Consider the following 56884-nt stretch of genomic DNA (forward strand, 5'->3'; position numbering starts at 1 on the left):
TTCAGATCGAACATGAGGGCCCCTGGCGAATTAGACGGTGCAGGTGTGTTTGAAGGCGTTGATCAAGGGGCAAGCTTTGCTCGAGCGACTCCTTGACGGCGGTCTGCCAGATGGGCTCGAGTGTCAATCTGTCGCCAAGCAGGGCGAAATGGGTGACGTAGGTGATCAGGTCTTGCTGCTCGATGAACCCCGCTTCTCGCGCAGCCTTGAGGTATTTACGCACTCTCCCCAGGCGGACGCTGTGGCACTGTTTGGCTTGCCCACTGACGGTCAGCGAGGTTTTCAATTGATCGGCAAGGCGATGTTCGAGGGGGTCTACTGCCAGCGCTTCCCAGCACGCAGCGTCCAACGTGAGGTCTTTGAGCGCTCGGGCGGCCGGCCTGTCGCCGCCCATCAGGCAGCCCCAAATTTCTTCATTGGCGTCCGGATAAGGCACCCACCAACTGTGGATCGGAGCGAACCATTCGACGAGTTCAGGCAGATCCTTACGGCCATGCAGCACGCGTAGGCAGTGTTCGGTGTGATAACGCAGTAAATAACGTTGCCCGTCAGGTCCCAGCACGGTATTGGCTTGCGCCAGGTGCGAGGCCAAGGCAGCAGTGGGCAATGCGCTGACGATCCAGCCGCATATGGCATCGGCTGCTAACTCGTTCAATTGCCAGAAAAGGTTGGATTGGCTTTGTACTGTAGCCTTGCCTTTGACGGCATACAAACCGATGCCGCACTGACGCACGTTGCTAAATTCGGCTTGTTGCATCAGGGGGTGCAGTATTCTGTGCTCACGTGGGACAAGGCGTTTTAACTGTTCAGGGCCTAATGTGGAAAGTTCGAGAACGGCGCTAAGTTGGTAGCGTTCTGCTTGTCGCAGAGGAAGAAAAAGTTTTTTGGACAAGGTGTTTGTCATGACGGGTTCCCCTCCAGGCGAACGACATTCCGACCTTCTGTGATTGCTTTCAATAAACAGCTGATGCAGATGGCTTCACCAGGTGTTGGCGTGGCGCGGATGGCCAGGTCATGTGAACGCCCTGTTGGGGTTTGTGCGACCGGGCCTTTGATGTTGATTGCAATGGCGTCAATGGTAAGGCCGCTGCCGTCGAGCCTTAATGTTGCGCCGGGTGCCCTGATGGTCAGGCTTCCTGATGCCTGGAGCTCCAAGACTTGCGTCCCTTGGCGAATCGCTTGCCCTGCCCGTAGCTCGACATGACCGGCGACGTGTTGCTCCAGGTGGCCGCCAATTTCTATCGAATGATTGGCTGTGGTCTTGTCATAGCGATTGTTACCGACTTGCTCCGTACGATCTTGTGCCACGTTGAGCACGCGATGACGTCCGATCTCAAGTACATCATCCTGGCCGATCTGGCAGTGATGATCTTTCCCAACGTTCAAACGTTGATCGTTGCCCACGTCCTCGTGTCGGTCATGACCGATATCGATGTGCTCATCCCGCGCTACACGTTCACACCTGTCGTTCCCAATCTGCGTCGTCTCATCGTGCTTGACCACATTGTTCTGATCCCTTTCGGCATGGATGAACACCTCCTGGCGTCCCAATTCATCCTCGAAGCGCAGCTCATTGAAGCCGTCACCCTTGTGGGTCTGGCTCTTGATGGTCATGCGGGTCTTGTGTTCAGGCAGGTCGTAGGGCGGCAGCTGATTGCCACAGTACGTGCGCCCGGTGATCATCGGCTGGTCAGGATCACCGTTGACGTACTGGATGATCACGTCCTGGCCGATTCGCGGAATGGCCATCGAGCCCCAGCTGCCACCGGCCCAGCCTTGTGACACCCGCACCCAGCAGGAGCTGAATTCGTTGTTCTCGCTCTCGCGATCCCAGGGAAAGCTGACCTTGACCCGCCCCCACTCATCGCAATAGATCTCTTCGCCCTTCGGCCCGACCACGGTAGCCATGTGCGGGCCGTCAATGCGCGGTTTTGCCAGAGGCGAGGGTCGCCATTCGATCCTGCCGGGGACCAGGACGGCGCTCAGCGCGTACTGCGTGCTCTGCTCGGCATTGGTCGCCTCTTCCTGCAGGCTGGTGAGCTGGCTGCCTTGGTGAGTGACCGTGTTCACCCGCCAGTGCGCATTGAGGTCGCGTCTGGGGTGACCGGTCAGCGTGAAGCTCAGGCCCGGTTGCAGGCGCACATCATCACCTTGCACGTGCGCCAGCCGCACATCGTGACGCAACGCCATGACCCGGTTTTCCGTGAACGGTTTACCTACGGCATCGCGCTTGTAGCGCCCTGGATAGTCGAAATACTCGTAGTCCCTGGATTGGTGCTCCAGGAACGGGCCCGTGGCCCTGTGTTCCTGGCGGTAGGCCGGGTTGGTGAAGGTGTAGTCACGCTGAACCTGGCTTGCCGTGCGAACCTGTTCGCTGTAGTTCAAGCGGCGCAAGCAAAAAACCGGTTGGTCCCCACCGCTGTTGGCGTGGTACAGGACGGTATGGGCGCCCAAGGGCTGATCGTCCCCGTGAAAGCCATCGTCTTCATCGTCGGCAGTGACGGCGCCATGGCTGATCAACCCCAGTGACAGCAGCCGATCGGTGATGATCAGCGTGTGCTGTTTTTCACTGTGGGCGAAGCGATAGACGAAGCCTTCTTCGGCTAAAAGGCGTGCGATGAACGCCAGGTCCGTCTCGCCGGCCTGAACGCAGAACTCGCGGACCTGATGGTCCAGGCTGGCGTGGATTTCGTACGGGTCGATGCCTTGGCGCTTAAGCATCAGCGCCAGTATTTGCGGCACGTTCTTGTGTTGGAAGATACGCCAGTTCGAGCGCAGGCCGGCGCGGGCCAGGCGTGGCTCGACCAGCGCATGATAGTAGGTGCGGTGGAAGCCGCTTTCAGCCTGGGTGAAACGGCTGACCAAACCGTGCACGTAGCGCACGGGACGCGCGCCGTTCCAGAGGGTGAACAGCACCGGCTTGTCGAGCAAATGGCCGAAGTCGATGTCCTGTTCGTGGCTGATCAGCTGCAGTTCGAGGGTGAATGGCTGACTGATGCCTTCATTGAGTGTGAACGACACCACTTCGAATTCCGCATCGCCAACCAGGGGTTGGAAGCTGTAACGCAGGTCAGATTGGCGAGGCATAAGCGATCCTTGTCTGCCGGTCGAGATTCAAACTATCCAGGTAACCCTGGCTGCCAGGGGCACGCCAGTGGGGTCAGGCGATCCGGTTGCGCCAGTTGTTGGCGTCTTTCTGCAACTCACTGCTGCAAGATGCCGTTCAGCGAACCCAGCACCTCAGTGGTAATCAGGTGCAGCCGGTAGCTGTAGATGCTGTAGGCCACGGCCATGGCCCCGGCAGATACCAGCAATGGGCTCCACGACGGCCATTGCCGGCGCATGCGTAAGTTACGGGGAGTCACATGGGGGTAGGGATCGCACACGTGTTCTGGCGTGGGTCCGCGCAGTTCACGGATGGTCCCGTGGAGTTGGTGGATAAGGGCGTTCAACGACGCCTCACCGTTCGGCGCAATGGCGTACCTGCCCTTGAGGCCCAGGCACAACGCGAAGTACATGAACTCCAATGCATCCAGATAACGCTTGGGTTCTTGCATCAGGCGCGAGAGCACGGTGAAGCACTTTTCCCCACCCCAGGTTTCGTCGTGGAAGATGCTGAGCAGGGGTTCCTGGCTCCAGCAACTGGCTTTGCCCCAAGGCCGTTCAATGACTGCACCATCGATGTACAGACACAGGCCGTAGGAGTACGCGAGCAACTGAGCGTGCTCGTAGCCGTGCTGGCGCATTTCTTCCCTGATGGTGTGGATCTGGTTGCGTACCTGTTGATGCACGGCCTTGATGTTCGGCAGTGAGTTCAGTGTGCGCAGGCGAATCACCAGGCCGAACAGGGGAGCGGCGGCATCCAGCATGGGGTTGGCATAGCCGCCGCGTAGTTTGAAGTCGGGGTCGGCGCGGTAACCCTGCGAAGGCATTTGTGCCTGTGCGCGCGTGTTGGGGGCAGTAACGGATCTTCCTTCCGCCGTTCCTGGCTTAGCCATCGCATCGAAAAGGCCCGTGTTGTCATCCTGACGATCGTTACTCGCATTCCTCATCTCACCAACTCCTCTTTGCCTGGAACGATCGTTGCTGCCGACCGTTGCCACGGAGCTGATGGAAAGTTGCCGGCCTCTGGCAGTCGAAGCAGCGTTGGGCATCGTGCGACCCCCCGTTGCTGAAGTCGTGACGCTGCGTACGGGTTTGTTCCATGGCAATGGCTCTGTGTGGACGGTCATGCACACCGCGGCGATTGGGTGATCAGGACAGTGTTCCAGTTGCCATCTTTTATATTATTAATTGCTGTTTTCGTCGCGCAGGGATGTTCTTAACTTATCGTAGGAAGTTTCGTTGTGAGACGCACTTCCTATAAGCGTTCTTGGACTTCAATTTAGGTGTTGCCGACAACGCACGCTTATCCTGCGTAAGGTTCAGTCGATCACTTCAAGCACTAATGCCCAACTGAAAATTCGCCTGCTCATTCCCATCACCGCCCGCTTAACTGGCAACCTACTTAAATGTCCTCTATCGTCAAACCACAGCCTCAATCTATTCGACACCTTATGAACCCTGTCATCCTGATTACCGGCGCCAGCCGCGGTATAGGTGCTGCCACTGCACTGTTAGCTGCCCGGCATGGCTACCACTTGTGCATCAACTACCTCAGCAACGATGAAGCTGCCCAAGCCATCCTCAGCCAAGTCCGTACCCTGGGTGCCAAGGCTATTGCCGTGCGCGCCGATGTCAGCAGCGAAGCCGAGATTATCGCGATGTTTCAGCGTATAGATAAAGATCTGGGGCCTATCGCGGCCCTGGTAAACAATGCCGCCACCATCGCTCCCCAAACCCGTCTCGAGCACATGACCGAGTCGCGATTGCTCAGCATGATGAAGACCAACATCGTCGGCCCCATGCTCTGCACCAAGCACGCCGTACTGCGTATGGCCGCACGACACGGCGGAAATGGCGGGGCCATCGTCAACGTCTCATCCCTGGCCGCCCGACTCGGGTCGCCGAACGAGTACATCGACTACGCCGCCTCGAAAGGAGGGCTCGACACGTTCACACTGGGCCTTGCCAAAGAGCTAGCTGCGGAAGGTGTAAGGGTCAACGGGGTCAGGCCCGGTTACATTCATACAGGCTTTCATGCGCTTTCGGGTGACCCAGATCGGGTCTGCAAACTCGAATCCGGGTTGCCCATGGGCCGAGGCGGGCGGCCCGAGGAGGTGGCCGAGGCGATCATCTGGCTGCTGTCTGACAAAGCTTCCTATTCGACAGGTACATTCATCGACCTAAGTGGCGGAAGATAACCGGCCGCCCGCATCATCAAACGCGCCTGTTCGAGCCAGCGTCATGGCCGGCCAGCAGCAGGGCCACCTGTTCGACCAGCGCGGTCAGTGCAAAGGGCTTGCACATCACTGCACCCTTACGCGACATGGCGACGCCCTGTTCATCGGCATAGCCAGTGATGTAGAGCAGGGCTGCCGAGTCGGGCAGGGCGGTTTCCAGCTGCTTGCCACTGACTCTGCCTGGCAAGCCGATGTCGGTGATCAACAGCGACGGCTGCAGGCCGGCCCTCAAAGCTTCCAAGGCCTGCGAGCCTTCTGCAAAGGCGCGCACCTCCATCCCTTGATCAATCAGCAGTTCCTCTATCACCAGACGCAACGTGTCTTCGTCCTCCACCAGCATGACCAGATGTTTATCCTGCCGGGATGGCCAGGATGGCGTTGGTACGTTGGCAATGCTCAGCGCGATCTGGCCTGTGTCCTTGGGTAGATAAAGGTCCACACACGTGCCTTGCCCCGGCGTGCTGGTGATCTTCACCTGACCGCCGGATTGACGAATGAAGCCATAGACCATGGGTAGCCCCAGTCCCGATCCCTGGCCAAGTGGCTTGGTGGTGAAAAACGGCTCCATGGCACGTTCTGCCACATCGCTGCTCATTCCCACGCCGGTGTCACTGATAGAAATCCTGACGTACTCGCCTACAGGCAAGTGAAGACGGTCGGCCAGCGAAGGCTGCACCCGCACGTCATTGTTGCGAATGGCCAGCATCCCGCCTAAAGGCATGGCGTCGCGTGCATTGATGCACAGGTTGAGCAACGCGTTTTCCAGCTGGGAAGGGTCGACCTGGATAAGCCAGTGTCCAGGCGTGGTGTGGTCCTGGAACTCGATGCTGGCGTGCAACGAGCTCTTGATGAGATCGTGCATGCTGGTCACCAACGCATGGACGTCGACCGTCTGTGGGGTCAGTTTTTGTTGCCGGGCGAAGGTCAGCAGGCGTTGCACCAGGGTAGCCGCCCGCTTCGTATCCTGCCTGGCCAACCCGATGAGCCTGGCAACATCCGGATAGCGACCTTCGGTCTGCCGCTGAGCGGCAACCTCCAGCGCACCCATTATGCTGCCGAGCAAGTTGTTGAAGTCATGGGAGATCCCGCCAGTCAGCTGGCCGATGGCCTCCATTTTCTGGGACTGGCGCAGGGTTTCTTCCACTTGCTCAAGGCGCTGCTGCTCAGCGACGCGCTCGGTGATGTCATAGGCGAACATGAAACCACCCTGCACGACCTGGTCGGCATCGAGCAGCGGGTTGTAGCGCACCTCGTAGTGACGGACATCCGATTGCAGGCCAATGGCAACGGTGTCCACGAAAGACTTACCCGCCATGATCCTTGGCCACAGCCCGCTCAATTGTTTGACGATATCCGGCTGGTCGGCGATGAAGTCGGGGATGTACTCACCAACCCTGGGCACCAGGCCGCGCCACCGCTTGAAGGTTTCCTGCGCGGTACGGTTGATCGCCAGCAGCCTGAAGCTGCAATCGGCCGCGAATACGTTGGCAACGCTGTGATCGACCAAGTTGCCCAGCAGCTTGCGACTGGCAAGCTCTCTGTCTACTTGCTGTGCCAGTTCCTGGTTGAGCGCCTGCAACTGATTGACGTCAGCGTTTTCGTCGGGCCTGCCGGTGAACAGAACCAGCAATGTTCGCTCGCAGGCGGGCTCGAGGCGGCTGACTTTCAAGGTCAGCCAGCGATTCGAGACCGCCAGCCGCTGTTCGAAGTGCATGGGCACACCCGTGCGAGCCACCTCGGCGAAATGTGGGAGCCATTGGTCCACTTCGTCAGGAATGGTTTGCCTTGCGGTCAAACCCACCTCTTTGACATGAAGAGTGTGGCGGGCGCAGGCCTCGTTGTACATCAGGTAGCGATAGTCATTGAGTTGGCCGTGCTCATCCTCAAGCACTTGCAAGATGCACAGGCCTTCATCGATTTGCTCGACGACGGCGTCATACGCAGCAGCCTTCAGGCGCAGCTGCTCGTGCTCGGCCTCGAGCTCAAGCAGCCTGGCCTGTAAGGCTGCGCGGTCGTCCAACGTCGTTTGTGATGTCATGCGGGCAATTGGGCTTGGAAATTTCGACAACTATAGCCGTGTGTGCATGAGAGGTTAAAGGCACAACTCAGAAAGAACGAATGATCCGCCCCAGGGTGGCCATTGCCTGTTCGGCACCTTCGTTCCAGGGACTGCCATAGTTGAGCCGGATGCAGTTGCCGAAGCGCCGGGTGGGCGAGAAGATCGGCCCCGGGGCAATGCTGATGCCTTGCGCCAGCGCCATGTGGAACAGCTTGAGCGCGTCCATCTGTTGCGGTAACTCCAGCCAGAGGAAATACCCCCCTGACGGTTGACTGACACGTGTCTGTGCCGGAAAGTGACGCCCGATCGCTGCCAGCATATTGGCTTGCTGGCCTTCGAGGGCATAACGCAACTTGCGCAGGTGCCGATCGTAGCCACCGTGCTGCAGGTAGTCGGCGATGGCAGCCTGGGCCGGCATCGAGGCGCAGAGCGAGGTCATGAGCTTCAACCGCTCGACCTTCTGTGCGAACCGCCCAGCGGCGACCCAGCCGATGCGATAGCCCGGGGCGAGGCTCTTTGCGAAGGAGCCGCAATGCATGACCAGGCCCTGGGTATCGAATGCTTTCGCAGGCTTGGGGGCCTGCTGGGCATAATAGAGCTCGGCGTAGACATCGTCTTCGATCAGGGGCACTTGATGGCGAGTCACCAGCTCGACCAACGCCTGCTTCTTGGCCTCCGGCATGCTCGCGCCGACCGGGTTCTGGAACGTGGTCATGCACCACACCGCCTTGACCGGGTGTTTTTGCAGCGTTTGGGCGAGCACCTCCAGGTCCATGCCCTCGCGGGGATGTACGGGGATTTCGACGGCTTTGAGTTTGAGCCGTTCCAATACCTGCAGGCAGGCATAAAATGCGGGCGCTTCGATTGCAACCAGGTCACCTGGCTGGGTGACAGCTTGAAGACAGAGGTTCAAGGCCTCCAGTGCCCCGTTGGTGATCAGCAGTTCTTCCATCGGCAGCATCAGTCCGCCGACCATGTAGCGCAGGGCAATCTGCCGTCGCAGTTGCGGGTTGCCGGGCGACAGATCCGTGACCGCCACCCGAGGGTCCATGGCACGGCTGGCGCTGGCCAGTGACCGGGACAGGCGCTGGAGAGGGAATAGCGATGGGCTCGGGAAGGCTGAGCCAAAGGGTACCGTGTTGGGGTCTTTGATCGAGTCGAGGATGGAAAAGACCAGGGCACTTACGTCCACATCGGTGGACTCGCTGATCGGGTGCAGCGCTTGAGGCTCGCTGAATTGGCGAGTCGCATGGGCATTGACGAAGTAGCCCGAGCGCGGCCTGGCGCGGATCAGCCCACGCCGCTCCAGCAGGTAATACGCCTGGAATACCGTGGAGGGGCTGACCCCGTGCGTTTGGCTAGCGTACCGCACGGAGGGCACGCGCTCACCAGGGCCCAGTACGCCGGAGCGAATGAGTTCGGCGATGTCGTCGGCGAAGCGTTCGTAACGTTTCATTGTGGCCTTCTGTCGAAGCCTGGCAGGCAAGAAAAGTGGAGTGTAGGCGTCATCGGTTCATGGGCGCCACGAAGCGGCTGTGCGCAACGCTGCGCACCGAATCGTCGTCGCGTTCGCTGATTTCGAATGTAAGCGGCACCGCACTGCTTTCGGGTCGGTCGGCCAGCATCGCCACGGACACCGGCATTTCGCTCATGTCGCCGGCGGGTACAGTAAGCGCTGTCTGCCCCTGCAGGGTAAAGCCCTCGGCATCGAGCAACCGAAGCGCGTAGTGTTGAGTGTGCTCGGTCTTGTTGATCACCTTGAGCAGGTAGATGTTCTCGATCTGACCCATCGCATTTTCGCGGAACAGACCGCGGTCTTTGATCACATCCAGCGATACCATCGGCCGCAGGTACAATGCCACGCACAAGGCACCGATCATCACCAGCAGTGCTGCGGCGTAACCGAGCAGGCGTGGCCGTAGCCAGTGCGTAGTACCCCCTTGCAGGCTGTGCTCGGACTTGTACCCGATCAGCCCGCGTCGGTAGCCCATCTTGTCCATCACGCCGTCGCAGGCATCGATACAGGCCGCGCAGCCGATGCAGGCCATTTGCAAACCGTCGCGAATGTCGATGCCAGTAGGGCAAACCTGCACGCACAAGGTGCAGTCGATACAGTCACCCAGGCCCTGGGCGCGGGGGTCGCTGCCTTTCTTGCGCGCGCCACGTGCTTCGCCACGGCGCGGATCGTAAGCGACGGCCAGGGTATCCTTATCGAACATCACGCTCTGGAAACGGGCGTAGGGGCACATGTGCAGGCAGACCGCTTCGCGCAGCAAGCCGGCATTGAAGTACGTGGCCGTTGTGAAGAACAACACCCAGAACAGCGCTACGCCGCCCAGTTGGAGTGTCAACAATTCGGCCGCCAGCGGACGAATTGGTGTGAAGTAGCCCACGAAGGTCATGCCGGTGACCAGCCCTATGGCCAGCCAGAGCGAGTGCTTGGCGATGCGCCGGGCGGCTTTGTCCACGCTCCAGGGGGCTGCGGCCAGCTTGATGCGTTGGTTGCGGTCGCCTTCAGTGACTTTTTCGCACCACATGAACAACCAGGTCCAAGTACTTTGCGGGCAGCTGTAACCGCACCAGACGCGCCCGGCGTAGACGGTGATGGCGAACAGGCCGAACGCACAAATGATCAGCAGCGCCGAGAGCAGGATGAAGTCCTGCGGCCAGAAGGTAGCGCCAAAGATGTGGAATTTGCTGTTCTCCAGGTCCCACAGCACGGCCTGGCGGCCGTTCCAGTTCAGCCAGGCAGTGCCGAAGAACAGGGCGAACAGGGCGCCGGCGAAACCAATGCGCAGGGTGCGAAACAGCCCGTTGAAACTGCGCGTGTGGATGGCGGCTTCGCGAGTGCGCCGGGAAGGATTGGCAGGAACAGCGGCGATCACTGAGTAAGGCGTTCTATCGGTCATGGCTCCGTGCTCTTCTAGCCTGAATCAGGCCTGTGCACTATGGCCTTCACTCTGCTAGCAGCACAGGCTCAGCCTTGGCGATAAAAACCATATCAGTTGCGCCGCATGCCGTGCATCCCCCTATATGATCGAGCCTGGCGCGGTGCTCTTCAGATGCCTGCGGCTATCGACCGCACCGGCCACCGTCAGGGCATCTGCCTCTAATTCGGTGATAGGCGTGCGCATCTCGGCCAGTACCGCCACTGACATGCGCATTTGCTCGTCAGTCAAGATCTCGACGTCGCAGGCGGCGCCTTCAAGACGTTGCTGATCATTGATGAGCGTGCAGCGTTGGGTTTGGGCATCGATTTCCACTGGCATGACAAGTCTCCTGATGTGATTCGAACGGTTGACCGCAGGGTATTGGACATCGTTGCACCCTTTGGCTCAACGGCACTTTGCAGAGGCACTCAGGGTCCATGAATGTGAAGAGGGGATGCTGGGCCCGGTGTTGGGTGCAGCTGTGCAGCCCATTGCCGGCAAGCACGATCGTATGGGGGCCGTGGTTGGTGTATTAGCACTTGGGGCAAGCATGGCCCTGCCACCTAGGCACCTGACGTTCGCCAAGCAGCCAGCCTTAGAAGAGAACGTACAGGATGGAAACTATCTGGCACGCGATCCAGATCGAATTTGCAGACGTGACCGATGCGCACGAGGTGACACGCATTCTTGTACGTTTGTTGATGGCAGCGTTGCTCGGCGCGGTATTGGGGTTCGAGCGGGAACATCGGGGCAAGTCTGCCGGGGTGCGCACGCACATGCTGGTGTCGCTCGGTGCTGCGCTGTTCGTGCTGGCGCCCAGCATGGCAGGCGCCGACGAACAGGCCCTCAGCCGCGTGATCCAGGGCATCGTCGCCGGCATCGGTTTTCTCGGGGCGGGCACCATCCTGAAAGGCAACGGACGGGACACCAGCCACGTGAAAGGGTTGACGACCGCCGCTGGCCTCTGGATGACCGCCGCCATAGGCACTGCCGCTGGGATGGGCCGGGAGGCCACCGCATTGATAAGCACGGTGCTCGCGTTGTTGGTGTTGGGCACGATGCCAATGCTGGTCGAGAAGGCCGAGGGCAAGCACGAAGAGAAGCAGAAGGAGGAGGGATAAGCACTAAGGGGAGCCGAAGCTCCCCCCAAAGCGTTGCTGCTTGCTCTTTTTATTATTAGGGCTGGCCTGTTGTTGTTTTTGTCAGCCTGCCCGGGTGGTGCAAGGCCCCCATTCGGGGCCAAGAGCAAACGTATTTTTTTGAGCGCTGACCGACCTTCATCACGTACGATCCGAGTTGGCTGCTGCTACCTGGAGGTAGTTTTGTTGTTCTGTGCCAATTCGCGGGGCTTGCCCCAGGAACGCGGGTCGACTCCAAAAAAATCTGCTTGCTACGCCTCTGCCGTGTTGTTCTTGTTCTGTCAGAGCCGTTCTCTATTATTTTTATTGAGTGATGCTTTGTTGTTCTTGTTATACAAGAGATATAGCAGTTCGCGTGCCAGGTTTTAAAAATCCTTTTGAATCAATGGGATGAAGAAATTCGCAAAAGCGCGACGTCGGTAAAACCACACCAGATGTTTCCGTGATACCCGTATCTGGCCTCGTCTTCGCTAAGCGGTAACACTTCACCCACACGGACGTGACACCTTGATGACCTAGCGCGTCTGCCACGCACGTGCAACGCGCGATCCGTTGGCCCTTCCCAACACCGTGCTGATGCGCTGCCCGGCCTCGATCAGGCGTTGCAGGTCGATACCGGTCTCGATGCCCAACCCATCAAGCAGGTAAACGACATCTTCGGTTGCGACGTTACCCGTCGCGCCCTTGGCATAGGGGCAGCCACCCAAACCCGCCACTGAGCTGTCGAATATGCTGATGCCTTCAAGGAGGCTCGCATACACGTTGGCCAGGGCTTGGCCGTAAGTGTCGTGGAAGTGCCCCGCCAATTGCGCGCGGGGTATATGGCCCGCCACCACCTCGAACAAGCGTCGGACGTCACCAGCAGTACCGGTGCCGATGGTATCGCCCAGCGACACCTCGTAGCAGCCCATCTGGTGCAGGGCGCGCGCCACCGGCAGCACCTGCTCCGCACGGACCGAGCCTTCGTATGGGCAGCCGAGTACGCAAGATACATACCCACGCACCCGCACACCCTGGGCTCGCGCGGCCTCGATGATGGGTTCGAAACGTTCCAGGCTCTGCGAGATGGAACAGTTGATATTGCGCTGCGAGAACGCTTCTGACGCGGCGGCGAATACCGCCACCTCCTTGACGCCCGCCGCCACGGCATCTTCGAAGCCTCGCAGGTTGGGCGCCAGGGCTGCGTAGGTGACGCCCGCACGCTGCTCGATACTCGCGAACACCTCGGCCGAACCGGCCATTTGCGGCACCCACTTGGGTGAAACGAAACTGCCCACTTCGATGTAGGCGACGCCAGACGTTGTCAGGTCGTCCACCAGCCGTACTTTGTCGGCAACAGGGATGGGCTGGGCTTCGTTCTGTAGCCCATCGCGAGGGCCAACTTCTACCAGACGAACTTTTTCAGGCAAGGACATGATGAGGTTCCTGTAACGGTCAACCGTGGTCTTTATTGGCAAGCGTGCAAGCCAGCGCCTGTTCACAGCGCTCCTGGGCAGTGTCCAGTTCGAGTTGCATCTGGTGGATGTCGAGCATTTGCTGTTCCAGTTGGGCGCGCCGCTCGGCGATCTTGGCGAGCATGCTGTTGAGTTGCTTGAGGTTGCCGCCCGATGGGTCGTACAGCTCGATCAACTCACGGCATTCTGCCAGCGAAAAGCCGATACGCTTGCCCCGCAAGATAAGTTTGAGGCTGACCTTGTCCCGCGCCGAATAGATGCGTTCAAGGCCGCGTCGCTCGGGACGAAGCAGCCCTTGCTCTTCATAGAAACGAATGGCACGCGTGGTGATGTCCAGCTCGCGGGACAGGTCGGAAATGCTGTAGGTCTGGGTACTCATACCAGGGCTCTGGACAGGATATGCCGCCATCCTGAAGCGTGCTTTACGTATACGTCAAGGTGAGCGACAGGAATCGAACCGCGCAACAACCGCGTGAGCGTCGATGGTCCCGGGCGTTGCAGTCGCGTTATCCTCGCCCAGCCAGAATGCTTACCTAAAAGCGTCAGCGCCCCTTTTCGATTCGACAGCCTGGCATCGATGCCAGGCCCAACGCAGGAAGCGGCTGTATGAACCCTCTCTTTGTATCCGTCAGCGCGCTGTGCCTGAGCCTGTCCTGTAACCTAGCCCAGGCCAGGCAAGTGCTGCCCGTAGCACCCGAACTTGGCTCCGGTTATCGCGCCGGCTTGCAGCCGGTGGCAGCCAAGCGTCATATGGTAGCAGCCGCCAACCCGCTGGCTAGCCAGGCTGGACAACGCATCCTTCGCGCCGGGGGCAGCGCGGTGGATGCGGCGATTGCGATGCAAATGGTACTGACACTTGTCGAACCCCAATCGAGTGGGATCGGCGGCGGTGCATTTATCCTCCACTGGGACGGGAAAAAGACGCAGGCATTCGATGGCCGGGAAACGGCGCCGTCACAGGTGACCGAACGGCTGTTTCTCGACGACAAAGGGGCACCCATACCCTTCAGGTCAGCCCAGATAGGCGGGCGAGCGGTGGGGGTGCCAGGCGTACTGCGGGCCTTGGAGCTGGCCCACAAGCAGCACGGCGTCCTGCCCTGGCAAGCGTTATTCCAACCCGCCATCGAATTGGCCCGTACCGGCTTCCCAGTCTCGGCACGGCTACACGCGCTGCTGGAGGCTGACCCCTTCGTGGCTAGGTCGCCCAGCATGGCTGGCTATTTTCTGGACGCGACGGGGCGCCCGCTTGCGGTAGGCACACGACTGCGTAACCCCGCACTTGCCGACACATTCGAGCAGATCGCGCAGCACGGCGCGCAGGCGTTTTACAACGGCGAGGTCGCGCAGGCCATGGTGGCCGCTGTTCATAACCACGCTAACCCAGGGTATCTGTCCATCGATGACCTGAAGCACTACCGCGCCAGCGAGCGTGAACCTGTCTGCGGGCCCTACAAAGCTTGGCAGGTATGCGGCATGCCACCCCCATCCTCCGGGGGCGTGGCGGTATTGCAGACCTTGGGCATACTGGAGGCATTGCAACGCAGATCGGCCAGGGACGATCTAGCCCACCTCACACCCGTCCCCTCGACCACTGCTGCCACCTTGGAGGCGCCAGCACGCGCCGTGCACTTGGTTGCCGAAGCCGAACGACTGGTGTATGCCGATCGCGCCCAGTATCTGGCCGACAGTGACTATGTACCCGTTCCGCTCAAGGGCCTGCTCGACCCGGGCTACCTGGCACAGCGTGCCAGTCAGGTGGGTGAGCGCAGCATGAACAAGGCCAGCCCCGGCTATCCGAAGGGTGCGCTGTTGACGCTCGCGCCTGACCGATCGCCACCGCGCATAGCCACCTCCCACGTAAGCGCCATTGATGACCAAGGCAATGCCGTGGCCATGACCACCTCGGTAGAAGGCGCATTCGGCTCGCACCTGATGGTCAAAGGGTTCTTGCTCAACAACCAACTGACCGATTTTTCGTTCGTGCCCCGGGAACAGGGCAGGCCAGTGGCCAATCGCGTTCAGCCGGGTAAGCGACCCCTGTCAGCCATGGCGCCAACGTTGGTGTTCTCCCGAGGCAATGGGGCGTTGGTGGCCAGCCTTGGCTCGCCCGGCGGCTCGCAGATCATCGGTTACGTCAACAAGGCACTCATCGGGTTGCTGGACTGGCGGCTGAACCCCCAGCAAGCCGCCGGTTTGCCCAATTTCGGCAGCCGCAACGGCGCAACCGAGGTGGAATCAGGGTTGACCAGCGCTGCGTTGATCCGCCAGCTCGAGGCGTGGGGCCACACGGTAACGCCAATGGACATGACCAGCGGCCTGCAAGTCATTTGGCGAGCTGGGTCAGACTGGTCGGGGGGTGCCGACCCGCGCCGGGAGGGCGTGGCACTGGGGGACTAAGGCCAGCGTTGCGAGCTGTACAGGCGCGTGCTAGAAAACGCTCCTCCCATTCATTTGTCGAATACTCGCATGTCTCATAACGTTAAACCGAATAGGGCCTTATTCGACCTGGACCTCTTACGGGCGATCGTCGTGGTGGCCGACTGCGGCAGTTTCACCACGGCTGCCGCTCGCTTGCATTCGACCCAGTCCACCATCAGCCAGAAAGTCCGGCGCCTGGAAGACATGGTGGGGCATCGTTTACTGGTCCGTGGCAACCGCGACGTGCTCCCGACCGACGCCGGGCAGACGTTGCTCGGGTACGCCCGGCACATGCTGGCCCTGAATGACCAGATGCTCGAAGCCTTGGCCGGTGCCATGGTCGGCTTCACGGTGCGCCTGGGTGTGCCCGAAGACTTCGTGGGCGGATCGACCACCCACGCCCTATCGGCCTTCAGTCGGCTCAATCCGCAGGTGAAGCTGGAGGTCACCAGTGGGCTGTGCCGGGATCTGAGCCAGGCCTACGACAATGGCGAGCTGGACCTGGTACTGCTCAAACAACGACGCAACAGTCGCGAAGGCGTCGCTTGTTGGCCAGAGCGCCTGCAATGGATCGACAGCGCGCGCCTGCCTGCCTTTGAACTGGACCCGGTGCCGTTGGTGACATTCCCGCCGCGGGGCTTGTACCGCGAGGACATGATTACCGCCATCGAGCGCAGTGGCAGGCGCTGGCGTATCAGCTTCACCAGTTCGAGCCTGAGTGGCATCCAGGCCGCGGTCGCCGATGGCATGGGCATCAGCCTGCTACCGCCGCGCGCCGCCACCACGGAGCATCGCGTGCTGGGCGTCGAGCAGGGGCTGGACGAAGTCGACAGCTATGAGATCGTCATCGTGCACCGCCCGACCGCCGATCCAACGGTCAAGGACTTGGCGCAGGTGCTCAAGCAGCTGTTGGCCGGTGGTAGCCTTTAAGTGTTTCAGGCTGTGGCACAAGGGAATGACTGCGCGATGATGCAGTCCCATGCACAACGCGGGTATGACGTCCGCCTTCACCACGCCATGGAGAACCCTATGAAAGCAGTTGTAATCGCTGCCCTGCTGGCCACTACCGGCCTGGCCCAAGCCGCCCAGACCGTCGAGCTCAAGCTGGCAGGCGCCGATGGCCCAGGCAAGTCGATCGGCACCATCAGTATCGAACAGAACAAGTACGGAACGCTGCTGACTCCGGACCTCAAAGACCTGCCACCGGGTGTGCACGGTTTCCACCTGCACCAGAATCCGTCCTGCGCACCTGCGCAGGACGCAGGCAAAACCGTGCCAGCAGGGGGAGCAGGGGGCCACTGGGACCCTCAATCGACCAACGCGCACAAAGGCCCTTATGATGACAGCGGTCACCGCGGTGACCTGCCGGCGTTGTATGTAGGTGCCGATGGCAAGGCAACCTATCCAGTACTGGCACCGCGCTTGAAGGCTGAGGACTTCAAAGGCCATGCTTTGATGGTGCACGCAGGTGGCGATAACCACAGCGACCACCCCGAGAAGTTGGGTGGCGGTGGTGCGCGCGTGGCGTGTGGGGTGGTTGAGTAACGGCGGGTTGGCGCACCCTGGTGGGTGCGCCTCGTCGACCGGCAGGCGGTCTTTTGACTTCAGCGCTTGGGGTTGAGCGTCAAGTGCACGTGACGGTTCACGTCCTTGTACAGCAGGTAGCTGAAGTTGCCAGGGCCGCCGGCATAGCAGGCCTGCGGGCAGAAGGCGCGCAGCCACATGAAGTCGCCGGCTTCTACCTCGACCCAGTCCTGATTCAGGCGGTAGACCGCCTTGCCTTCGAGAACGTAAAGCCCGTGCTCCATGACGTGGGTTTCAGCGAACGGAATGACGCCACCTGGTTGGAACGTGACGATATTGACGTGCATATCATGGCGCATGTCGGCCATGTCGACGAAGCGGGTGGTTTTCCAGCGGCCTTCGGTACCTGGCATCTCGATCACGGTAGCGTTGTCGCGATGGGTCACGAATGAGGACGGCACGTCCAGCCCCTCGACCTTCTGGTAGTGCTTGCGCAGCCAGTGGAAGGTGACATTGGCCTTGCTGTTGTTGCGCAAGCTCCATTCGGCGCCAGGCGCCAGAAACGCATAGCCCCCTGGCACCAGTGTGTGGTGCTGGCCCTCGACGGTGATGTCCAGCTCGCCCTCGACGATGAACAACACCGCTTCGGCGTTGGGGTCCAATTCAGGCCGTTCGCTCCCGCCTTCAGGCGCCACCTCGACGATGTACTGGGAGAACGTCTCGGCGAACCCTGTCAGCGGCCGGGCGATGACCCACATGCGCATCTTGTCCCAGAAGGGCAAGTGACTGGTGACGATGTCACGCATCACGCCCTTGGGAATGACCGCGTAGGCTTCGGTGAACATGGCACGGTCGGTCAGCAGCTCGGTTTGAGCCGGGTGGCCGCCGTGGGGCGCGAAATAGGCGTGGTTCGACATGAATGCTCTCGACTTGTTGTTCTATCCCCATGCCGTGGACCGCACCGGCCGGTGCGGTGCAGGGGACGTGGACACAGGATAGGGTGGCGCGCCGAGCATCTACAAATTAAATGTTGGAATACCCGGTATTTGTTAGCTGAATGCTCACCTGGCTACCCACATGGTGTGCCGCCAGGCGGTCTCCCTCGCCGAACAACTTGTGGCGCAATGTGCCATCGACGTAGCCCTTGGGATAACGGCCACGGCGCTGCAGCTCAGGAATGAGCAACTCCACGACGTGGGTCAGGTCATCAGGTTGGACAGCATAGGTGAGGTTGAAACCGTCGATACCGGTTTGATCGACCCATGTCTCCAACTGATCGGCAACATCACTTGGCGTACCGATCAGGACGGGCCCGCGTCCTCCTAGCCCGATGAATTGCGCCGCTTCGCGCACTGTCCATTGGCGGCTAGGGTCAGCCGCCGTGAAGGCTGCCAGGGCCGCACGGCCTGCATCGTTTTCCACGTACTGGATCGGCGCATCAGGGTCCAGGCCATCCAGGTCGATACCGGTCCACCCTGACAGCAGTGTCAGGGCTGCTTCGATGTCGACGAAACTGCGGTATTGGGCAAAGCGTGCCTGCGCCTGCTCGTGGGTGGGCGCGACGATCAGTAACGCCTGGGCATAGATCAGCACATCGTCACGCGTGCGTCCTGCCGCTTCGCTGGCCTGACGAACACCATCGGCGTAGCGCCGCAGCACCGTGGGTGTAGGCCCGCTGATGAACACGCACTCGGCATGCCTTGCAGCGAACTGCTGACCACGCGCAGATGCGCCTGCTTGAAACAAGACGGGGGTCCGTTGCGGGGAGGGCTGGCACAGGTGAATACCAGGTACCTGGAAATGCTCGCCGAGGTGACCGATGGCGTGTACACGGGTTGGCTCGACGTAACGGCCAGTCTGACGGTCCAGCACCAGGGCATCCTCGTCCCAGCTTTTTTCCCAGAGCTTGTAGAGCACCTGCAGATACTCTTCGGCCAGGTCATAGCGCTGGTCATGCCCCAGTTGTCGATCCAGCCCAAGATTACGCGCGGCACTGTTCAGGTAGCCGGTGACGATATTCCAGCCCACGCGCCCGTCGCTGAGGTGATCGAGTGTGGACATGCGCCGGGCAAAGGGGTAGGGATGCTCGTAGGTCAGCGAGAAGGTGACCCCAAAACCCAGGTGCTTGGTCACAGCGGCCATGGCCGGGACCAGCAGCATCGGGTCGTTCACCGGCACCTGAACGCCGCCGCGCAAGGCCGGGCCTGGGCTGCCTTGATAGACGTCATAGATGCCCATTACATCGGCAATGAACAATGCGTCGAACACACCGCGTTCGAGCAGCCTCGCCAGGTCGGTCCAGTAGGCCAGGCGGTTGAAATCGGTGCTGGTGTTGCGTGGGTGGCGCCACAATCCAGGCGATTGGTGGCTGGCAGCATTCATGCTGAAGGCGTTGAAGCGTATAGGGCGGGGCATAGGCTGACCTCGCCTCAGGGCAGCACGGAAGCGGGATAAACCGCTTCGGCTACGTTCAGTTTGCGGGGGATCAGGCCAAGCCCTTGGAAGGTGTCTGCCAACTTCTGTTGTTCGGCAACGATCTCTGGCGTCACCGGCACGGCGTTGTAGTTGCGTCGCTGACTCGCCACCTCCAGTACATCGGCGTTGATGCCAAGCTGCGGTGCCAGCAATGCGGCGACGTCGGCAGGTTTGTCATTGGCCCACTGGCTGGCTTTGGCCAGTTCGCTGAAGAATGTTCTGAGCAACGCCTTGTTGCTGTCCGCGAAGTGGGCGGTGGACAAATAGAAAGTGCGATTATTGGTCAAGCCGGTCCCGTCACGCAGGTTTTTCAGCCCTGGCTGACGCTCTGCTGCAGCCAGGAACGGGTCCCATAGCGTAGCGGCCTGAACGCTGCCTGACTGCAGCGCGGCTATCGCGTCGGCTGCGTTGTTGACGTACGCCGGGGTGATGTCCTGGTAACTCAGCCCTGCCTGTTGCAAAGCCACGGCCAGCAAATACTGGGCATTCCACCCCCGGCCAGTGGCCACGCGCTTGCCCTTCAGATCGTGCACTTGCGTGAGAGTGTCCTGCTGGCGCACCACCAGCCCGATCCCACGTGGATAGGGCTGTTCAGCAGCCAGGTAGACCACGGATTTGCCGGCCGCCTGGGCAAACACCGAAGGCGCATCGGCAGCGTGCCCCACGTCGATGGCACCCGTACTCAACGCCTCGAGCAACTGAGGGCCCGCAGCAAATTCATGCCAGCTGACGCTCACCCCTTGAGGGGCAAGGGCCTTTTCCAGCGCACCGCTGCCTTTGAGGATGTTGAGGCTGTTGAATTTTTGGTATCCGATGCGCAGGGTGCTGTTTTCCCCCGCCTGGGCCGGTCCGGCTAACAGCAGGGCGCCGGTAAGCGAGGCCATTAGCCCTCCCAGTACTCGCCGACGTAGTGATGAAAAGAGGGGGTGGGGCATGGCGCGATCCTTGATGTTCAGTTCAACAGGAGCACCAGAAAATAAGCACATGAGCGCGCTTCTTCAATTTTTTTATTACCAATTATTAGACTTTTTAGTTATTTTTATATCCTTTTGTTTTAATCAGTTGTGCGCTGTCGACGTTTTTTTCACATCCCGTTGGTAGCATTCCTAGCAGAATCAAGGAGTTCTCCATGTCTACCTTCCTGCGCACACGCAGCACCCGCATCGTGCTAACCGCTACCACTGGCCTTGTAGTCGCAACTCTCGGGTTTTTCGCCTGGCAAAGCTTCTACCCCGTGCAAGCCGCCTCGGGCTGGCAGGTCGAGGTCGTGCACCGCAATGTGGACAAGGCTGCGTCACTGCTTCCCCAGGCCGACGGCAGCCTGTTGGTCAGCCAAGAGCTGGACGATGGTCGCGGCAGCATTCTCAAGATTGCTGCGGACGGTGAGCGCGAAGTGCTCGTGGACAAGCTGTCTAAGCCGGACGGCATGGTGGCGGCAAGAGGGGGCTGGGTCTTCAGCCAGGAAGGTGGCCTGGCGCCGGTGAGTCTGGCGGTCGATGGCCACGTCACACCACTTTTCGAGGGTATTGCGGTACAGGGCCTTTGGAACGAGGGCAACCACCTTTTCGCCATCGAAGACCGCAAGGGTGATGGCCGCTTGCTGCGCTATGACTGGCGCAGCGGCCAGGTGGAGGTGTTGCGTGCGGGCCTGACCGAAGCCGAAGGTTTGACCCGATGCGGGGGTGGTCGGCTACTGTATACCGAGAAAGCCGAAGGGCAGGTCCGGGCACTGTCCAAGGATGGCAAGGACCCTGTGGTGATCGATGGCCTCAACAACCCTACATTCCTGTTTTGCGACCAGCGTGGTCTCTGGATCAGTGAAGACAACACTCACCGGGCGCGGCTGCTGCGCATAAAGCCCGATGGGACTCGCCAGACCGTGCTCTCGTTTCTCAAGGCGCCGCAGTCGATCGTGGCCGATGGCAGCGGTGGTTACTGGCTTGCAGAAGGCGGACGTGATCGCGTGCTGCACCTGACCCCTCCAGCGCAGCCGGCCGCTGCGTCAAACTGAAGTCTGAAAAAAGAGTCGATGACAGCAGCCATCAATCCCCCAGTCGCTGCTCACGCGACGGGGGATAGCCGAAGTAGGCGGCGTAGCATTTGCTGAAGTGCGACACCGAGACGAAGCCGCACGCTACCGCCACCTCCATCACCGAGAGATCGGAGTACTGCAACAGGCGGCGACTCTTGGTAATGCGAAGTTCCATGTAGTAACGCCGGGGGGAGGTGCCCAACTGCGCCTGGAACAGCCGGTCTATCTGGCGTCGGGACCGGCCGCTGTAAGCCGCCAACTGGTCCAGGCTGAGGGTTTCTTCGAGGTTGTTTTCCATCAGCTCGACGATGGTGCGCAGGTGCAGACTCATCGACTTCTTGGCCCCGGGACCCACTTGGCGATAGCGCGCACCCGAGAAGGACAGAATCTCCTCGACGCCCTCTGCCAGGCCATCACCGTACAGCCGTCGTACCAGTCCCAGCATCAATTCCATCGCCCCGTTTGGGCTGGCGGCGCTCAGTCGGTCCCGGTCGAGGGTAAAGCTTGCAGGCGTGATACGCGTCTGCGGGCTACGTTCGGCAAGGCTGGCACGTTGTTCGGGGTGAACGCTGCAGCCGTAGTCATCCAGCGCTCCGGCGCGCCCGAGAAACCATGCGCCATTCCACAAGCCGCCCAGGGCCATCCCGTGGGAAGCGCAGTCCTGGAGCAAGCGGTCGAGTTCAGGGTATTTGAGCGGCGTGCGTAAGCCGCCGCAGACCACCAGCAAGTCCAAGTGCTTGAGGGCGGTCGCCGAAAGCTCGGTGGTGATCAACTCGAGCCCCAGGTCACTCAGTACGCGGTCACCGGCAAGCGACAAGGGCGTGAATTGGAAGCTGTCGCCGCGCAAAAGGTTAGCCGTGACCAGTACGTCCATGGCCACGGTGAAGCTGGCCATGGAAAAGTGTTCGAGCAAAACGAAGTCGACCCGATAGGGCGCTTCAACGCTGGCGCTGCTGGTCTTTAACCGCAGCATGTTGCTGGTGCTGCTCTTTTTGCTGAACTGACGGGGTGTGGACACGCTGGACTCCGCTTCCTGGCTTCGCACCAAAGTGTGGCCGGTGCCCCTTGGAAAGACAATCGGCAAGGTGGCTGGCGCCAATGTGCAGGTCGTGTTCAGGCATGCGCTGGGCGTCGGCCTGGGGCAGGGAGGTTGCATGCGTGCTGGCGCCGTTCAAATCCAACGGAACCCTAGGCGTTATCGGGGAATCAATAGGGTAAGTGCCAATGGGAGGAAGCTCATGGAAATCGGAACGATTTGGTTCGTGGTGGCAATCATCTTGATTTTGCTGGAGATCTGGGCGATCTGGCACATCATGGGCAGCGATCGGCGCGCCGAGCGCAAGATGCTGTGGATTGTGTTCGTGGTGTGGGCACCGTTCCCTGGCCTGCCGATCTGGGCCTGGCGCGGGCCTCGCGCAGTCAAGGGCAAGGCTGTATTGGAAGAGAAGTGAATCGCGGGCCAGGCGCGGGGGCGTCTGGCGGCATCGCTGCTGTAATTCTACTGTCACGCTCAGGGCCGCTTTCGGCCCTTGACCTCAGGTTTGCTTGAGGTTGGATACTCGGCGTTCATTCCACAGACCGAGAGCCAATGCCATGCAGACCTCCGCCTTTGACCTGAGTAACCCTCAATCGCTGTATGACCCCAGTGGCAACGGTTACTCCCATGTGGCTGACGTGATTTCCGGGAGCAGGCTGCTGTTCATCGCGGGTCAAGGTGGGGAGCAGGCCAGTGGAACGCTGTCCCCTGATTTCGCCGTCCAGGCTCGACAGGCCATTGCCAATCTGGCGCTGGCCTTGTCCAGCAAAGGCGCGGGTCTTGAGCACGTGTGCAAGCTCACACTGCTTATCGTCGATCATAGCCAGGCACGCCTTAAGCAATGGGTGGACGCCGTAGACCGCGCCTGGGGCCAGGCTACCAAACCTACCTGCACGCTCATACCGGTTGCGCGACTGGCCCTGGACGGGATGCTAATCGAGGTGGATGCCGTAGCGGCGCTGCCCGCCTCCTCCCAAGGTAGGTAGCGCCGACGACTCGCTGTGTAGTAAATCTCTAATCAGGTTTGCGCCTTCCTGCGCGATGAGCACAGCAGTTCTCAGAGGTGACCACACCATGAGCACGACCTCTTCCCCGATCGACCGGCCGTTACTGAGCGTCTGGTTCTGGCCGGCCATGTTCAGCTTGATGGCCTTCGCCGCCAATTCGGTACTTTGCCGGCTGGCGCTCAAGGATGGCGCCGTCGACGCCATCACCTTCACCGCACTGCGCCTGGGCAGCGGCGCCTTGTGCCTGTGGTGGCTGGTGCGGCTGCGCAACCCCTGTTCAGGGGCTGCCGGCAGTTGGAGAGGCGGTCTGGCGTTGTTTTGCTACGCCTTTCTGTTCTCCATTGCCTACCTTGATTTGAGCGCGGGCGTAGGGGCATTGCTCTTGTTCGGTGCCGTTCAGCTGACCATGTTCGGCGTGGCGGCGGTGCGTGGAGAACGGATCAGCCTGCGCGCGTTGTCAGGCATGCTGATGGCTTTTTCAGGCCTGGTCGTGTTGCTGCTGCCTGACAGCCACGCACCTACACTGACGAGCGCCTTGCTGATGGTAGTCGCGGGCATGGCATGGGGTCTCTATACCTTGCTGGGCCAGGGGTCACCTCGGCCGCTGGCGGACACGGCAGGCAACTTCATTCGCAGCGTGCCCTTCCTGGCGTTGTGCACGCCGCTGATCGCTCTGGGTGCCGAGCTACGGTTCTCGATGGCCGGCGTGTTCTTCGCGGTGTGCTCTGGGATGCTGGCATCGGCGGCAGGTTATGCCGTCTGGTACAGCGTGGTGCGGCGCATCACCGCTCAACAGGCTGCCACGTTGCAACTGAGCGTCCCGGTGATCGCCGCGCTGGGTGGGGTGTGGGTGATCGGTGAGGCGCTGTCGCTACGTGCCATGGGTGCCTGCGCGATAGTGCTGGGTGGGGTGGCTATCGCTGTAACGGCTCCCCGTCTACAGGCACCGACACAGGCTTGAGGTGGCCCAATGGTCGGCAAAGCCTGAGCATGAGCAGGCTTGCCTAGAAGAAACTGCGCTGGGCCTTGAGTGTCACCACGCTCTCGCAATAGGTGTTGATCCCCGAATAAGCATCGCAGCCGCCACCGGTCAGGTTCGAGTCGCTGTAGATGAGGTTCAGGTCCAGGCCCAACCAGGGGCGCGACAGCTGCATGGACCAGTCGGAGAAACCGTTGACCTGGCTGCCGTCGCCAATTGTGAACGGGGTGCCGAGCCGATGATGTGCAAGCTTGACCGTCAGGTCGGCGTTGAGCAGGGGGACCTGCCCGAAATCGGCGTACAAGGTGCCGATCCGGTTGCTTGGATTGTCACGCAATGCCCCGCCGAAGCGGCTGCCCATGATCGAAATCCCCCCATACAGCGCATGGCTCTCTGCGCCTGCGATGTTGGGTTGGCTGTAGTGAATGACGCCGATCTCGTAACCCAAGGTACTGTCGAAGTGATGCTTGTAGCCCACGTAGTTGTCGACCCGCAGGGTGGACCCTGGCGCCACGCCCATGCTGGGTGTGTACTGCCCTACGTACCACCCGCTGGTGTGACTGAAGTCCAGGCCGCCATGAAAGGCGCCGGTAGCGGCTGGGGAAATAAGCCCCTGGGCCATGCTGCGGGTAGGGGTCGTACTGAGGGTAAAGTCGAAGTCGCCCACTTCACGTTTGATCTGCTGGGCCAGGAGCGTGGGGCTGAACAGCAGGGCCGCGCTCAGCACTAGAAGGGGCCTGGTCATGGTCGGCTTCCTGAAGGGCTTGCAGTAGAGCCTTGAAGGATACCGGGCCTGGCCCGCGGAGGAAACCTCATGGCGTGCTCAAGTACGCAATTGCCTGTCGCGACGCGCAAAAAAAAGCGCGCCCCCTGAGGAGCCCGCCTTTGACATCAAGCAGCTTCGGTGATCAGGCCACTTTCACGATCCAGCCTGCCGGCGCTTCAATGTCGCCGCTCTGAATGCCGGTCAGCTCGTTGTAGAGCTTCTGGGTAACGGGGCCGACCTTCTCAAGGTCATGGAACACATGCAGCTTGCCGTTGTACTCGATGCCGCCGATGGGGGTGATCACCGCCGCGGTACCGCAGGCACCTGCCTCGATGAAGCGATCCAGTTGGCTGATTTCCACATCCCCTTCGATGACAGTCAGGCCCAGGCGAGACTGCGCCAGCTCCATCAGGGACAAGCGAGTGATGCCGGGCAGTACCGAAGCCGACTTGGGCGTCACGAATTCGTTATTGGCCGTGATGCCGAAGAAGTTGGCCGAGCCCACTTCCTCGATCTTGGTATGGGTCAACGGGTCGAGGTAGATGGCATCGGCGAAGTTGGCCTTTTTCGCCTCATAGCCTGGCTGCAGGCTGGCCGCATAGTTGCCACCGACCTTGGCAGCGCCGGTACCTTGCGGGGCAGCCCGGTCGAAGCTGGAGATCTGGAAGTTGTGGGGCTTCATGCCGCCTTTGAAGTACGAGCCTACCGGGATGGCGAAGATGGAAAAGATGAACTCCGGCGCGGTGCGCACGCCAATGTTGTCACCCGTGCCGATGACGAATGGGCGCAGGTACAGGGCGCCTTTGCCATGGGGTGGCACGAAGCGCTCGTTGGCCTTGACGACCTGCTTGCAGGCTTCGATGAACACGTCTGTAGGCACGTGGGGCATCAGCAGGCGCGCGCAGCTGCGCTGCATGCGGGCAGCATTCTGGTCGGGGCGGAACAGGTTGATCGAGCCATCCTTGCAACGGTAGGCCTTCATGCCTTCGAAGCACTGCTGGCCGTAATGCAGGGCCGTGGAGCCTTCGCTGATATGCAGCACGTTATCTTCGGTCAGGGTGCCTTCATCCCACGCGCCATCGCGCCAGACAGACAGATAGCGTTTATCGGTCTTGATGTAGTCGAAGCCGAGCTTGTCCCAGTTAATGCTTTCGTTGCTCATGACACCCTCGTTGTCTTGCAAGTGCCCACGTTGGGGCTGCTGTTATATGCGCACACGCCACCTTAATACATCTTCGCCGGATCGGAAATGTCCTATCACTACTTGGTACCCGGCCCCGCAAGGTGCAAGTAGCTGTCGAGTCTTAGCGCATCGAGCTGCACCTGGTCGTGATACGCACTCTGTGCGAACCAGAAGATGCTCGCCGCGGCGTCCCCACAGCCTCGACAACGGTTGACCACCCGACGGCCACTGCGTAGCCTTGGCCGTTCGAGGTTCTTCGGCCAGGCCGGAGCTAAGACGGGAACGCGGTTCAAGCCGCGGCTGCCCCCGCAACTGTAGGCACCATCGATGAGTCGACACTGCCACTGCGCCAAGCGCGGGAAGGCGTCTTCTCCCAAGCCCGGTCCTGATGACCGTGCCTGGCGCAGGTGCAAGCCAGGAGACCTGCCTCGCAACGTTTTCGACTTTAAACCGGGCGGGGTGATCCGGTGGCGAACATGCCCGGCCAGTCTGGTCGACGGCACTCGTCCTGCATGCCCGCGCCATTCTGCCAAGGGCACTGCAACATGAAAACACTGGCCAAGCTCCCCGTTACCATCGTCACCGGCTTCCTGGGCTCGGGCAAGACCACCCTGTTGCGCCACATGCTCGACAATGCCCAAGGGCGACGCATCGCCGTGATCGTCAACGAATTCGGCGAACTGGGCATTGATGGCGACATCCTCAAGCAGTGCAGCATCGGTTGCACCGAAGAAGAGGCCAATGGCCGCGTGTACGAACTGGCCAACGGTTGCCTGTGCTGCACCGTTCAGGAAGAGTTCTTCCCGGTGATGCGCGAACTGGTGGCGCGCCGCGGCGACCTGGACCATATCCTGATCGAAACCAGCGGCCTGGCTCTGCCTAAGCCACTGGTTCAAGCCTTCCAGTGGCCTGAGATCCGCACCGCCTGCACCGTCGATGCGGTGATCACCGTGGTCGACAGCCCTGCCGTTGCCGCAGGCACTTTCGCCGCCTATCCGGACCAAGTCGACGCCCAGCGCAAGCTGGACCCTAACCTGGACCACGAGTCCCCTCTGCACGAGCTGTTCGCTGACCAACTGGCCAGCGCCGACCTGGTCGTGTTGAACAAAGCCGATCTGATTGACGCCGACGGCCTGGCCAAGGTACGTGCCGAGGTCGCTGAAGAGCTGCCAGCGGCCGTCAAAGTTATCGAAGCCAGCAGTGGCAAATTGCCGCTGGAGGTGTTGCTGGGCCTAGGCGCCGAGTCCGAGCAGCACATCGACGCCCGCCCGACCCACCACGATGCCCATCACGACGGCGATGACCATGACGATCATGACCATGATGCCTTCGATTCCATCTCCATCGACCTGCCCGAATCCGATGAGCGAGTGCTGATCGAGGCGCTCAACCAACTGGTGGTCGAGTACGGCATCCTGCGCGTCAAAGGTTTCGCCGCCATTGCCGGCAAGCCGATGCGCTTGCTCATCCAGGGGGTAGGCACGCGCTTTGACAAGCACTTCGACCGCGCCTGGCGTGCCGAAGAACCGCGCATCACACGCCTGGTGCTGATCGGTCAGGACCTTGACCCTGCCCAGCTCGAAGCGCGTCTGCGCCAGGCCTTGGGCGCCTGACCCATGCACCTGCTGCGGACCCAGCCCGGCGGCTTCGTGCCGGACGACAGCATCGCCGACCTCGGCCAGACCCCTGCCGAACTGGTCATCCTCTGCAGCGGTGATTCGCACCTGGCCCTGCTCGCCGACAGCGCCGAGCAACTGCCCGGCGACTTCCCAAGCCTGCGCCTGGCCAACCCCATGCAGGTGCAGAACCACGCCTCGGTCGACCTTTATGTCGATCAGGTCTTGCAGCATGCCAAGGTCATCCTGGTGTCGCTGCACGGCGGCGTGGGGTACTGGCGCTACGGCGTGGAACAGTTGGTCACGCTCGCCGCGCGCGGCGTGCACGTGATCCTGGTGCCCGGCGACGACCGTCCCGACCCGGAACTGACCGGGCTCGGGTCCGTGCAGGGTGCGCAAGCCGAGCAGGTGTGGCACTACCTGCGCCAAGGTGGCAAGGCCAACGCACTCAACCTGTTCTATTACCTTGCCAGTCAGTGGCTGGACCGTGACTACTGCTGGTCCGAGCCGCGGGCGTTGCCCCGCACCTCGGTCTACCACCCTCAGGTGGGCAGTGGGGCGCTGGAGGACTGGTTCCCACACTGGGATACCGATTATCCGGTGGCGCCAATACTGTTTTATCGCTCGCACTTGCAGGCGGCGAACACGGCCTTCATCGATGTGTTCTGCCAGCGCCTGCAGGCAGCAGGTTTGAATCCGTTGCCCATTGCGGTGGCCAGCCTGAAGGAAAGCGCCTGCCTGGAACAGGTTGAGGCATGGCTCGACATTGTCGGCGCCGAGGTGGTGCTCAATACCACCGGTTTTGCCCTGTCCAGCCCTGAGCGTCCTAACCTGCGCCCGCTAAGACGAGACATACCCGTGTTGCAGGCCATTTGTGCGCAGGACAACCAGCCGGGTTGGGAGGCCAGCGAGCAGGGCTTGGGCGCACGTGACCTGGCCATGCACATTGTGCTGCCCGAACTGGACGGGCGCATCATCACACGGCCGGTCAGCTTCAAGGACATGGCCTGGCACAGCGAGCGCAGCCAATCGGATGTGGTGTGCTACCGCGCGCACCCCGAGCGCATGGATTTTGTGGCCGAGCTGGCACGGCGCTGGGTGACCCTGGCGCGCCAGCCCAATGCGCACAAACGCGTGGCGTTGATTCTGGCCAACTATCCCACGCGCGATGGGCGCATCGGCAATGGCGTTGGCCTGGACACGCCGGCTGCGGCGCTCAATATCTTGCGTGCGCTGCGCACTGAAGGGTACCCGGTCAGCGAGCTGCCCGAGAGTGGCACCCAGCTGATCCATCACTTGCTGGGCGGTGTGACCAACGACCTGGACCACATCGATCAACGGCCGTGCGCCCAGAGCATGAGCCTGGTCGATTACCAGGCAGCATTCGATCGCCTGCCGGCCGCCAACCGCCAAGCGGTACTGGAACGCTGGGGGCCACCCGAGCAGGATCCAATGTTCCGCGAGGGCCGCCTGATGGTGGCAGGGGTGCGCATGGGGATGACCTTCGTCGGCATCCAGCCAGCACGTGGTTATCAGCTAGACCCCAGCGCCGTTTATCACGACCCGGACCTGGTGCCACCCCATGGGTACCTGGCGTTCTATTTCTGGCTACGGCATGGGTATGCCGCCGATGCCGTCATCCATGTCGGCAAGCACGGCAACCTGGAATGGCTGCCGGGCAAGGGGGTAGGGCTGTCTGATACATGCTGGCCGGATGCGCTGCTCGGCCCGCTGCCCAACATCTATCCGTTCATCGTCAACGATCCGGGTGAGGGCGCGCAGGCCAAGCGGCGCACGCAAGCGGTGATCATCGATCACCTGATGCCGCCGCTGACCCGCGCCGAGACCTATGGCCCGCTGCGCCACCTGGAGCAATTGGCCGATGAATTCTACGAAGCACAACTGCTCGACCCGCGTCGCGCCCGGGAGCTGCAACGCGACATCCTCGAACTGGTCAGGACCCATCACATCGACCGGGAATTGCAGCTCGAAGGGCAGCTTGACGATGCAACCGTCTGGTTGCCACGCCTGGACACCTACCTGTGCGACCTCAAGGAATCGCAGATCCGCGATGGTTTGCATGTATTCGGCCAGTCGCCCGAGGGCCGATTGCGCCTGGATACGCTGCTGGCACTGCTGCGTGTCGAGCGTGGCGATGGCCGTGGCGGCAATGCGAGTGTGTTGCGCGCCCTGGCCAAGGCACTGGTCCCAGGCTTCGATCCGCTCGACTGCGACCTTGGGCAACCCTGGGAAGGCCCACGGCCTCTGCTACTGATGAACATCAGCGACCAGGCCTGGCGCACGGCCGGCGATACGCGCGAGCGCCTCGAACTGCTGGCATTGCAGGTTATCGAAGGTGCGCTCGACGGCTCGCTGCCAGCGTTGGAGGTGGAACTTGGAGCGCCCGTCCAGGCCGTTGTCGATCATCTGCTCGCTACAGTGGCGCCGAGCCTGGACGCCTGCGGCGCCGCCGAGATGAATGGGTTGCTTGCAGCGCTAGCTGGGCGCTTCGTGCCGGCCGGTCCTAGCGGCGCACCCAGCCGCGGGCGGCTTGACGTGCTGCCCACAGGCCGCAATTTCTACACCGTCGACGTGCGTAACTTGCCGACCACGACAGCGTGGCGGCTAGGCTTTACGTCGGCCAACCTGATACTCGAACGTCATTTGCAAGATCATGGTGACCACTTGCGTCAGCTCGGGCTGTCGGTGTGGGGAACCGCGACCATGCGTACCGGTGGGGACGACATTGCCCAGGCCATGGCGCTGATGGGCGTGCGCCCAGTGTGGGCCACCGGCAGCCAGCGGGTCGACGATTTCGAGATACTGCCACTCAGCCTGCTGGATCGTCCGCGGGTGGACGTGACGCTGCGGGTGTCGGGTTTCTTCCGGGACGCCTTTGGCAGCCTGATCCGCCTGTTCGATGCTGCCGTCCAGGCCGTGGCCGGACTTGATGAGCCCGATGATCTTAATCCGTTGGCTGCGCGCGTGCGCGGTGAGCGTCTGGCCTTGCAGCAGCAGGGCCTAGACGCTGAGCAGGCGGCTCGACAGGCCGGTTGGCGCGTCTTCGGCGCCAAGCCCGGTGCCTATGGGGCTGGCATCCAGAATGCGATTGATGGGCGGCTGTGGCAGACCCGTGAAGACCTGGCCGAGGTCTACCTGAACCATGGTAGCTATGCCTATGGCGCCCAGGACGAGGGGACGCCGGCCAGGGCGCAGTTCGTCGAGCGCCTGAGCAAGGTGCAGGCAGTGCTGCAAAATCAGGACAACCACGAACACGACGTGCTGGATTCCAACGATTACTACCAGTTCCAGGGCGGCATGCTGGCGGCCACCGAAACGCTGGCCGGCGCGTCCGTGGCCAGTTACCACGGAGACCACAGCCAGGTGGACCGACCGCGCATCCGTACATTGAAGGAAGAACTCAACCGCGTGATCCGCGCGCGCGCGCTGAACCCCAAGTGGATCGATGGCGTCAAACGCCACGGCTACAAAGGGGCGTTCGAGATGGCGGCGACGGTCGACAACCTGTTCGCCTTCGACGCCACGACGCACCTGATCGACGATCACCATTACCAGTCGCTGGCCGATGCCTACGTGCTGGACCCGGCGACCCGCGACTTCATGCGCGAGCACAACCCGCAGGCGCTGCGCGACCTCACCGAGCGGCTGATCGAGGCGCAGCAACGCGGCCTCTGGCAGTCCCCCGGCGAGTACCGCGATGCCCTGGAAGAACAGCTGCTCGATGGCGAGGAACAGGCTTGAAATGAACGACGCTGCACAATTTCCCCTGGCCGCCGTAGTGGGCGCCGACGATTTGAAGTTGGCCCTGTGCCTGACGGCCATCGATCCCAGGATCGGCGGGGTGCTCATCGAAGGCCCGCGTGGCATGGCCAAGAGCACCCTGGCCCGCGGCCTGGCTGACCTGCTGGGCGATGGGCCTTTCGTGACCTTGCCGCTGGGCGCCAGTGAAGAGCGCGTGGTGGGCACACTCGATTTGGATGCCGCACTCGGGCAGGGCAAGGCGCAGTTCTCCCCCGGCGTGCTGGCCCAGGCCAATGGTGGCGTGCTCTATGTCGATGAAGTCAACCTGCTGCCGGACACCTTGGTCGACCTGTTGCTCGATGTCGCCGCCAGTGGTACCAACCGCATCGAACGCGACGGCATTTCCCATCGTCACGATGCCCGCTTCGTCTTGATCGGGACCATGAACCCCGAGGAAGGCGAGTTGCGCCCTCAGCTACTCGATCGCTTCGGTCTGAATGTGGCGCTCGACGGTCTACCCGCGCCTGATGCACGGCAACAGATCATCCGGCGCCGGCTGGCCTTCGACCATGACCCCCTGGCGTTTTGTGCCCAGTGGGCACCGGCCCAGGAGGCCTTGCGTAAGCGCTGTCAGGCAGCGCGCCAGGCGCTGGACGACATTGCACTGGATGACCGGACCTTGGCCAGCATCACCGAACGCTGCTTCGCCGCTGGAGTCGATGGGCTGCGGGCCGATCTGGTGTGGCTGCGCGCGGCCCGCGCCCACTGCGCATGGCGCGGGGCGGCGGCCATCGAGGCGGCAGATATCGATGCGGTGGAAGATTTTGCCTTGCGCCATCGCAGGCAATCGCCCGCCCAGGCTACTGCGCCCGCAGCGCCCGAGCAGCCGCAGTCACAGACCGGCAACAGCTCGGCCGAGAAGGGCGGGCAGGGGGACTGGGGGGCTTTGGCCCCGCAGCCTGTGGCAAGCGGGCCAAGGCGTGAGGTGCCGAACTGGGCAAAAAAGCCCTGAGCATCCGTCAGCCGGCCAAGACGACGGGTGCGCGAGCAGGCAAGGGCGCGCGCGCAGGTGCAAGCCGCGGTCGAGCCCAGGCGGCCAGTGCTGGCCGGGTCGCCTGGTTACAAAGCCTATTGAAGGGCCGGCCCAGGCACCGCGACGATTTGTGCTGGCACAACCGCAGGGGCACACCGGCCCAGCTATGGCTGATCATCGTCGATGCCTCCGCTTCGACACGTCGTCATCAGGCGCTCGCGCACACCAAAGGACTATTGGCCACGTTATTCGACCATGCCTACCGCCAGCGGGCACGGCTGGCTTTATTGACGGCAAGTGGGAGTGCCCCACAATGGCAGCGCCATGGACTCAAAGCTTCGGCGGCGCTGCAACCCTGGCTGCAGGCGCTGGGCGCGGGAGGCGGCACGCCGTTGCTGCCGGCGCTGGAGCAAGCAAGGCAGTGGCTGGGCGCTCGGCGCAAGGCCCATCCTAACGAGGAAGTACGCTGCCTGGTGTTCACCGACGGCCGCCTGCAGCAATGGGGTACCGTCGAGCCCTTGCCGTGCTGCACATTGCTGGTGGACATGGAACTGACACCGGTCCGCCTGGGCCGTGCTCGCCTTCTGGCACAGCAATTGGCAGCGGACTATCAACACCTGCTAAGTTTCGAAGCGGTGAAGTAACAGCGGTGTGGTGCGGCAACAAGTCGCACGCAAGAAGGGTAAACAGGGACGGCTGGAAGTGCATGTGCGTGGCAGAGCACGCACATGTCGAAGCTGTTCATTTACTTGGGCATCGACCAAGGCTGCAGGTGGTAGCCTTTTTCACAAAGTTCAGCGCGTACTTCTTCGATCAGGTTAAGCCACTGGGCTTTGTCAGAATAAGTTTGCGAGGTTACCTGCTTGCTGCCGATGCGGGCGCTGGTACGGTCGATGACCGCCAGGCTCAGGTCGCCAGTGCCGTTGGGGGCGTCCCAGGCCACGCAGTGGAAGGGTTCGAAGGCGTGGTCGGCGATCAGCAGTGCTTCGTTGACACGGAGCGGGGCATTCATGGTTCGGTCTCTCTGTGGTCCCAAACATTCAAGTGACGTCCGCGTTGCTTCAAGGTCGCCTCATGTATCGCGAAATGCAGCGCGGGGTTATGTGTACTGATGCTCGACAACCGGCATCGAGTCACATGGGTACAGCAAAATAATCAACGATTATTCATTTTTCGTTCTAACGCGCCCCATGTGAGGACGTTACCCATCGAAAATTCCCCCGCCAAGTTACGAAAAGCCGTATTGGCAGACAAACGGTCATAGGCACCGTCAACTTCATTGCTACTGTTATTCGGGCGCCACAACTTACTGTTTTACTTCAAGAAACCAATACTTGGCGCCAAGGATCGGTCATGCAACAAACCGCAGTGCAACGCCGCCTGCTCATCGTCGATCCTTGTGACGATTGCCAGCGCCTGACGCCTGGCTTGCTAGAGGCTGGGTGGGATGTCGACAGCTGCACCTTGGCGCAGGCATTGGAACATCGCTGCGATGTAGGCGTATTGCGCCTGGATGAGGCGCATCTCAAACACCCGGACGTGGTCAAGGACATGATCAAGCGCAGCAACACCGAGTGGATCGCGGTACTGAGCGCCGAACAACTGCGCTCCCCGGCCTTCGGGGATTTCGTCTGTGAATGGTTTTTTGATTTCCATACCTTGCCCTTCGATGAGTCGCGGGTACAGGTCACCCTGGGCCGGGCCTTTGGCATGGCGCGGCTGCGTGGCAAGGGCACGGTCAAGGCGCTCGACACCCAAGACGAGTTGCTGGGCGAGAGCCGGCCGATTCGAGAGTTGCGCAAACTGCTGGGTAAGCTGGCACCGACCGAGTCGCCTGTGCTGATCCGCGGCGAAAGCGGCACGGGGAAGGAGCTGGTGGCGCGTACGCTACACCGCCAATCGCAGCGTAGTGGCCAGCCGTTCGTGGCGATCAACTGCGGGGCCATCCCCGAGCACTTGATTCAGTCCGAACTGTTCGGGCACGAAAAGGGCGCATTTACAGGTGCCCATCAACGCAAGATCGGGCGCATCGAAGCGGCTAACGGCGGCACGCTGTTTCTCGATGAAATAGGCGACCTGCCGCTGGAGTTGCAGGCCAACCTGCTGCGCTTTCTCCAGGAAAAGCACATTGAGCGGGTGGGGGGCAGTCAGCCAGTACCGGTGGATGTGCGGGTGTTAGCCGCCACCCACGTGGATTTGGAGAGGGCCATCGAGCAGGGCCGCTTCCGGGAAGACCTGTACTACCGCCTGAACGTGCTGCAGGTGGTGACCGCTCCGTTACGCGACCGCCATGGCGATTTGCCGATGCTGGCCAACCATTTTGCCCATTTCTACAGCCTGGAAACCGGCAGGCGGCCTCGCTCCTTCAGTGAGCATGCGCTAACGGCAATGGGGCAGCACGATTGGCCCGGTAACGTGCGTGAATTGGCCAACCGGGTGCGCCGCGGGCTGGTGCTTGCCGAAGGGCGTCAGATCGAGGCCAAGGACCTGGGTTTGCAGCCATTTGCGCAACAGCCGCCGCTGGGCACCCTGGAAGAGTACAAGCACAAGGCCGAGCGCCAGGCGTTGTGCGATGTGCTGGACCGTCACAGCGACAACCTTAGCGTTGCAGCCAAGGTGCTGGGCATCTCACGGCCGACCTTCTACCGTTTGTTGCACAAGCACCAGATTCGCTGAAGGCGCAGGCGGCGTACGACGCGCCTCAGTGAGGCGCGCGGACGATGGTCTTGAGCAGATCTTCCGGGCTGATGTGGCCGACGACCTGGGCCACGGCGCTGCCAGGGGTCGGCAAGTCGATGATGTGGTTCTTCATCTTGCCGATCACATGCATCTCGCAGGGTTTACAGTCGAACTTCAGGGTCAGTACTTCATCCCCTTGAACCAGCTGCATCGGCGCCACCTTGGTGCGCACTCCGGTCACCCCTTTGGCCTGTTTGGGGCACAGGTTGAAGGAGAAGCGTAGGCAGTGCTTGGTGATCATCACCGGCACCTCACCATGCTCCTCATGGGCTTCATACGCCGCGTCGATCAACTGCACCCCATGGCGGTGATAGAAATCCCGGGCTTTCTGGTTGTAGACGTTGGCCAGGAACGACAGGTGCGACTCGGGATACACCGGCGGCGGCGAGGTTTCCGGCTTGCGCCGGCCATGGGGGTGCGCCTGGATGCGTTGCTCGGTCAGCGTCTCGATGGCCTGCCGGCGCAGGGCCTTGAGCTGCGAGTTGGGAATGAAGAACGCCTGGGGGGCATCCAACTCGATGCTGTCGGCGTGGTAGAGCGTGGTGCCGAGTTGGCCAAGCAGATCATGCAGCTGGTCCAGTGCTTGCTCTGGCTTGTTCGCCGGGCCGAATGGGCCATCCAGGGCGACTTGCACATGCACGCCTTCCTCGCTGGTCACGTTCAGGGTCAAGCGCTCCTCGCGTAATACCGCCTGCCAACGTACGCCGATGCGGCGCTCGGCCGAGGTCCGTTGCAGGGCCTGCTGCCAGTTGTGGTCCAGATTGCGCGAAAGCGGATGGTTTGGCCTTAGCTTGTGCAGCCCGGCAGGCATCTCGTTCGGTTCCACCCGGTAGCGCCAGCGTTTTTGGCCATCTTCTTCGAACTCGCCGCGTGCCTCGGCGATGTTGGCCCTGAACCCCACCACTTCGCGCTTGATCAGCACATTGAGGCCATCGCCGTTGGTCAAGGGTACGTCGGTGACGACCTGCAGGTCGCGCTTGCCCACTTTTTCCACCACACCCACCGGCAGGCCGGTGAACGTAGGGGAGTCGAAGGCGCCGATATCGACCTTGCGGTCAGTCACGAAGTAGTCGGTGCTGCCGCGGTGGAAGGTTTTGTCCGGATCCGGTACGAAGAAGTGCGCGGTACGGCCGCTGGAAGCGCGAGCCAGGGCAGGGCGGTCTTCCAGGATGGCGTCGAGCTCCTTGCGGTAATGGGCCGTGATGTTCTTCACATAGCCCATGTCCTTGTAGCGCCCCTCGATCTTGAACGAGCGCACGCCGGCATCGACCAGGTCGCGCAGGTTGGCGGTCTGGTTGTTGTCCTTCATCGACAGCAGGTGCTTTTCGAACGCCACCACCCGACCTTGGTCGTCCTTGAGCGTGTAGGGCAGTCGGCACGCCTGGGAGCAGTCGCCCCGGTTGGCGCTGCGACCGGTCTGGGCGTGGGAGATGTTGCATTGCCCGGAGAATGCCACGCACAGTGCACCATGGATGAAGAACTCGATGGCGGCGTCGGTTTCGGCGGCGATCGCACGGATTTGCTGCAAGTTCAGCTCGCGTGCAAGTACCAGCTGAGAAAAGCCGGCCTGGTCGAGAAACTTGGCCCGCTCCAGGGTACGAATGTCGGTCTGGGTACTGGCATGCAGCTCGATGGGTGGAATGTCGAGCTCCATGACCCCCAGGTCCTGCACGATCAGCGCATCGACGCCGGCGTCGTACAGCTGGTGAATCAGCGCGCGCGCCGGCTCCAGCTCGTTGTCATGCAAGATGGTATTGATGGTGGTGAACACGCGCGCATGGTAGCGATGGGCGAATTCGACCAACTCGGCGATATCGCCCACCTCGTTGCAGGCGTTATGACGGGCGCCAAAGCTAGGGCCGCCGATATAGATGGCATCGGCGCCATGCAGGATGGCCTCGCGGGCGATGGCCACGTCGCGGGCAGGGCTGAGCAGTTCCAGGTGATGCTTGGGAAGGGACATGTCGTTATGGTTTCGGCTGTCACGGTATAGCCGGGCATTGTACCGACGATTCGGCCGGGCGACACCATCGGGCTGCGCTGGTCGGATGAATGCCTCTTGTCAGGCTGCGCCTGTGTTTCAACGACCTGGTATTTATGGCAGTTGCCTACAGTAGGCTCTCTGGACAGAGTAGGGCTGACAAGTCCATTGATGCAGGGAGGTGTATAACATGCTCAGGCCGGCATCCGCTTCAGGGCGTTGTCGCTTAACCCTTGTCACGCCTACGGCCTATACCCCGTATGGCTATAGCGCCATCGCACGCCTTTCCCAAACGGGTTACGTTGGGGCGGTACAGGAGGGGCTGCGGGGCTGTTATGGGTTTGGCCAGGGCTATAGATACCTCAACAGTGTCATGATGAGATTTGAAACACCCGATTCGTTGAGTCCGTTCGACCAGGGCGGCCTCAACGCCTATGCGTATTGCGCAGGCGATCCAGTCAATCACGTCGACCCAACTGGACACCTATTGGAAAGATTGAAGTTTTGGAAGCGGCCCAGATCTGCTCCCATGACGCCGTTAAAGCCGGAGATCGATTTTGGATTGGCGCAGGCCAGAGCACAACTCAAGCACACGCTCGGTATTTTACTGCGCCCAGAGAAAAGCAATGATTTGCGCAGTAATTTCATGGCTACATTGCGCGATAAACGCTTTAGAGAGCCCGCAGCGCAAGCGCTTGGTACCGACTGGCTCAATCGTCTTGAATCCAATCAGAAGGTTTGGGAATTTTTTGCTTCCGGAGAGTACCTGGACAGGCACTTCACCCGAATTCTGAAGCCTGATGCTGCCATCATCACCCGCTACATTGCAACAGAAGCTACCCTTGCGGCCTCTGGAATCGGACCAGAATCTTTTGCCAAACAGCTGAAATCTTTTCGAGTCGCTTCAATGGCACAGCTCGACCGTTCCGTTTTGCTTGAACTCAAAAAAATCAGACAGCAGCTTTAGCTCATGGTCCTGCACTGATTCTATCGGCCCAGACAAGGGCCGGCGGCGGCGTGGCATGGCTACCCTAGGGCGAGGGTTGAGCACGACCACTGCGAGCCGCCGCCAACGTGCGGCATTGAGACACCTGCCAGCAGGCGGCTAAGCGTCACTTCTTGGCCGCCATTGCCGTTACTTCCACGCGCATGCCCTCGAACGCGAGCGCCGCCACGCCTACGGCAGCGCGCACCGGCCAGGGTTTAGTGAAGAAACGTTGATAGACCCGGTTGAAGGCGGCGCGGTCGGCCATATCGGTCAGGTAGATGGTCAGGTGCAGCACCCGGTCCATGCCGCTGCCGGCTTTCTCCAGGGCATCCTTCAAAGCCTGCAACGTGCATTCGCTCTGCTCGACGATATCTCCCAACGCCAGGCTACCGTCAGGGTGTACCGGGACTTGAGTGGTCACCAGCATCCCGTTGTATTCGGCGACATCGGAGGAAATGGATTCTGGGTCGCTGTCCGGGGTGTAGACGATATCTGCATGTGCCATGAGGTCTGCCTTGCGGGGTAGAAAAGCCTCAAGCCTACGCGAGCGGCCTGCGCCGGTCGAGAGGCCGGTTTTTTGCAAAGCGCGGCATTCGCGGTCAGAATCGCCGCCATTGCAGAGAGGCTTACCGTGAACGAACACACCTTGTCCATGCGCCTGGAGCGCGTGGCCACCCATGTGCCTGAAGGCGCTCGTCTGGCTGATATTGGCTCTGATCATGGCTACCTGCCCGTGGCGTTGATGCTTCGCGAGCGCATTGAGTACGCAGTGGCCGGGGAGGTCGCCAACACCCCCTTCGCGGCCGCTCAACGCAATGTGCGCAAGCAGGGGCTGGAGCGGCGCATTGCCGTGCGCTTAGCCGATGGGCTGACAGTCATCGCGCCTGATGACCGCATCACGGTCGTCAGCCTGTGCGGCATGGGCGGCGAAACCATCTGCGAGATTCTCGAAGCGGGCAGGGCACACCTGGCGGGTGTCGAGCGCCTGGTACTGCAACCCAATGGCGCCGAGCCGCAGGTGCGTCAGTGGCTGATGAGCAATGGCTACCGTATCGTCGCCGAAGATGTTCTGCGCGAGCATCGCTTCGACTACGAAATCATCGTGGCCGAACCCGGTTATGTGGCCTACAACCCTCAGCAGTTGTATTTCGGCCCCCTGTTGATGCAGGACCATGGCCAGGCATTTCACGTAAAGTGGCAACGCATGCTTGGGCAAAAGAAGCAGACCCTTGCCAACTTCGCCCAGGCCCGCGTTGCCGTACCGCCGGCCAAGGTCGCAGACTTCGAACAACAGGTGGACTGGATCACCCGGCTGCTGGCCGAACGCCCCCACACCGAGGACTAGCCTTCATGGACATGTTGCAGGCCATGCGTACCTTCGTGCGGGTGGTGGAGTGCGGTAGCTTTGCCGCGGCGGCCAACGCGCTGGACATCTCCGCTGCTCAAGTCTCGCGCATCGTGGCGGAGCTGGAGAATCAGCTGCAAACCCGATTGCTGCACCGCACCACCCGACGCTTGCGCATGAGCGAGGCCGGGGAGCGGTTTCTTGAGCGCGCACGGCAGATACTGCTATTGACCGACGAGGCAGTGGGAGAGGCGCGGGGTGCTCACCTCACGCCCCGTGGCCGGCTACGCGTGCATTGTCCGCATGGGCTTGGATTGCTGTTGATGCCGTTGGTGGCGGGCTACAACGCGCTTTGTCCCGACGTGGTCATCGAGCTTACGCTTTCCCAGCGCAACCCTGACCCGCTCGCTGAAGGGCACGATGTGGTCATCACCGTGGACCAGGCATTGCCGGACTCACAGTTGATTGCCGTCCCCTTGGGCACGATTTTCAGTATTGCCTGTGCCGCTCCCGGCTACCTGGATGAAAAAGGCGTTCCTGCCCGCCCGGACGATCTACACCAGCATCGCTGCCTGCGCATGGCCTACCCGTTGTACGAGGGTGACTGGGTGTTTCCGCAGGCAGGTGGGGATTGCGTCATTGCACCGCAGGACAGCTTCATGACCAACGTGGCGGACGCCATGCTGGTCGCCAGCGAGCTGGGCATGGGTATTGGTCTGCTGCCGTTCTACACCGCCAGCCAAGCCATGGAGCAAGGGCGCCTGTACCGGGTGCTGGCCGACTACAGGCTGCGGGAAAACGCCTTGTATGCGATTTATCCCTCGCGGCATTACCTGGACGCCAAGGTCCGAACCTGGATCGACTACCTCAAGGAGCGACTGCCGCCCATTTTCGCCGCCCACGCCCGCCTGGTCGAAGACCCCCGTTATTGCCGCTGACGGCAGCGGGGCACAAGCTCACGCCGCTGCAGGCCAGGTAGGCCGGGCCTTACAGCGCGTAGTGTTTCAGCTCACGTGCGATCAACATCCGCTGGATTTCGCTCGACCCTTCATAGATCTGGGTGATTCGCGCATCACGGTAGTGTCGCTCGACGGGATAATCCTCAAGGTAGCCGTAGCCACCGTGGACCTGGATGGCCATCGAACACACCCGCTCAGCCATTTCCGAGGCAAACAGCTTGGCCTGTGACGCCTCGGACAGGCAGGGCCTGCCGGCGCTGCGCAGGCGCGCGGCATGCAGGATCAGCAAGCGAGCCGCATTGATCTGCACCTGCATGTCAGCCAACAAGTTCGCAATGCTCTGGTGTTCGTGGATCGGCTTGCCGAACTGGACACGTTCCCGGGCATAGCCCAGCGCCGCTTCGAAGGCAGCCCGGGCGATGCCCAGAGCCTGGGCGGCGATGCCGATTCGGCCGCCTTCGAGATTGGACAAAGCGATTGCCAGGCCTTTACCGCGCTCGCCCAGCAAGTTGCCAGCCGGGATACGGCATTGGTCGAGTGTGACGGCGCAGGTATCGGACGCGCGAATCCCCATTTTGTGTTCGGTACGATCGACCTTGAAGCCGGGGTTGTCTGTCGGTACCAGAAACGCCGACAGCCCTTTCTTGCCAAGGTCAGGATCGGTCACGGCGAACACGACGGCCAGCCCGGCGCGACGGGCATTGCTGACGAACTGCTTGCTGCCGTTGATCACCCACTGCCCGTCGATCAACTCGGCGCGGGTGCGCAGGTTATGGGCCTCGGATCCTGCCTGGGGCTCGGTCAGGCAGAAGCAGCCAATCACCTCGCCACTGGCCAGCCGCGGCAGCCAGTGCTGCTGCTGTTCGGGGCTACCGTAGGCCAGCAACGGGCCGCACCCCACCGAGTTGTGGATGCTCATCAAGGCCCCGGTGGCGCCACACCCGACTGAAATCTCTTCCACCGCCAGCGCATAGGCCACGTAGTCGGTATAGCTGCCGCCGAAGTCTTCGGGGACCACCATGCCCAGCAAGCCCAGCTCACCCATGCTGCGCACGACGGCGTTATCGATCCAGCCGGCCTTTTCCCACGCCTGGGCATGGGGGGCGATCTCGCCGCGGGCGAAGTCGCGGGCCATGTCACGGATCATGATCTGTTCTTCGCTCAGTTCCACGTCTTGCATCTGCTTGCTCCTGGGCTCACAGGCCTTCGAAGAATTGGTCGACCCGCTGGCGGTCCAGCCCCTGCAATGTAGGGGGGTTCCAGCGCGGCTGCTTGTCCTTGTCGATGATCAGGGCGCGCACCCCCTCGATGATGTCGCCGTGCTGGAACCACTGGCGATCCAGGTGCAACTCCATGGCGAAGCACTCTTCCAGGCTCAACTGTCGGCCGCGTCGTAACATCTGCAACGTCACGGCCATGGCCAGTGGGGATCGGGTTTCCAACAGCTCTGCAGTGGCAACGGCCCAGGCATGGCTGTCGCCGATGCTGACGGCACGCAACTGCTCGACGATGGCTGCCATATCGGGCAGGGCGAAGAAGTGATCGATCGCTGGGCGCAGCGCAGCCAGTGGTGGCGCTTCCAGCGCCTGTGTGCCCAGGCGCGCCAGCAGGTTCTGCAAATCCTTGAGCGGATTGTCATTGAGGGATAACTGGTCCAGCTCGCGATCAAGGGTTTCGATCTTGTCGCTCGTCACATACCAGTTGGCCAGGCCGCAATACAGGGCATCGGCCGCCTGGACCTGTGTGCCGGTGACGCCGAGGTAGGTCCCCAGCTCGCCCGGCAGGCGGGACAGGAAGTAGCTGCCCCCCACGTCGGGGAAATAGCCGATGCCCACCTCTGGCATGCCCAAGCGGCTGCGCTCGGTGACCACCCGCAGCTCGCAGCCCTGCGCCAAGCCCATGCCCCCGCCGAGGGTAAAGCCGTCCATGAGCACCAGGATAGGCTTGCGGTAGCGGTGTATCAGCAAGTCCAGGGCATACTCTTCGGCGAAGAAAACCGCGTGCAGGTCGTCACCGGCTTTGTAGCTGTCATGCAGCGAGCGGATGTCACCACCGGCGCAGAAGCCCTTCGGCCCTTCGCCGCGCAGTACGACGGCGCGGATGTTCGGATCACCGGCCCACGCGTCCAGGTGCTTGCGCAAGCTGCGCACCATGTCCAAGGTCAGGGCGTTCAACCCAGCGGGGCGGTTGAGACGCAGGTGGCCGATCTGGTTGCGAACCTCGCTCAGAATGTGTTCGGTAACCGGCGTCTGAATAAGCGCTGTCATTGCGGTCTCCCTGCTTGTTATTGATTTTCCATGTGAAATCTGGAGTTCGCTGGAGGATCGCTGGATCCTGGCATGCGAATTTGCCTAGTACAATCGACAATTGTGCAGGGGCATCGTGCATTTTTGCGCCGATGCCCGTTGCGTTGCCAGTCAGCGTGAATGGGAACTGCACGCTGATGGGTCACAGGCGTTCACTGTAGCGCGAACCAGGCGCCAGTAGGCGTTATCGACGCCCTGCTAAGACACTTACAAGTGTTTCAAGCGGGGCTTTTGGCTTGAAAGCACCGTGGGAGAGGGTTAGTCTTCGCGGGCTGCTGTCAATCCAGCAGTCGGGTTTGGTCACCCGCAATCATCAAGGCGCATCAGCGCCGCTCAGCGAATCAGTCGGCGTTTTTTTGTGCCCGGCTGTCTCGTGTCATGGCGGCTGTGCGTGGGGCGCCTCCGTGCGCGCCGGTTTCCTTGATTCCCGGTTGACCAACCCGCGTACAGTCGCCACCCATTCGTTTGGTCACGTTGCGTGGCGGCTCCTGATGAATCAAGGAGAACACGAAGACGGCGGGGTGCGTCCAAGCCGTCGCGCTGGCAATTGCACGGCTGCGCCGCTGAGCGTCAGCGAGTTCCCAGGGTTACCGCTTAAAGAGCGCCCTTGCCGGGGCGCCCAGCAGCCTCACCCGCTACCGTAGCCGCGAACCAGGCGCCAGGGGGCTTAATCGGCACCCTGCTAAGCCTCTTACAAGTGTTTCAAGCGGGGCTTTTGGCTTGAAAGCACCGTGGGAGAGGGTTAGTCTTCGCGGGCTGCTGTCAATCCAGCAGTCGGGTTTGGTAGCCCGAATTGATCAAGGCGCACAAAGCGCCCGCTTTCGCTATGGTTGGCGCATTTTTTGTGCTCGGTTGTAGCGTTTTATGGCGGCTGTGCGTAGGGCGCCTCTGTGCGCGCCGGTTTCCTTGATTCCCGGTCTACCAACCTGCGCATAGCCGTCACCATTTCGTTTGGTAGCGATTGATGGCGGCTCCTGATGAATCAAGGAGCACACCATGACAAAAGGGTTACCTGATCCTCCTGCCAGTCTCACAACCGCGCCCACATCCTTCTCTACCTGCGAAAGCAGCCATCCGCCTTTGTTTTCGGTACGTCCGGGCGTCGATCTCGAAGACGCGCTGGTGCACTTGTCCACGCTGTTGCGTGGCGCCTATGCCGCTAATCTGAAGGCCATGGAGTTGGCCAATGGGACCTGTTTCGACCTGTTGCTGGGCAATGACCATGGACTGGAATCGGCGACCGCAGTGGTGGAGGCTTTGTTGAATGGGTTGGAGGCTCGGCGGCTGGTAGCCGACCGCTAGTCGGAGATGGCGGGGTGCGCCTAGGCAGTGGCGGAGTCAACTGCCTGGCTCCGCCCTGGGTGGTTAGCGAACTCCCAGGCTCAACGCGGTATCGCCGGGTCTGCGCTGCGAAGCTAGATTCCTAAGGCCCTGGCGCGCCTTTAGTATCGAAAAAAATCGACAGCCCCCTTGTCAGCCCTCAAGCCACTGCGGGCTGTTGAAATTATTCAGCCGGCAATCCTCTTCAGCGCAATCAACCGCCGCCACGGGCGCGCCGAGCAAGGCTCTCTGCAAACTGCGCTCCCCAGCATTCCAGGCCTGTTCAAGCAGCGGCAGGATGGCGCGGGGCAGCACGCTGAACATCGGTTGCCAATACCCACCCTGGCGGACCATCGCGGCACTGTTCGCCGCCAAGGCGGCGCGCCGCAGGTCGTTGACCAGCACCTGATCGACCCGCGGCGCATCACAGGCGAGCACCACCACCCAGTCGTGCCGCGCTACCGCCAACCCGGCAAGCACGCCAGCCAGTGGGCCAGGGAAGCCGGCCTCGGCATCACACACGCAGTGCTCGGCGTACCGCTGGTATATCTGCTGATTGCGATTGCACGAAACGATCAGGTCATCACTGAGGCCCCGAACCACCGCATGCACGTGGGCAATCAGAGGGCGGCCTTGCCAGTCGATCAGCCCTTTATCGCGCCCGCCCATGCGTTGGCCACGGCCGCCGGCGAGCATGAGGACAGAGCAAAGGGGCAGGGTAGCAGGCATGAAAAAGGGTTCCTGGCAGTCAGTGCCAGAAACCCTCCCATTTCACGTTCCGCTTGTCCAGTCAGTGACTGCGCGGGGCTGGCTCGTCGCCAGGTTCCTGTGGCCGCCGGCGCCGGGACAAACGCATCACCACGACGAAGAATACCGGCACGAACACCACCGCCAGCGTGGCGCTCAACATGCCGCCAATGACCCCTGTACCGATGGCCTGCTGGCTTGCCGAACTGGCACCGGTGGCGATGGCCAGTGGCACCACCCCAAGGATGAACGCCAGGGACGTCATCACGATGGGCCGCAGGCGCGTGCGGGCAGCCTCGATGGCAGCCTGGGTGGCATCCATGCCCTGGTCCATCAGGCTTTTGGCAAACTCGATGATCAGAATGGCATTCTTTGCCGACAGCCCGATCAAGGTGATCAGCCCGACCTTGAAGAACACGTCGTTGGGCATGCCACGCAGCGTGACTGCCAGGACCGCGCCCAGAATCCCCAGGGGTACCACCAGCAGCACCGCCGTGGGGATCGACCAGCTTTCATACAACGCCGCCAGGCAGAGGAACACCACCAGCAGCGACAGGGCCATCAGCACCGGCGCTTGACTGCCCGAGAGCCTTTCCTGCAGCGACAACCCAGTCCATTCCAGCCCAACACCAGCCGGCAGCTGCGCCACGATTCGCTCGATCTCGGCCATGGCTTGCCCCGAGCTTTGCCCGGCCGTCGGCTCACCAGAAATGGACACCGCCGGGTAACCGTTGTAGCGCGTCAACTGGACCGGGCCGCTAACCCATCTGGGCTGGACGAAGGCGCCAAGCGGCACCATCTTGCCGGCGCTGTTGCGCACATGAATCTTCAGCAAGTCCTCCACCTGGCTGCGCTGATCGCCCTCGGCCTGCACCACCACCCGCTGCATGCGGCCCTGGTTGGGAAAGTCATTGACGTAGCTCGAACCCACCGCCACGTCCAGCACTGAGCCGATATCGGCGAACGAGACGCCCAACGCATTGGCCTGACGGCGATCGATCTCCAGCTCCACTTGTGGGCTTTCGGCCAACGATGCCTCGCGCACGTTTGTCAGTACCGCGCTCTTGCTCGCCTTGGCCAGCAGTTCATCACGGGCAGCCATGAGTTGGGCGTGACCAAGCCCGCCCCGGTCCTGCAGGCGGAATTCGAAGCCAGTGGACTCGCCAAGCCCGTCAATCGGTGGTGGCAGTACGGCGAAGGCGATGGCGTCCTTGAGTTGCGTGAATGCCATGTTCGCGCGATCGGCAATGGACTGGGCACTGTCCTCAGCGTCACGCTCGGACCAGTCCTTGAGGGTCGTGAAGGCCAGCGCCGCATTCTGGCCACTGCCGGAGAAGCTGAAACCCAGAATCACCGTGGTATTGCCCACGCCAGGCTCATCGCCGTTGTGCGCCTCGATGTGAGCCGCCACCTGCTCGGTGCGCATGCGGCTGGCGCCAGGCGGCAGCTGGATATCGGTGATGGTGTAACCCTGGTCCTCGGTCGGCAGGAAGGCCGTGGGCAGCTGACTGAAGCCGTAGCCCAGCACGCCCAGCAGCACGGCGTACACCAACAGGTAGAGCCCGCTGCGACGCAGTGCCTGCGACACCCAGCCCTCATAGCCCTTGCTCATGCCCTCGAAGCGCCGATTGAACCAACCGAAGAAACCGCCGCGCTGATGGTGCGCACCTGGGTTCACAGGCTTGAGCAAGGTGGCGCACAACGCCGGCGTCAGGCTCAGGGCAAGGAAGGCCGAGAACAGGATGGAAACGGCCATGGACACCGAGAACTGCTGGTAGATCACGCCGACCGAGCCCTTCATGAAGGCCATGGGCAGGAAGACGGCCACCAGCACCAGCGTGATACCGATGATCGCCCCGCTGATCTGGCCCATGGCCTTGCGTGTGGCCTCACGCGGCGCCAGACCCTCTTCGGCCATGATTCGCTCGACGTTCTCGACCACCACGATGGCGTCGTCCACCAAAATACCAATGGCCAGGACCATGCCGAACAGGGTCAGCACATTGACCGAGAAGCCTAGCATCAGCATCACGCCGAAGGTGCCCATCAGCGCCACGGGCACCACGAGTGTGGGAATCAACGTGTAACGCAGGTTCTGCAGGAACAGAAACATCACCGCGAACACCAGCACCATTGCCTCGAACAGCGTGCTGATGACCTGCTGTATGGAGACTTTGACGAACGGCGAGGTGTCGTAGGGAATGTCGTACTTCACGCCTTCCGGGAAATAGCGCGCCAAGTCCTTCATCTTGGCGCGCACCAGCGTGGCCGTTTCCATGGCGTTGGCACCCGGGGCCAGCTGCACACTGAATGCGGTGGCCGGCTTGCCGTTCAAGCGCGTGCCGTACTGGTACTCCTGCGCACCGATTTCTACCCGGGCCACATCACCGATGGTCACCACCGAACCGTCGGTATTGGCTCGCAGCACGATCGCCGCAAACGCTTCTGGTGTGGTCAGCTGGCCCTTGACCACCACATTGGCGGTGATCTCCTGGGTAGCGGGGCTAGGCTGGTCGCCGATGCTGCCGGGCGCCACCTGCGCGTTCTGTGCGGTGATGGCTTCGGCCACGTCGTTGGGGGTGAGATTGAGGCCGACCAGCTTGGCCGGGTCGATCCAGATGCGCATGGCGCGCTCGGAGCCATACAGCTGGGCTTTGCCGACCCCTTTGATGCGCCGGATCTCGTTCATCACGTTGCGCGCCAGAATGTCGGACAACGCGGTCTCGTCGAACTTGCCATCCTCGGAGGTGAGCGTGCCCAGCAGCAGGAAACCAGTGGACACCTTTTCAACCTGCAAGCCTTGTTGGGTGACCGGGCGTGGCAGGCGCGACTCGACCACTTTCAAGCGGTTCTGCACGTCAACCTGTGCCAGGTCTGGCACGGTGCCCGGCTCGAAGGTGGCGGTGATGGTGGCGCTGCCCAGGCTGCTTTGCGACTCGAAGTACAGCAAGTTGTCGGCGCCGTTGAGTTCCTGCTCGATGAGGCTGACCACACTTTCATCCATGGTAGCCGCCGAGGCGCCAGGGTATACGGCGTAAATTTCCACCTGCGGCGGCGCCACGTTGGGGTACTGCGCCACGGGCAGTTGAGGAATGGCCAAGGCGCCAGCCAGCAGGATGAACAGCGCCACCACCCAAGCGAAAATGGGGCGGTCAATGAAAAATTGCGGCATCGATCAGGCCCTCACTGGCCGGTGTGCTGGGTGGCGGAGGTGGCCTCGGGGGCGGGGTCGATCTGCACGCGTTCGCCTGCCTTGGCATGTTGCAGGCCTTCGACCACCACCTGGTCACCGGCAGCGAGGCCTTCGCGTACTACCCAGCGGTCGCCCTGTACGCTGCCCAGAACCACTTGCCGTTCGCTGACCTGCGATTGGCCATCCACGACCAGTACCTTCGGCACGCCTGCGCTGTCACGCAGGATCGCCCGTTGCGGCACACTCAGCCCTTGCGGTTGCACGGCCTGGGCCAGGCGCACGCGCACATAGCTGCCCGGCAGCAAGTCGAGGTTCGGGTTGGGGAACTCGCTGCGCAGGGTGATCTGGTTGGTAGAGGGGTCGACCTGGATGTCGGAGAACAACAGCTTGCCGGGCAGCGGGTAGGCACTGCCGTCGTCCTCGATCAAGGTGACACTGGCCTGGTCTGCGTCGACCCGTTGCAGCTGGCCAGCACGCAAAGCCTTGCGCAGCGCCGTGATCTCACGGGTCGACTGGGTGACGTCGACATGAATGGGGTCCAGTTGCTCGATGGTCGCCAGTGGCGTGGCTTCGTTCTGCCCGACCAATGCGCCTTCTGTCACCTGGGCACGGCCAATGCGCCCGGCGATGGGAGCGGTCACAGTGGCGTATCCCAGGTTCAGACGGGCCCGTTGCACAGCCGCCTTGGCCTCGGCCACTGCTGCGTTGGCTTGCAGCAGGCTGGCCTTGGCATTGTCGTATTCCTGGCCGCTGACGGCTTTGTCATTGACCAGCTCGCGGTAGCGCTGCTCCTGCAGGCGAGCTTGATAACGGGTAGCGTCGGCTCTGGCCAGTGCCGCCTGGGCGCTGTCCAGGTCGGCCTTGAAGGGTGCGGGGTCGATCTGAAACAACACATCGCCCTGCTTGACGTCGCTACCCTCGCGGTACACCCGCTTGAGCACTACGCCGGCCACCCGAGCCCGCACCTGGGCGGTACGCGGCGCCAGAATGCGGCCGTTGAGCTCGCTGGTGATGGCCAGCGGTTGCAGTTGCAGCGTTTCGATCCGCACTTGCGGGGCCGGGGCTTGCTGCTCGGGTTCGTCGCTAGCGCTGCAGCCGCCCAGGCCCAAGCCTACAAGCGCCAGAAGCGCCATGCGGCGCAGGGTAACAGTGAGTGTGTCGGACATTGGGATCTTCCGCTGATGATCTGCGCTATGCTACGGCACCCGGGTCATGGTTGGCTGTTAACAGCTGTACGGGGAGTGTGAAAAAGTGTGAAGCGATGGGTTGTGCACCACGATGTTTCTATAAGCTTGCGTCACTAGAACGCAGCGCTTACGAGGCCACACCGAGCCGGTGCGCTGCAAGTCCCTCCACCTGCCTGCCAAGCCACCCATGCCCACTATACTTCTGGTCGAAGACGACAGCGCCCTGGCCGAGCTGATCGCCAGTTACCTGCAACGCAACGAATTCGTCGTCCGGGTCATCGCCCGGGGTGACCACGTGCTGGACGAGTATCGCCGCGACAAACCCGACTTGGTGATTCTCGACCTGATGCTCCCAGGCCTGGACGGCCTGCAGGTGTGTCGCCAGTTGCGTCAGCAGTCCCAATGCCTGCCGATCCTGATGCTCACCGCCCGCGATGACAGCCATGACCAGGTGCTGGGGCTGGAAATGGGGGCCGACGACTACGTCACCAAACCGTGCGAGCCACGGGTGTTGCTGGCCCGGGTGCGCACCTTGCTGCGCCGCAGCGCTAACGAACCCAGGTTGGACCATGACCTGATCGTGGTAGGTGGGTTATGCATCGACCTGGCCGAACGCACCGTCACCTGGCGCGGCGAGCCTGTCGAACTGTCGGGCGGGGAATTCAACCTGTTGGTCGTGCTGGCGCGCAATGCCGGGGTCGTGCTCAATCGCGATCGCATTCTTCAACAGTTGCGCGGTATCGAGTTCAACGGCACCGACCGCTCGGTGGACGTGGCCATTTCCAAGCTGCGCCGCAAGTTCGACGACAACGCAGGCGAAGCACGCAAGATCAAGACGGTCTGGGGCAAAGGTTATCTGTTCAGCCGTGTCGAGTGGGAGTGAGCTGCGATGTTCAAGATCCTGGTGCGGCTGTATCTGCTGATCATCGTGGCGTATGCCGGTGCCTTGCTGTTCATCCCCGACACCATCGTGGGGCTGTTTCAGGAACGCTTCATGGCCTACAACCTAAGCCAGACCAAAGGCGTGCAGTCGCTGATCGTACGTCAGTTCCACCAGGCGCCTCAGGCCCAGTGGCCTGCCGTGGCGAAAGCGCTGGCCGACGATTTTGCACCCTTGCAGGTCCAGCTGCTGCCCATCGACCAGGCCCACTTGAATGAAACGGAGCGCGCGCGGCTGGCGCAAGGGGAGTCGGCAGTGCGCCTGGCCCAATGGGGCTACTACGAAACCCTGCTGGCGCCGTTGGACAGCCACTGGCTGGTACGCTTGGATTCGCCGCCTGATCCCTTGGACATCAACGTCCTGTCATGGGGCGTGACGGTGTTGATCGGGGCCGCGATGCTGGGTTGCCTGTTGCTTTGGGTATGGCCGCACTGGCGTGACCTGGAGCGCCTGAAGGAAACCGCTCGGCGTCTGGGGCAGGGGCAGATGTCCGAGCGCACGCATATCTCGGCGCATTCGAACATCGGCGAACTGGCCAGGGTATTCGACACCATGGCTAGCGACCTTGAGCGCCATGTCAATCAGCAGCGCGAGCTGCTCAATGCCGTATCTCACGAGCTGCGCACGCCCCTGACGCGCCTGGATTTCGGCTTGGTGCTGCTCTTCGACGAAGTGCCTGCGGCCAGCCGCAAGCGCTTGCTGGAGCTGGTCGGGCATGTGCGAGAGCTAGATGAATTGGTGTTGGAGTTGTTGTCCTACAGCCGGTTGTACAATGCCGACCAGGCGCGCGAACGAGTGGAGGTGTCGTTGCTCGAGCTGGTGGACAGCGTGCTAGGCAGCTTTGCCGAGGAGTTGGACGGGCGGGGCATCCAGTGGGAGGTGCATGCCGACGCCGAGTTGCCGCGCTTCGTGCTCGATCCGCGCCTGACGGCCCGAGCGGTGCAGAACCTGGTGCGCAACGCCATGCGCTACTGTGAGCAGCGCCTGGTACTGCGCTTGCGCCTGGAGCCCGACGGGGCTTGCTCGCTGACGGTGGAGGATGATGGCATTGGTATCCCTGTCGAGGAGCGCGAGCGAATCTTCCAGCCGTTCTATCGCCTGGATCGCAGCCGGGACCGCAGCACGGGTGGATTCGGCTTGGGGCTGGCGATCAGCCGGCGGGCCATTGAGGGGCAGGGCGGGACCCTGACGGTCGCCCAGTCCCCATTGGGCGGTGCGCAATTTCGTATCCGCTTGCCCGCCGGGCAGGTGACCTGAAGGCTGATGCCTGGTAGTAAGCCTCTTCTTTTAACCGGCGGGATCTTGTAGCGTGTCGGGTCGTCATTCAGGGAGCTGAACATGCAAGGCAAGGCCCGCAAGATCGTCCAGGCCATTCTCTACGAGGCCATCGCCGTGGCGTGTGTTGCCCCTGCCCTGGAACTTGCGTTCGGGGCGGGGATGGCGCAGTCCACTGTGCTGTCGGTATTGATGTCAGGCGTCGCGATGAGCTGGAACATGCTCTACAACTGGGTGTTCGAGCGCTGGGAGGCGCGCCAGCCTCAGCGCAAGCGCACGCTGTTGCGCCGCTTGCTGCATGCGCTTGGCTTCGAGGGTGGCCTGGTGGTGATCCTGCTGCCGCTGGTGGCTTATTGGTTGCAAGTCAGCCTGCTGGCAGCGCTCTTGACCAATCTGGCCCTGTTCGCTTTTTTCTTCGTCTACGCCTTCGTGTTCCAGTGGGGCTTCGACAAGGTATTCGACGTGCCGTTGTCGGCGCAGCAGGCCAAGTGTTGACGCGCGGCCAAGCCTCGGGCTAACGTTCGGCACATGAACCGCTATCAGCCTGCCTTCGCCAGCATTATTACCGCCATCATCAGATTGGCGGGCTAGCGCGAGCATGCACCAAACCCGCCCTGGAGGCGGGTTTTTCCATCTGACTCCTGGGCACCGTTAACCGGCCAAGGAGTCGATGATGTCCAACCTGTGTTGCGCCCCGCGAGCAATCACCCCTGAGCAACTGCTGTCCGAGCAGGTTCGGCGAATTTTGGCAGCGCCCGTGTATGACCTGGCCATCGAAACGCCGTTACAAGAGGCCGGTGGGTTGTCCGATAGGCTGGGTAATCGGGTACTGCTTAAACGCGAAGACCTGCAACCCACATTCTCGTTCAAGATCCGTGGGGCGTACACGCGACTGTCGAGGTTGACCACCCGTCAGCGTCAGGCCGGTGTAGTGACCGCTTCGGCGGGCAACCATGCCCAGGGCGTGGCCATGGCCGCCGCGCATCTGGGCATGACGGCCACGATCGTCATGCCGTCCACGACGCCTTCGCTCAAGGTCCAGGGCGTGCGCGCCCGCGGTGGCCAGGTGGTGCTGCACGGTGACAGCTTCCCTCATGCCCTGGCACATGCCTTGAAGCTGGCCGAGCTAGAAGGAGCCACCTTCGTGCCACCCTTCGATGACCCGGATGTGATTGCCGGTCAAGGTACGGTCGGCATGGAGATCCTCAGGCAGTGTCCTGGGCCGCTACAGGCTGTCTTCGTTCCGGTAGGCGGAGGTGGCTTGATTGCCGGAATCGCGGCCTACATCAAGTACCTGCGCCCCGAGGTCAGGGTGATCGGTGTGGAGCCTGAGGATGCCAACTGCCTGCAGGTCGCCCTGCAGGCTGGCGAGCGGGTGGTGCTCCCGCATGTCGGCACCTTCGCCGACGGGGTGGCCGTGGCCCAGGTGGGCGCCCACTGCTTCGAGCTATGCCGGCATTTTGTGGACGAGGTGCTGACTGTAAGCAGCGACGCGTTGTGTGCCGCGATCAAGGACATCTACGATGACACCCGCTCGATCACCGAGCCCTCGGGGGCCCTGGCGGTCGCGGGCATGAAGCAGTATGTGGACCGCGAGGGCGTTCGCGGGAAGACGCTGGTGGCCATCGATTCTGGGGCCAATATCAACTTTGATCGGCTGCGCCATGTGGCAGAGCGCGCCGAACTGGGTGAACAGCGCGAAGCGGTGATCGCGGTGACCATCCCCGACCAGCCTGGGAGCTTCCGGGCGTTCTGCCAAGCGTTGGGCAAGCGCCAGGTCACGGAATTCAACTACCGCTGCCAGCCGGGCAAACCCGCAAGGCTGTTCGTGGGTGTGCAAACGCACCCATTGCAGGATCCACGCGATCAGCTGTTGAACGGTTTGCAGGCTCAAGGCTATGAGGTTGTGGACCTGACCGACAATGAGCTGGCCAAGCTGCATGTGCGCCATACCGTGGGTGGGCCTTTGGCGCCTGGAAGTAACGAGCAGGTGCTGCGTTTCGAGTTTCCAGAGCGCCCCGGGGCACTGCCGGCGTTTCTGGAGCGCCTGGGCCAGCGCTGGAACATCAGCCTGTTCCATTACCGCAACCACGGTGCAGCCCATGCGCGGGTGTTCGCTGGGCTGCAGGTGCCTGCCGATGAGCGTGCCGGGTTATCTTCGGCGCTGGACCAGATGGGTTATCGCTACTGGGACGAAACGGATAACCCGGCTTATCACCTGTTCCTCGGCTGAGGCGGCGGATCACCGCTCGCGCATGAAGAAACCGGCCACGAACTTGCGGAAGGTTTCAGGGCTCTTGAAGTCGGCATACCGTTTGAAGTTCTCGGTATCCGGCTCGGGCCCGATGGGTTGTTCGAGCAGCGAAATGGACAGTACACGGTCTTGGTCGGACGTCATCACCAGTTCATCCATGAGCTGCCCGCCGACCACCGGGCGGCGCATCTGCACCTTGACGCCCTTGCTGGCCATCCAGTCCACCAGCGATACCAATGCCTTGAGCGGTTCGCGCTCTTCATCGCGATAGACCGGAAACAGATGGCCGCGCGACAGCACCGGTACGCTGGCCACGTGGATCAGTTCATAGAAGTGACTGCCGGGAGTCGTAGGCGAATAGAGTGCCAGCGTCAGCAACGGGCCGCAGGTGCGCTGACCACCCCAGTACAGATGATGGCCCTGGAAATCGAAACCCTCTTCACTGCGGTAGTGAAAGACCTTGCGGCCCTTGATCTGGTCGATGCAGTCGAGCAGTAGTCCATGACGACGATGGCTGCCAAAGATCGTTGCTTCACGCAGACGGGCCTTGAGCATCATCATGTGCTTCATGTCCAGGCGCGTTTCCAGGTAGTTGCTGGCCGGCACCCGTTCCACCAGCGGATAGCGACTGGCCACGGCGCGCAGTTGAGCGAATTGCCCGGTCAGGTCCTGCTTCAAATGCGTGGCGTAGAGGTTGAGGCCGCTGGTCTCGATCCACGTCAACAACAAGGCCAGCAAACGCTGTTGTTCGCGGCGCTCGCCTGGCTCGTTGGTGCTTGCGCTTGCCCCCGTGCGGAAGTCGCCGATCAGCCGCAGCGGTGTGTCGGGAGGCAGCCAGGCCACCGGCTGAACAGGTGCCTGAGCACGCTCGGCCGCTTCCTGTTCATCCTTGGTGAAGGGGCAGCCCGGCGCATGTTCGGCCGTGCCTGGGTTGTTCTTGAGAAACAACGTACCGGTGTTGCCATTGAGGGTGACATTGAGCACAGGCAGGGCGTCGGTGCGGCAGTCGCAGGCCAGCCATTGATTGGCGTTGCGCACCTTCATCAGCATCTGGTTGGCCTGCAGCAGGCGGGGCCCGGTCAAGCCGCCGGTGGCAAATTCCACCAGCAGCGCGTCTTCGGCGGGCGTCAGGCTGCGCACCTGGGCGGCGGTCTTGTCGATGATACGCATTGAGCGGCTCCGTGCTATGAGCTTCAAGCTTCCAGCAAAGCGGTGCCGCTTTCAACCGTCAGAAGATGTAGTCGGTAGTCAGGAAACTCGACCGTCGATTACGGATGATGTCACTGAACAAGGCCTTGTTGTCGTCCTGGAAGCGCGTGGCCACCAGGGTGCGTATGGAAAAGACCCGCAGGGCATCGTGCACCGACAGGGTGCCCTCGGCGCTGTTTTTGCGGCCATTGAACGGATAGGTGTCCGGGCCTCGCTGGCATTGGGTGTTGATGTTGATGCGACCGACCTGGTTGGCGAAGATGTCGATCAGGCTGCCGACGGTGGCAGGGTCGCTGCCGAACAGGCTCAACTGCTGGCCATAGTCCGAGTCCAGGACGTAGTCGATGACCGTCTGCAGATCGCGGTAGGGGACGATCGGCACGACTGGCCCGAACTGTTCTTCCTGGTACACGCGCATCTGCGCCGACACCGGATACAACAGGGCGGGGTAGAAGAACGAACCCCGGCTGCGGCCCCCGTGCTCGTTGATCACCCGTGCTCCCTTGGCGGTCGCATCGTGCACCAGGCCGTCGAGGTAATCGATCTTCCCGGGTTCGGGCAGCGGTGTCAGGGTGACGCCAGGCTCCCAGGGCATGCCCGGCTTGAGGGTGGCGAGCTTGCGCGTGAATTTGTCCAGAAATGCATCGGCCACATCTTCATGGACGAACAGAATCTTGAGCGCCGTGCAACGCTGGCCGTTGAACGACAGGGCGCCCGTCAGAGCCTGGTCGACGGCGTTGTCCAAGTCGACCTGAGGCAACACAATGCCGGGGTTCTTCGCGTCCAGGCCCAGTGCCGCGCGCAGCCGATGTGGTCGTGGGTGCAGCTTTTTGAGGTCGCTGGCAGCCTTGTGGGTGCCGATGAAGGCGAAGACGTCGATCTTGCCGCTGGCCATCACTGCGCTGACTGTCTCACGCCCCTTGCCGTAGATGACATTGATGACACCGGGCGGGAAGCTGTCGCGGAAGGCTTCGAGCAGCGGGCGGATCAGCAAAACGCCGAACTTGGCGGGCTTGAACACCACGGTGTTGCCCATGATCAAGGCCGGTATCAGGGTGGTGAAGGTTTCGTTGAGAGGGTAGTTGTACGGGCCCATGCACAGCGCCACGCCCAACGGCGCGCGGCGTATCTGGCCCAGGGTGCCCTGTTCGAGTTCGAAGCGGCTGGAGCGTCTGTCCAGGTCCTTGAGGGCATTGATGGTTTCGGTGATGTAGTCGCAGGTGCGGTCGAATTCCTTTTCCGAATCCGCGAGGTTCTTGCCGATTTCCCACATCAGGAGCTTGACCACGGCCTGGCGCTGCTCGCGCATGTGTGCCAGGAAGGCCTCCACATGGCCGATGCGCTCTGCCACGCGCATGTTCGGCCATGCACCGCGCCCCTTGTCATAAGCTTGAACCGCAGCATCCAGTGCGGTCATGGCCGTGTCGGCGTCCAGCAGCGGTGCGTGGCCCAGCACCACCTGTTGCTCCTGGCCGTTGTCCTTTAGCCAAATGGGGCTACGGACTGTGGCCAACGGCCCGTCCCAATGGCGCAGTTCACCGCCCACGAGGTAGTCACGTTGTTCAAGGGGGGCGCCCAGTTGCCACGCTGGAGGTACGTCGGCGGCGTTGGGGTAAAGGTTGTCGAGCAAGGATTCCATGAAACTGCACCTCACAGTGGCCGGGAAGGGTTTAGCACAGTGAAACG

At 61.7% G+C, this 56884-nt stretch carries 47 protein-coding genes, 1 pseudogene and 1 riboswitch; of the genes and pseudogenes, 23 read left to right on the forward strand and 25 right to left on the reverse strand.

Features of this window, described 5'->3' with window-relative positions:
• Position 1 precedes the first annotated feature (1 nt).
• The 3 genes from B2Y33_RS17985 to icmH all read right to left on the reverse strand — a co-directional run bounded on the left by B2Y33_RS17985 (position 2) and on the right by icmH (position 3998).
• Positions 2-904: a DUF4123 domain-containing protein gene (locus tag B2Y33_RS17985; RefSeq protein WP_206405507.1), complete on the reverse strand. Its 903-nt coding sequence runs from the start codon at positions 902-904 to the stop codon at positions 2-4.
• Positions 901-3087 (reverse strand): type VI secretion system Vgr family protein, encoded by a 2187-nt coding sequence (locus tag B2Y33_RS17990; RefSeq protein ID WP_206405508.1) that lies wholly within the window; start codon positions 3085-3087, stop codon positions 901-903. Before B2Y33_RS17990 ends, B2Y33_RS17985 begins: the two co-directional genes overlap by 4 nt.
• 116 nt (positions 3088-3203) lie before the next feature.
• Entirely contained in the window at positions 3204-3998 is a 795-nt protein-coding gene (icmH, locus tag B2Y33_RS17995) for a type IVB secretion system protein IcmH/DotU (protein WP_241194910.1), read from the reverse strand.
• Between the two features lie 558 nt (positions 3999-4556).
• On the opposite strand from icmH, the gene B2Y33_RS18000 reads away from it, so the two are divergent.
• On the forward strand, positions 4557-5303 hold the full coding sequence (locus B2Y33_RS18000; protein WP_028687497.1) for an SDR family oxidoreductase: 747 nt from the start codon (positions 4557-4559) through the stop codon (positions 5301-5303).
• 16 nt (positions 5304-5319) lie between these two features.
• Here the strand turns inward: B2Y33_RS18000 and B2Y33_RS18005 are convergent, their stop codons facing one another.
• The 4 genes from B2Y33_RS18005 to B2Y33_RS18020 form a co-directional block, all read right to left on the reverse strand.
• The gene (locus tag B2Y33_RS18005) at positions 5320-6963 is read right to left on the reverse strand and encodes a PAS domain-containing sensor histidine kinase (RefSeq protein WP_376744004.1); all 1644 of its coding nucleotides are present in this window, start codon (positions 6961-6963) and stop codon (positions 5320-5322) included.
• 484 nt (positions 6964-7447) lie between these two features.
• Positions 7448-8857, reverse strand: a complete 1410-nt coding sequence (gene mapR, locus B2Y33_RS18010) for a GntR family transcriptional regulator MpaR (protein WP_059183962.1) — start codon at positions 8855-8857, stop codon at positions 7448-7450.
• A gap of 49 nt (positions 8858-8906) precedes the next feature.
• Positions 8907-10310 carry a cytochrome c oxidase accessory protein CcoG gene (gene ccoG, locus B2Y33_RS18015; RefSeq protein ID WP_088523489.1) on the reverse strand — a complete coding sequence of 468 codons (1404 nt, stop codon included), beginning with the start codon at positions 10308-10310 and terminating at the stop codon, positions 8907-8909.
• 120 nt (positions 10311-10430) lie between these two features.
• A complete protein-coding gene (locus B2Y33_RS18020) occupies positions 10431-10670 on the reverse strand; it encodes a DUF3203 family protein (protein ID WP_059183964.1) in 240 nt (79 codons plus the stop codon).
• A gap of 275 nt (positions 10671-10945) precedes the next feature.
• Between B2Y33_RS18020 and B2Y33_RS18025 the strand changes: the two genes are divergently transcribed.
• The gene (locus B2Y33_RS18025; protein ID WP_027914891.1) at positions 10946-11452 is read left to right on the forward strand and encodes an MgtC/SapB family protein; all 507 of its coding nucleotides are present in this window, start codon (positions 10946-10948) and stop codon (positions 11450-11452) included.
• Between the two features lie 533 nt (positions 11453-11985).
• On the opposite strand, the gene B2Y33_RS18030 is transcribed toward B2Y33_RS18025, so the two are convergent.
• Positions 11986-12885: a hydroxymethylglutaryl-CoA lyase gene (locus tag B2Y33_RS18030; protein WP_028687492.1), complete on the reverse strand. Its 900-nt coding sequence runs from the start codon at positions 12883-12885 to the stop codon at positions 11986-11988.
• 19 nt (positions 12886-12904) lie between these two features.
• A complete protein-coding gene (locus B2Y33_RS18035; RefSeq protein WP_028687491.1) occupies positions 12905-13303 on the reverse strand; it encodes a MerR family transcriptional regulator in 399 nt (132 codons plus the stop codon).
• A 227-nt stretch (positions 13304-13530) separates the two neighbouring features.
• Between B2Y33_RS18035 and ggt the strand changes: the two genes are divergently transcribed.
• The 3 genes from ggt to sodC all read left to right on the forward strand — a co-directional run bounded on the left by ggt (position 13531) and on the right by sodC (position 16887).
• Positions 13531-15321: a gamma-glutamyltransferase gene (ggt, locus tag B2Y33_RS18040; protein WP_027914894.1), complete on the forward strand. Its 1791-nt coding sequence runs from the start codon at positions 13531-13533 to the stop codon at positions 15319-15321.
• Between the two features lie 69 nt (positions 15322-15390).
• The gene (locus B2Y33_RS18045) at positions 15391-16272 is read left to right on the forward strand and encodes a LysR substrate-binding domain-containing protein (protein WP_027914895.1); all 882 of its coding nucleotides are present in this window, start codon (positions 15391-15393) and stop codon (positions 16270-16272) included.
• Positions 16273-16371: 99 nt separating this feature from the next.
• Positions 16372-16887, forward strand: a complete 516-nt coding sequence (gene sodC / locus B2Y33_RS18050; RefSeq protein ID WP_023535661.1) for a superoxide dismutase family protein — start codon at positions 16372-16374, stop codon at positions 16885-16887.
• Positions 16888-16946: 59 nt separating this feature from the next.
• On the opposite strand, the gene B2Y33_RS18055 is transcribed toward sodC, so the two are convergent.
• From B2Y33_RS18055 to B2Y33_RS18065, 3 genes are all read right to left on the reverse strand, one after another.
• Positions 16947-17783: a bifunctional allantoicase/(S)-ureidoglycine aminohydrolase gene (locus B2Y33_RS18055; protein WP_023535538.1), complete on the reverse strand. Its 837-nt coding sequence runs from the start codon at positions 17781-17783 to the stop codon at positions 16947-16949.
• A gap of 106 nt (positions 17784-17889) precedes the next feature.
• On the reverse strand, positions 17890-19281 hold the full coding sequence (locus B2Y33_RS18060) for an LLM class flavin-dependent oxidoreductase (protein ID WP_206405511.1): 1392 nt from the start codon (positions 19279-19281) through the stop codon (positions 17890-17892).
• 14 nt (positions 19282-19295) lie between these two features.
• Positions 19296-20276 (reverse strand): aliphatic sulfonate ABC transporter substrate-binding protein, encoded by a 981-nt coding sequence (locus tag B2Y33_RS18065; RefSeq protein ID WP_197873842.1) that lies wholly within the window; start codon positions 20274-20276, stop codon positions 19296-19298.
• Positions 20277-20470: 194 nt separating this feature from the next.
• On the opposite strand from B2Y33_RS18065, the gene B2Y33_RS18070 reads away from it, so the two are divergent.
• Complete coding sequence (locus B2Y33_RS18070) at positions 20471-21352, forward strand: hypothetical protein (RefSeq protein WP_128610453.1); 882 nt, start codon at positions 20471-20473, stop codon at positions 21350-21352.
• Positions 21353-21383: 31 nt separating this feature from the next.
• On the opposite strand, the gene B2Y33_RS18075 is transcribed toward B2Y33_RS18070, so the two are convergent.
• Complete coding sequence (locus B2Y33_RS18075) at positions 21384-22391, reverse strand: GlxA family transcriptional regulator (protein ID WP_197873840.1); 1008 nt, start codon at positions 22389-22391, stop codon at positions 21384-21386.
• 220 nt (positions 22392-22611) lie between these two features.
• Between B2Y33_RS18075 and B2Y33_RS18080 the strand changes: the two genes are divergently transcribed.
• The 3 genes from B2Y33_RS18080 to B2Y33_RS18090 all read left to right on the forward strand — a co-directional run bounded on the left by B2Y33_RS18080 (position 22612) and on the right by B2Y33_RS18090 (position 24377).
• Complete coding sequence (locus B2Y33_RS18080) at positions 22612-22824, forward strand: PLDc N-terminal domain-containing protein (protein WP_023535666.1); 213 nt, start codon at positions 22612-22614, stop codon at positions 22822-22824.
• 142 nt (positions 22825-22966) lie between these two features.
• Entirely contained in the window at positions 22967-23395 is a 429-nt protein-coding gene (locus B2Y33_RS18085; protein ID WP_028687487.1) for a RidA family protein, read from the forward strand.
• Positions 23396-23483: 88 nt separating this feature from the next.
• The gene (locus B2Y33_RS18090; RefSeq protein ID WP_206405512.1) at positions 23484-24377 is read left to right on the forward strand and encodes a DMT family transporter; all 894 of its coding nucleotides are present in this window, start codon (positions 23484-23486) and stop codon (positions 24375-24377) included.
• Between the two features lie 43 nt (positions 24378-24420).
• Here the strand turns inward: B2Y33_RS18090 and B2Y33_RS18095 are convergent, their stop codons facing one another.
• Complete coding sequence (locus tag B2Y33_RS18095) at positions 24421-25140, reverse strand: TorF family putative porin (RefSeq protein WP_023535690.1); 720 nt, start codon at positions 25138-25140, stop codon at positions 24421-24423.
• A gap of 163 nt (positions 25141-25303) precedes the next feature.
• On the reverse strand, positions 25304-26344 hold the full coding sequence (locus B2Y33_RS18100; RefSeq protein ID WP_255212319.1) for a branched-chain amino acid aminotransferase: 1041 nt from the start codon (positions 26342-26344) through the stop codon (positions 25304-25306).
• Between the two features lie 232 nt (positions 26345-26576).
• Positions 26577-26789: riboswitch (cobalamin riboswitch) on the forward strand.
• Between the two features lie 100 nt (positions 26790-26889).
• On the opposite strand from B2Y33_RS18100, the gene cobW reads away from it, so the two are divergent.
• The 4 genes from cobW (at position 26890) to B2Y33_RS18120 (ending at position 33399) form a co-directional block, all read left to right on the forward strand.
• Positions 26890-27957 carry a cobalamin biosynthesis protein CobW gene (gene cobW, locus B2Y33_RS18105; protein ID WP_027914903.1) on the forward strand — a complete coding sequence of 356 codons (1068 nt, stop codon included), beginning with the start codon at positions 26890-26892 and terminating at the stop codon, positions 27955-27957.
• Positions 27958-27960: 3 nt separating this feature from the next.
• Positions 27961-31722: a cobaltochelatase subunit CobN gene (cobN, locus tag B2Y33_RS18110; RefSeq protein WP_027914904.1), complete on the forward strand. Its 3762-nt coding sequence runs from the start codon at positions 27961-27963 to the stop codon at positions 31720-31722.
• 1 nt (position 31723) lies between these two features.
• Complete coding sequence (locus B2Y33_RS18115; protein WP_027914905.1) at positions 31724-32734, forward strand: ATP-binding protein; 1011 nt, start codon at positions 31724-31726, stop codon at positions 32732-32734.
• Between the two features lie 119 nt (positions 32735-32853).
• The gene (locus B2Y33_RS18120) at positions 32854-33399 is read left to right on the forward strand and encodes a vWA domain-containing protein (RefSeq protein WP_027914906.1); all 546 of its coding nucleotides are present in this window, start codon (positions 32854-32856) and stop codon (positions 33397-33399) included.
• A 101-nt stretch (positions 33400-33500) separates the two neighbouring features.
• On the opposite strand, the gene B2Y33_RS18125 is transcribed toward B2Y33_RS18120, so the two are convergent.
• A complete protein-coding gene (locus tag B2Y33_RS18125) occupies positions 33501-33767 on the reverse strand; it encodes a hypothetical protein (protein WP_023535558.1) in 267 nt (88 codons plus the stop codon).
• 341 nt (positions 33768-34108) lie between these two features.
• Between B2Y33_RS18125 and B2Y33_RS18130 the strand changes: the two genes are divergently transcribed.
• Positions 34109-35431: a sigma-54 dependent transcriptional regulator gene (locus tag B2Y33_RS18130; RefSeq protein ID WP_027914907.1), complete on the forward strand. Its 1323-nt coding sequence runs from the start codon at positions 34109-34111 to the stop codon at positions 35429-35431.
• A 25-nt stretch (positions 35432-35456) separates the two neighbouring features.
• On the opposite strand, the gene B2Y33_RS18135 is transcribed toward B2Y33_RS18130, so the two are convergent.
• Entirely contained in the window at positions 35457-37457 is a 2001-nt protein-coding gene (locus B2Y33_RS18135; protein ID WP_027914908.1) for a peptidase U32 family protein, read from the reverse strand.
• Positions 37458-37665: 208 nt separating this feature from the next.
• On the opposite strand from B2Y33_RS18135, the pseudogene B2Y33_RS18140 reads away from it, so the two are divergent.
• A pseudogene (locus B2Y33_RS18140) lies at positions 37666-37899 on the forward strand (hypothetical protein); the annotation flags it as partial.
• A 105-nt stretch (positions 37900-38004) separates the two neighbouring features.
• On the forward strand, positions 38005-38442 hold the full coding sequence (locus B2Y33_RS18145) for a hypothetical protein (protein ID WP_028687480.1): 438 nt from the start codon (positions 38005-38007) through the stop codon (positions 38440-38442).
• A 145-nt stretch (positions 38443-38587) separates the two neighbouring features.
• On the opposite strand, the gene B2Y33_RS18150 is transcribed toward B2Y33_RS18145, so the two are convergent.
• Positions 38588-38968, reverse strand: a complete 381-nt coding sequence (locus B2Y33_RS18150) for a RidA family protein (protein ID WP_027914909.1) — start codon at positions 38966-38968, stop codon at positions 38588-38590.
• A gap of 126 nt (positions 38969-39094) precedes the next feature.
• Here B2Y33_RS18150 and B2Y33_RS18155 point away from each other — a divergent pair, with 126 nt between their 5' ends.
• Together B2Y33_RS18155 and B2Y33_RS18160 are read left to right on the forward strand one after the other, a co-directional pair.
• Positions 39095-39808, forward strand: a complete 714-nt coding sequence (locus B2Y33_RS18155) for a tRNA (adenine(22)-N(1))-methyltransferase (RefSeq protein WP_028687479.1) — start codon at positions 39095-39097, stop codon at positions 39806-39808.
• A 5-nt stretch (positions 39809-39813) separates the two neighbouring features.
• Positions 39814-40746 carry a LysR family transcriptional regulator gene (locus tag B2Y33_RS18160; RefSeq protein ID WP_027914911.1) on the forward strand — a complete coding sequence of 311 codons (933 nt, stop codon included), beginning with the start codon at positions 39814-39816 and terminating at the stop codon, positions 40744-40746.
• Positions 40747-40795: 49 nt separating this feature from the next.
• Here the strand turns inward: B2Y33_RS18160 and B2Y33_RS18165 are convergent, their stop codons facing one another.
• Together B2Y33_RS18165 and B2Y33_RS18170 are read right to left on the reverse strand one after the other, a co-directional pair.
• A complete protein-coding gene (locus tag B2Y33_RS18165) occupies positions 40796-41947 on the reverse strand; it encodes an acyl-CoA dehydrogenase family protein (protein WP_206405513.1) in 1152 nt (383 codons plus the stop codon).
• A 16-nt stretch (positions 41948-41963) separates the two neighbouring features.
• Positions 41964-43034, reverse strand: coding sequence for an enoyl-CoA hydratase/isomerase family protein (locus B2Y33_RS18170; protein WP_125922297.1), 1071 nt, complete (start codon positions 43032-43034; stop codon positions 41964-41966).
• A 1035-nt stretch (positions 43035-44069) separates the two neighbouring features.
• Between B2Y33_RS18170 and B2Y33_RS18175 the strand changes: the two genes are divergently transcribed.
• Positions 44070-44375: a DUF3077 domain-containing protein gene (locus B2Y33_RS18175; RefSeq protein ID WP_080992850.1), complete on the forward strand. Its 306-nt coding sequence runs from the start codon at positions 44070-44072 to the stop codon at positions 44373-44375.
• 171 nt (positions 44376-44546) lie between these two features.
• On the opposite strand, the gene mobA is transcribed toward B2Y33_RS18175, so the two are convergent.
• From mobA to B2Y33_RS18190, 3 genes are all read right to left on the reverse strand, one after another.
• A complete protein-coding gene (gene mobA / locus B2Y33_RS18180) occupies positions 44547-45122 on the reverse strand; it encodes a molybdenum cofactor guanylyltransferase MobA (RefSeq protein WP_132578795.1) in 576 nt (191 codons plus the stop codon).
• Positions 45123-45183: 61 nt separating this feature from the next.
• The gene (locus B2Y33_RS18185) at positions 45184-48312 is read right to left on the reverse strand and encodes an efflux RND transporter permease subunit (RefSeq protein WP_206405514.1); all 3129 of its coding nucleotides are present in this window, start codon (positions 48310-48312) and stop codon (positions 45184-45186) included.
• 11 nt (positions 48313-48323) lie between these two features.
• Positions 48324-49499: an efflux RND transporter periplasmic adaptor subunit gene (locus B2Y33_RS18190; RefSeq protein WP_027914917.1), complete on the reverse strand. Its 1176-nt coding sequence runs from the start codon at positions 49497-49499 to the stop codon at positions 48324-48326.
• Positions 49500-49707: 208 nt separating this feature from the next.
• Between B2Y33_RS18190 and B2Y33_RS18195 the strand changes: the two genes are divergently transcribed.
• From B2Y33_RS18195 to ilvA, 4 genes are all read left to right on the forward strand, one after another.
• Positions 49708-50403, forward strand: a complete 696-nt coding sequence (locus B2Y33_RS18195) for a response regulator transcription factor (RefSeq protein ID WP_023535591.1) — start codon at positions 49708-49710, stop codon at positions 50401-50403.
• 6 nt (positions 50404-50409) lie between these two features.
• Entirely contained in the window at positions 50410-51717 is a 1308-nt protein-coding gene (locus B2Y33_RS18200) for an ATP-binding protein (RefSeq protein WP_027914918.1), read from the forward strand.
• An 81-nt stretch (positions 51718-51798) separates the two neighbouring features.
• Positions 51799-52230, forward strand: a complete 432-nt coding sequence (locus B2Y33_RS18205; RefSeq protein WP_023535716.1) for a PACE efflux transporter — start codon at positions 51799-51801, stop codon at positions 52228-52230.
• Between the two features lie 178 nt (positions 52231-52408).
• Entirely contained in the window at positions 52409-53968 is a 1560-nt protein-coding gene (ilvA, locus tag B2Y33_RS18210; protein ID WP_206405515.1) for a threonine ammonia-lyase, biosynthetic, read from the forward strand.
• A gap of 9 nt (positions 53969-53977) precedes the next feature.
• Here the strand turns inward: ilvA and B2Y33_RS18215 are convergent, their stop codons facing one another.
• Positions 53978-55159 carry a hypothetical protein gene (locus B2Y33_RS18215; protein WP_206405516.1) on the reverse strand — a complete coding sequence of 394 codons (1182 nt, stop codon included), beginning with the start codon at positions 55157-55159 and terminating at the stop codon, positions 53978-53980.
• 58 nt (positions 55160-55217) lie between these two features.
• Positions 55218-56837, reverse strand: a complete 1620-nt coding sequence (locus B2Y33_RS18220) for an NADP-dependent glyceraldehyde-3-phosphate dehydrogenase (RefSeq protein ID WP_206405517.1) — start codon at positions 56835-56837, stop codon at positions 55218-55220.
• Between the last annotated feature and the right edge of the window lie 47 nt (positions 56838-56884).

The organism is Pseudomonas sp. UBA5666, assembly GCF_002420785.1.
Classification (GTDB): domain Bacteria; phylum Pseudomonadota; class Gammaproteobacteria; order Pseudomonadales; family Pseudomonadaceae; genus Aquipseudomonas; species Aquipseudomonas fulva.

Coding starts and splice junctions, on each gene's coding strand:
- B2Y33_RS17985 (WP_206405507.1), bottom strand. CDS start 904: ATGACAAACACCTTGTCCAAAAAACTTTTTCTTCCTCTGCGACAAGCA.
- B2Y33_RS17990 (WP_206405508.1), bottom strand. CDS start 3,087: ATGCCTCGCCAATCTGACCTGCGTTACAGCTTCCAACCCCTGGTTGGC.
- icmH (WP_241194910.1), bottom strand. CDS start 3,998: ATGGCTAAGCCAGGAACGGCGGAAGGAAGATCCGTTACTGCCCCCAAC.
- B2Y33_RS18000 (WP_028687497.1), top strand. CDS start 4,557: ATGAACCCTGTCATCCTGATTACCGGCGCCAGCCGCGGTATAGGTGCT.
- mapR (WP_059183962.1), bottom strand. CDS start 8,857: ATGAAACGTTACGAACGCTTCGCCGACGACATCGCCGAACTCATTCGC.
- ccoG (WP_088523489.1), bottom strand. CDS start 10,310: ATGACCGATAGAACGCCTTACTCAGTGATCGCCGCTGTTCCTGCCAAT.
- B2Y33_RS18020 (WP_059183964.1), bottom strand. CDS start 10,670: ATGCCAGTGGAAATCGATGCCCAAACCCAACGCTGCACGCTCATCAAT.
- B2Y33_RS18025 (WP_027914891.1), top strand. CDS start 10,946: ATGGAAACTATCTGGCACGCGATCCAGATCGAATTTGCAGACGTGACC.
- B2Y33_RS18030 (WP_028687492.1), bottom strand. CDS start 12,885: ATGTCCTTGCCTGAAAAAGTTCGTCTGGTAGAAGTTGGCCCTCGCGAT.
- B2Y33_RS18035 (WP_028687491.1), bottom strand. CDS start 13,303: ATGAGTACCCAGACCTACAGCATTTCCGACCTGTCCCGCGAGCTGGAC.
- ggt (WP_027914894.1), top strand. CDS start 13,531: ATGAACCCTCTCTTTGTATCCGTCAGCGCGCTGTGCCTGAGCCTGTCC.
- B2Y33_RS18045 (WP_027914895.1), top strand. CDS start 15,391: ATGTCTCATAACGTTAAACCGAATAGGGCCTTATTCGACCTGGACCTC.
- sodC (WP_023535661.1), top strand. CDS start 16,372: ATGAAAGCAGTTGTAATCGCTGCCCTGCTGGCCACTACCGGCCTGGCC.
- B2Y33_RS18055 (WP_023535538.1), bottom strand. CDS start 17,783: ATGTCGAACCACGCCTATTTCGCGCCCCACGGCGGCCACCCGGCTCAA.
- B2Y33_RS18060 (WP_206405511.1), bottom strand. CDS start 19,281: ATGCCCCGCCCTATACGCTTCAACGCCTTCAGCATGAATGCTGCCAGC.
- B2Y33_RS18065 (WP_197873842.1), bottom strand. CDS start 20,276: ATGCCCCACCCCCTCTTTTCATCACTACGTCGGCGAGTACTGGGAGGG.
- B2Y33_RS18070 (WP_128610453.1), top strand. CDS start 20,471: ATGTCTACCTTCCTGCGCACACGCAGCACCCGCATCGTGCTAACCGCT.
- B2Y33_RS18080 (WP_023535666.1), top strand. CDS start 22,612: ATGGAAATCGGAACGATTTGGTTCGTGGTGGCAATCATCTTGATTTTG.
- B2Y33_RS18085 (WP_028687487.1), top strand. CDS start 22,967: ATGCAGACCTCCGCCTTTGACCTGAGTAACCCTCAATCGCTGTATGAC.
- B2Y33_RS18090 (WP_206405512.1), top strand. CDS start 23,484: ATGAGCACGACCTCTTCCCCGATCGACCGGCCGTTACTGAGCGTCTGG.
- B2Y33_RS18095 (WP_023535690.1), bottom strand. CDS start 25,140: ATGACCAGGCCCCTTCTAGTGCTGAGCGCGGCCCTGCTGTTCAGCCCC.
- cobW (WP_027914903.1), top strand. CDS start 26,890: ATGAAAACACTGGCCAAGCTCCCCGTTACCATCGTCACCGGCTTCCTG.
- cobN (WP_027914904.1), top strand. CDS start 27,961: ATGCACCTGCTGCGGACCCAGCCCGGCGGCTTCGTGCCGGACGACAGC.
- B2Y33_RS18115 (WP_027914905.1), top strand. CDS start 31,724: ATGAACGACGCTGCACAATTTCCCCTGGCCGCCGTAGTGGGCGCCGAC.
- B2Y33_RS18125 (WP_023535558.1), bottom strand. CDS start 33,767: ATGAATGCCCCGCTCCGTGTCAACGAAGCACTGCTGATCGCCGACCAC.
- B2Y33_RS18130 (WP_027914907.1), top strand. CDS start 34,109: ATGCAACAAACCGCAGTGCAACGCCGCCTGCTCATCGTCGATCCTTGT.
- B2Y33_RS18135 (WP_027914908.1), bottom strand. CDS start 37,457: ATGTCCCTTCCCAAGCATCACCTGGAACTGCTCAGCCCTGCCCGCGAC.
- B2Y33_RS18145 (WP_028687480.1), top strand. CDS start 38,005: ATGACGCCGTTAAAGCCGGAGATCGATTTTGGATTGGCGCAGGCCAGA.
- B2Y33_RS18150 (WP_027914909.1), bottom strand. CDS start 38,968: ATGGCACATGCAGATATCGTCTACACCCCGGACAGCGACCCAGAATCC.
- B2Y33_RS18160 (WP_027914911.1), top strand. CDS start 39,814: ATGGACATGTTGCAGGCCATGCGTACCTTCGTGCGGGTGGTGGAGTGC.
- B2Y33_RS18165 (WP_206405513.1), bottom strand. CDS start 41,947: ATGCAAGACGTGGAACTGAGCGAAGAACAGATCATGATCCGTGACATG.
- B2Y33_RS18170 (WP_125922297.1), bottom strand. CDS start 43,034: ATGACAGCGCTTATTCAGACGCCGGTTACCGAACACATTCTGAGCGAG.
- B2Y33_RS18175 (WP_080992850.1), top strand. CDS start 44,070: ATGACAAAAGGGTTACCTGATCCTCCTGCCAGTCTCACAACCGCGCCC.
- mobA (WP_132578795.1), bottom strand. CDS start 45,122: ATGCCTGCTACCCTGCCCCTTTGCTCTGTCCTCATGCTCGCCGGCGGC.
- B2Y33_RS18185 (WP_206405514.1), bottom strand. CDS start 48,312: ATGCCGCAATTTTTCATTGACCGCCCCATTTTCGCTTGGGTGGTGGCG.
- B2Y33_RS18190 (WP_027914917.1), bottom strand. CDS start 49,499: ATGTCCGACACACTCACTGTTACCCTGCGCCGCATGGCGCTTCTGGCG.
- B2Y33_RS18195 (WP_023535591.1), top strand. CDS start 49,708: ATGCCCACTATACTTCTGGTCGAAGACGACAGCGCCCTGGCCGAGCTG.
- B2Y33_RS18200 (WP_027914918.1), top strand. CDS start 50,410: ATGTTCAAGATCCTGGTGCGGCTGTATCTGCTGATCATCGTGGCGTAT.
- B2Y33_RS18205 (WP_023535716.1), top strand. CDS start 51,799: ATGCAAGGCAAGGCCCGCAAGATCGTCCAGGCCATTCTCTACGAGGCC.
- ilvA (WP_206405515.1), top strand. CDS start 52,409: ATGTCCAACCTGTGTTGCGCCCCGCGAGCAATCACCCCTGAGCAACTG.
- B2Y33_RS18215 (WP_206405516.1), bottom strand. CDS start 55,159: ATGCGTATCATCGACAAGACCGCCGCCCAGGTGCGCAGCCTGACGCCC.
- B2Y33_RS18220 (WP_206405517.1), bottom strand. CDS start 56,837: ATGGAATCCTTGCTCGACAACCTTTACCCCAACGCCGCCGACGTACCT.